Origin of the sequence: Novosphingobium pokkalii (assembly GCF_014652855.1) — a bacterium.
GTDB classification, from domain to species: domain Bacteria; phylum Pseudomonadota; class Alphaproteobacteria; order Sphingomonadales; family Sphingomonadaceae; genus Novosphingobium; species Novosphingobium pokkalii.
The window spans coordinates 1-56,795 of the sequence record NZ_BMZP01000011.1; the positions used below are offsets into that span (position 1 = coordinate 1).

Here is a 56,795-nt window from a genome sequence, read left to right on the forward strand (position 1 = left end):
AGCGACCCGCCAATGCATAATCTGCCAAAGTAGTGCTAGGCCGTAAACTCATAAATGGCACCCCCGAGGCGCCAAAATGGCGAACATATCGGGCCAAAGTGACCGCCGCGAAGGCTGGTGGCCTTTGCAAGGGCACTTTGGGCCGAGATGGAAGCCATTTTGGCGCCGCTTCGCGGTTTGACCCAAAGGCCCCCTCGCAGCGTCGAAAGCACTTGAAATATATAGTATATTCCTGCGCGCTTTCTCCTCGCGACGGGGCCTTTGGCCTCAAACCTCGGGGGTGCCATTTATGAGTTTACGGCCTAAAGACAGCAATCATGCGGGTGCTGATCGTGGAAGACAACGTGCGGCTGGCCGGGCTGCTGGCCGAGGCGCTGGGCCGCAGCGGGATCGTGTGCGACCGCGCCACCAGCCTCGATGGCGCCGAAGCCGCGCTCGACCTGGCGCGATTCGATGCCCTGCTGCTCGATCTGGGCCTGCCCGACGGCGATGGCCGCACCTGGCTGCAACGCCGCCGCGCCGCCGGCCTTGCCCTGCCCGTGCTGGTGCTCACCGCGCGCAGCGGGCTGGATGATCGCGTCGCGGGCCTTGATGCCGGAGCAGACGATTACCTGGTCAAGCCGGCCGAAGCGGCAGAGATCGCCGCCCGCCTGCGCGCCCTGCTCCGCCGTCCCGGCCCACGCGCCAGCGCGGTGATCGAAGTGGGGCCGCTGGCGTTCGATACCGCCACCCGCCAGGCCAGCATCGCGGGCACGCGGCTCGATCTGGCGCGGCGCGAGGCGGACCTGCTCGAACTGCTGATGCGCGGCGCGGGCAGCGTGGTGCGGCGCAGCCAGATCGAGAACGCGCTCTACAATTTCGACGAGGCGGTTTCGCCCAATGCGGTCGATGCCGCCGCATCGCGCCTGCGCCGCCGGCTGGAAGAGAAAGGCCTGGGCGCCATGCTCCACACCATTCGCGGGCTGGGCTATCTGCTGGAAGACCGCCGCTGATGACCGCCGGGCGCAGTTCGATCCGCGCGCGCCTGTCGCTGGGCCTGGGCATCATCTGCGCCTTTGCCGTGGCCACGCTGGTCTTCACCCTGTTCTGGGAATACGACATCACCCCCGGCGATCTCGCCGGGCCAGACCACAGCGCGGCCTGGCGCGAAGTGCGCGATCACGTGATCCTGCCGATCCTGGTGCTGATCGTGCCCACGCTGATCGCCACGACCTGGGTGATCGACCGCGCGCTGCGCCCGCTGGCCCGCTCGGCCCGCGCCATCGCCACCACGCCCGCGCAACGCGGCCTGCGCCTGCCGCACGAGGAACTGCCGGTGGAAGTGGCACCCTTCGTGGGATCGATCAACGATCTGCTGGCCCGGCTGGACAGCGCCGCCGCCCGCCAGGAAGCCTTTGCCGCCGATGTCGCCCACGAATTGCGCACGCCGCTGGCGATCATGGCAATGCAGCTCGACAGCCCCGATCCGATCGATCGCGCGCATCTGCGGCGCGAGATCACCGCCATGCACCGCCTGGTCGAACAACTGCTGCTGATGGCGCAGATCGAGGCCGAAGCCGCCACGCCGCAACCGGCGCAGCGCTTTTCGCTCGCCGCCGTGGCCGAAGACGTCGTCGCCGCGCTGGCGCCGCAAGTGATTGCCCTGGGGCGCGAGATCGCGCTGGAGGAACCGCCTGCCCGGCCGCTCGCGACCGTCGTCGGCCATCGCGAGGCCGTGGCGGCCGCGCTGCGCAACCTAGTGGAAAACGCCGTGCGCGTAACTCCCCCCGGCGGACTGGTGCGGGTGGCCGCCGGGCCGGGCGCATGTCTGCACGTGACCGACGAAGGCCCCGGCCTGTCTGCCGAAGCACTCGCCCGCCTCACCCGCCGCCACGCCCGCGCCGACCACGCCAGCCGCGATGGCGCGGGTCTGGGCCTCAACATCGTGGAGCGGATCATGGCCGCGCATGGCGGCACGCTGCGCAGCGATGCGGAACGGCGCACGCTGACCTTGCGCTTTCCCTATACGCCCTCATCCGGATCGACAGGCTGAGGTTTTCTTTACCCGTCAGGTTGTCGTCAGGCAGGCCCGATAACCGGGCGCCATGCAGAACAAGGCGATTCTCGGCGGCGCGGCCGCGTTAGCGGTCCTGGCGGCAGGCGGATGGTGGGCGCTGCGCACCCCGGCCACGATCAGCGTGGAGCCGGCCTCCGGTGCGCGCGCTCCGGCCATGGCCAACGGGTTGCTGGTGGTTGATCCGGCCAAGGCCGCCGCGCTTGGTATTGCCACCGCGCCGGCTCGCGCGGCCGCCCAAGTGCCGCTGGCCGATCTGCCCGCCACCATCGCCCCGCCGGCCAACGCGCGCGTGGCCGTGGCCGCCACGCTGCCCGGCACCGTGCTGCGCACCCTGGTGGTGGAAGGCGATGCGGTGGCGCGCGGCCAGGCCCTGGCGGTGATCGCCAGCCGCGAGGTGATGACTCTCTCGGCCGACCTCGCCCGTGCCCACGCCCGCGCCGGGGTGGCGCAATCGAGCGCCGCGCGCCTCGCGCAATTGAGCCGCGAAGGCATTATCGCCGGTGCCCGCGCGGATGAAGCCCGCGCGCAGGCGGCCGAAGCGGGTGCCGATGTCAGCGAAAAGGCGCGCATCCTCGGGCTGGTCGGCGCGCGCGGCGGCAACGGCACTTATACGCTCACCGCGCCGATCGCCGGCCGCGTGACCAAGGCCGATATCCAGGCCGGCATGCCAGTCGATGGCATGACCGCGCCCTTCGTGATCGACGCCGCCGGCCGCTATGAAGCCACCGCGCAAGTGCCGGAACGCCTGATCGGCCAGATCCGCGTGGGCCAGACCGTGCGCCTGCCGGTCGCAAATGGCAGCGTGAGCGGCACGGTCACCGCCGTGGGCAGCGCGATCGATCCGGCCACCCGCTCAGCCACGCTCAAGGCGCAACTGCCGGCCGATCCCGGCATCATCGCCGGCCGCGTCGGCTCGCTCACCGTCTGGAGCAAGGCCTCGGCGCAGGGCGGCAGCGGCGCGGTAACCGTGCCTGCCGGGGCGCTCACCATGATCGGGGCAGACGAAGTGGTCTTCGTCGCCACGCCCAAGGGCTACCAGCGCCGCACCGTGCACCGCCTTGGCGCGGGCGATGGCCAGGTCGTGCTCAAGGATGGCGTCCGCGCGGGCGAAGCCGTGGTCGTTTCCGGCACCAGCGCGCTCAAGGCGCTGGCCGAAGCGCACTGAGCGGGCCGGGCCGATGCTGCGCAAGCTTGTCGCTTTCTCGCTGTCCTATCGCCTGCTCGTGCTCGGGCTGGCACTGGCCGTGGCGATCCTGGGCACCTGGGCCTTTCTGGGCCTGCCGGTCGATGCCTATCCCAATATCGCGCAGACCCAGGTGAAGATCATCCTCAAGGCGCCGGGGATGACGCCCGAGGAAGTCGAAAGCCGGGTGATCACCCCGATCGAGACCGAGATGCTGGGCATTCCGGGGCAAGCCGTGCTTCGCTCCACCGCCAAGTATGCCATCGCCGACGTGACCATCGATTTCGTCGACGGCACCGACATCTATTGGGCGCGCAACCAGGTGGCCGAGCGGCTTTCCGGCGTGATGGCCGATCTGCCCGGCTCGGTCAGCGGCGGCATGGCGCCGATTTCCACGCCGCTGTCCGACGTGCTGATGTTCACTATCGACGGGCCACTCTCGCTTCAGCAAAAGCGCGAGCTGCTCGACTGGACGATCCGCCCTGCCCTGCGCACCGTGCCCGGCGTGGCCGATGTCAATGCGCTGGGCGGCTATGTCCGCACCTTTGAAGTGCGGCCCGATCCCACCGCGCTGGCGGCCGCGCACTTGTCCATCGCCCAGCTCAAGGCATCGATCGAGAGCGGCAACCGCAACGATGGCGCCGGCCGCCTGGTCACTGGCGAGGAAGCCCTGATCGTGCGCACGGTCGGCGCGATCCAGACCGAGGCAGACCTGGCCGCTCTGGTCATCGCCAATCCGCAAGGGCGCGTGCTGCGCCTGGGCGATGTGGCGCAAGTGGGCACGGGCAGCCTCACCCGCTATGGCGCGGTGACGCGCGGCGGCAAGGCCGAGGCGGTGGAAGGCCTGGTCATCGCGCTGCGCGGGGCCGATGCACAGAAAGTGGTTGCCGGGGTGAAGACGCGGCTGGCCGATCTGCAAGCCAGCCTGCCAGCCGGCACCACGATCCACACATTCTACGATCGCTCTGACCTGGTCAGCCGCGCGGTGTTCACGGTAGAAGAAGCGCTGGTCGAGGCGACGATCCTGGTGATCGTCCTGCTCGTTCTGTTCCTGGGCGATTGGCGGGCAGCGGCGATCGTGGCCGCCACGCTGCCGATGGCCGCGCTGATCACCTTCCTGTTCATGCACCTGTTCGGGCTTTCGGCCAATCTGATGAGCCTGGGGGGCCTGGCCATTGCCATCGGCATGCTGGTCGATGGCGCGGTGGTCGTGGTGGAAAACGTCGTCGAGCGCCTGAGCCTGCCCCACAAGGACGGAAATGCACGTGAAGACGACCTGCCCCGGCTCAACCAGGTGTTCCGTGCCACCGCCGACGTGATCGTGCCGGTGTCGGCGGGCATCGTGATCATCGCCCTCGTCTTTCTGCCGCTGCTCTCGCTCCAGGGGCTGGAAGGCAAGCTGTTTGCCCCCGTGGCGCTGACCATCGTCTTCGCGCTGGCCGGCTCGCTGCTGCTGGCGCTCACCCTGGTGCCGGTGCTCGCCTCGTTCGGTCTCAAGCGCGGGCACCATGGCGAACCATGGATCATGCGCTGGCTCACCCCGCGCTATCGCCGCCTGCTGGGTGGGGCCTTTGCCCGCAAGCGGCTGGTCTATGGCCTCTCGGCCACTGGCCTCGCCGTGGCCGTGCTGGCCTATGGCGCGGTGGGCAAGACGTTCATGCCGACGATGGATGAAGGCTCGGTGATCGTGCAGCTCACCAAGCTGCCCACGATCAACCTGGCGCAATCGACCCAGATCGACATGGCGGTGGAGCGCGCGCTCAAGTCCGTGCCCGAAGTGGCCGACGTGATCGCCCGCACCGGATCGGACGAGATCGGCCTCGATCCCATGGGCCTCAACGAAACCGACAGCTTCGTGGTGCTCAAGCCGCAGGGCGAATGGCGCGGCGACAAGGATTTCGTGGTGGAGCAGTTGCGCCACGCCACGCAAGGCCTGCCCGGCGTTCAGACCACGTTCACCCAGCCGATCGAGATGCGCGTCTCCGAAATGCTCACCGGCGCGCGCGGCGATCTGGCGGTGAAGATCTTCGGGCCTGACACCCGCGTGCTGGCCGATCTTGCCACCCGCATCCAGGCCACGCTCAAGGGCGTGCGCGGCGCCACCGAAGTGCTGACCGTGGCCAACGACAATGTCGATTACCTGCAATTGAACGTCGATCGCGTCGCCGCCGGGCGGCTGGGCATGCCGGTGGACCAGTTGCAAGACACCCTGCGCGCCAGCGTGGAAGGCATGCCCGCCGGCATCGTGGCCGAAGGGCAGCGCCGCGTGCCGATCGTGATCCGCGGTGACGATGCCCTGCGCAGCGATCCCACCCGCTTTGCCGACATGCAGATGGTCACCCCCTCGGGCACGGTGGCGCGCGTGGCCGACATGGCGCAGGTGGCGCGCACCACCGGCCCGGTCAAGCTCGATCACGAGAACGCCTCGCGCTTCGCGCTGGTCCAGGCCTTCGTCTCGGGCCGTGACCTGGTCGGCTATGTAGACGAAGCCAAGGCGCAAGTTGCGCGCACGGTGCCGCTGCCAGCCGGCTATCGCATCGAATGGGGCGGCCAGTTCGAAAACCAGCAGCGCGCCGCCGCGCGGCTGATGCTGGTGATCCCTGTGGCCCTGCTGCTGATCTTCGGCGTGCTGCTCGCCACCCTGCGCTCGCTGCGCGCTTCGGGCCTGATCCTCGCCAACATTCCCTTCGCCATGGTCGGCGGTATCGTTTCGCTGTGGGTTTCGGGCGAATACCTCTCGGTGCCGGCCTCGGTCGGGTTCATCGCCTTGCTCGGCATTGCCGTGCTCAACGGCCTGGTGCTGGTCGCCTATTTCCGCCAGTTGCGCGAGGAAGGCCTGCCCATGGCCCAGGCCGTGCGGCTGGGCGCGGAACGCCGCCTGCGCCCCGTTCTGATGACAGCCAGCATCACCGCGTTCGGCCTGGTGCCGCTGCTGTTCGCCAGCGGGCCGGGCTCGGAAATCCAGCGCCCGCTGGCAATCGTGGTGATCGGCGGACTGGTCACCTCCACTCTGCTCACGCTGGTGCTGCTGCCGATCCTGTTCGCGCGCTTTGGCGAAAGCGCGGCGGAACGCGACAGCCAGACCGACCTGCCGATGGGAGGGAACCATGGCTGACGTGCTGCTGACCGTCCACTGCGCGCGCCACGATGCGGAAAGCCTGGCCCTGGCCTTGCGCGCAGCGGCCGGCGCGCCGGTCCATTGGGCCGAAGAGGTCGTGCTGGGCCACGACTATGACGATGCCGGCACCGGCGAACAGGTCGAAGGCCTGCTGCGCCGCACCGCACTGCGCCTGATCGTGGCCGAAGCGCGCTGCGCCGCCGTGGTGGCCGCCGCCCAGGCTGCCCGCCGCCGTGCGCCCGTGCGCTGGCACGCGGTTCCCGTCCATTCCCACGGCAGGATTGCCTGATGCGCCGCTTCATCCCGCTGCTTTGCCTTCCGGTCCTGATCCCCGCTGCCGGTCTCGCCGCACCCGTTGCCGAAGTGCCCCCGCCCAACCTACCGCCCGAAGCCGTGGTGGTGGCCGCGCTCGACAACCACCCCACCGTGGCGGCCGCCGGCCAGCGCGTCACGGCCGCCCGCGCCGCCGCAACGGCGCTGGCCCGGGGTAGCCACGAAGTGCTGGTGACCGGCACGATCCAGGCGCGCGACGTGACCAACGAGCGGCGCTATGCCGAATTCGACACCCAGGTGCTGCGCCCGATCCGCCTGCCCGGCAAGGCCGCGCTCGATCGCGAGGCCGGCGTGCTGGGCGTGGACGTGGCGCACAATCGCATGGAGGACAGCCGCCACCAGGCCGCGCTGCTGCTCTCGCAATTGTGGTTCGACTGGCTCACCGCCGGGGAACTGCACCGCGTGGACCTGGCCAATGCCGCCGTGCTGGACGAAGCCCTCGCCGCCGTCACCCGCCGCCAGCAATTGCGCGATGCCGCCGCGCTCGATGTGGACCAGGCCCGCGCCGCGCGCGACCAGGCCCAGGGCACGGCGGCGATGAGCGCGGCCGACATGGCCCAGGCCCGCGCGCTGCTCGCCGCCAATTTCCCCGACCTGCCCCTGCCCGACCAGCCGCCCGCGCTGGGTGACGTGCCCACCCCCGCCAACGACCTGCCTGCGCTGCGCGACCTGGTGATTGCCCGCAGCCACGAGATCGGCGCGGCCGATCGCGAGGCCGCGCGGCTCGGCACCCTGGCGCGGCGGGCCGAGCGCGACCGCATCGCCGATCCCAGCGTGGGCTTCCGCGCCTTCAGCGAGCGCGGCGGCATGGAGCGCGGCGGCGGGCTGGTGCTGCAAATCCCGCTGGGCGGCGGCTATCGCAAGGCCCTGGCCGAGGAAGCCGGTGCCCAGGCCAGCGCCGGACTGCTCGATCTGGCCAATGTGCGCCGGGAAGTGGAGGCCATGGCCGATGGCGACCTCGCCAATGCGCGCGGCCGCCGCGCCGCGTGGGAAGGCATTGCCGCCTCGGCCCGCTCCACCATGCAGGCCGCCGCCCGCACCGCGCGCGGCCAGCAACTGGGCGCGATCGACCTCGCCGATGCCCTGCTCGCCCGGCGCCAGGCGCACGAGGCCGCCCGCCTGGAAGTGGCCGCGCGCAGCGAGGCGATCCGCGCCGTGGTCAAGCTGGAGATCGATTCCCACGTGATATGGGCCGACGAAGACACCGACGAGCATCCCCAATAGGGCCTGTGGAGATTTAGCCCATGGCGGGCTGCGAACGGCCGCTTTTCGCGCTTCCGGTGCTCACGTACCTAAAGTACGCTGCGCTCCGGGTCACGAAAATCAGCCATTCTCGCTCCACCCTGGCCTAAATCCCCACAGGCCCAAGGGCGGCGCAAGGTTTGCCCGCCGCGCTGTCCCGCAACGGAGCAGCGCTTTTGCGACATGGTTAGCGAATTTGACTCGCGCCCCGTCACCGGCTTGGAAGAACGCAACCGAACGCCCCCTTGTGGAACCGCCCGCCATGACTCTCTCGCCCCGATTCTCCCGTCCTGTCGTTTCCAGCCTGCTGGCGCTTGTGGCCACGCCGGCCTTTGCCGAGGTTCCACCTGCCGCGCTGCCCATGGTGGACCTCGCCCCGCCGCCTGCGGGCGTGATTGTCGCCCCGCCGCGCCTCGTCCAGCACGGCAATCATCTCGCCGTCGTCGCGCTGCTGCGCCACCAGGTCCAGACCGCCAAGGTGCGCCAGGGCGAACTCGTCGCGCGCTATCGCGCCGCAGGCGCGGCCAGCGACACTGTCGCCCGCGCGCGCTGCGATGTGCACCGCTGGCAGGAAGCCTGCACCGTCGCTCTTACCGGCCTTGACGGGGCCACGCCGCAACAGGTCAGCGTGGCGTTCCAGCCGCGCGGCTGATTGGCCTGCCGGGGCGGGCTTTTCACACAGCAGCAAAAAATCTGCATGATATTGCAACGCCGTGACGCAGGCTGAAACAGCGTCACAGGCCTGACATGCCCTCACCCTAGTGGCCGCGCCAACACCAGTGAGGGAACCCATTATCATGTCCTATCGCCACGTCGCGCTTCGCGGCGCCCGTCGTCCTGCCCTGCTGCTGGCCGGTGCCGCCCTGCTTGCCCTGCCTGCGCTGGCCCGTGCGGCCGAACCCGCGCCCGAGCCGGTCGCCGATCCCACGCTGACCGGCACGCTCGACCAGATCGTGGTGACCGCGCAGAAGCGCAAGACCGACCTGCAAAAGACGCCGATCGCGATTTCGGTGCTGAGCGGCGAAGCCCTGGCCGATCGCCACATCCAGTCGCTGGTCGATCTGCAATCGGGCGGCGTGCCCAGCCTGCGCGTGGCGCCGTTCTATTCGCGCAATTCCGCGCTGATCATGAACATTCGCGGCATAGGCGTGCTGTCAGACAGCAACCAGCCCGCGCGCGACCAGGGCGTGGGCGTCTATGTCGACGGCGTCTACCTCGGCCGCGCCCAGGGCCTGGGCACCGCGCTTTATGACATCGAGAACATCGAAGTGCTCAAAGGCCCGCAGGGCACGCTGTTCGGCCGCAACACCGAAGGCGGCGCGATCAACATCGTCACCAAGAAGCCCAGCGGTGAATTCCACGCCAATGCCCTGCTCGGCGCCGGCAACTACGGCAGCTACAAGGGTGAGATCCATGTCGACCTGCCCAAGTGGGGCAACCTTGCCGCCAAGATCGACGGCGTGGTCTCGCACCGCGATGGCATGGTGAAAAACCCGCTGGCCGGGCAGACCGATTTCAACTTCTACACCAAGCGGGGCCTGCGCGGCGAAGTGCTGTGGACGCCCACCAGCAATTTCAGCGCCGACTATGCCTATGACACGTCCTATGACGCATCCAGCCCGCTCTATGCCCAGACGGTGTCGGCGGGTTCGCTCAAGCGTCCGGCCGCCTATCCACTCGAACCCAACCGCGTCGGCGTTGCCGCCGTTGGCGTGCCCCAGCAGCCCAGCGTGGGCAAGACCCACGGCCATCGCCTGCTGCTCGAATGGCACCTCGATCCGCATCTCCAGGTAAAGTCGATCGCTTCCTACCGCGAACTGACCCAGTCGCAGTATGACAACGGCTCGGCCACGACCAGCGCGATCAGCGCCACCGGCAATTTCACCGGCACCAAGTTTGCCCGCTACAGCCTGGCCCAGTTCCGCCAGAACCAGGCGAGCGAGGAACTGCAACTGCTGGGCGACTATGACCGGCTCAAGTTCGTCGCCGGCGCGATGTGGTATCAGGAAAAGGTGCAGGACAACGCCCAGGCGTTCTATACCATGACCTTTGCCGATACCGCCGGCAGCACCACGATCATCCCCTATGTCAATTATGACGGCGTGACGATCGACCGCGCCAGCCATGTCACCACCACCAGCATCGGCGTGTTCGGCCAGGGCACCTATACCCCGGCGATGATGGACGACATCCTGCACCTCACCGTCGGCGCGCGCTTCACCCACGACAAGAAGGACGGCTCGCTGTTCACCGTCAACGGCGCCACCCCGTCGGTCAACGGCGTGACCGCGCCGCGCCTGCTCAATGCCAGTTGGTCGCGCGTCGATCCGATGGTCAACCTCGCGCTCGATGCCAGCCAGGACGTGCATCTCTATGGCAAGTGGAGCACGGGCTACAAGTCGGGCGGCGCCAACTCGCGCTCGCTGACTTATGCGCCGTTCAATCCCGAAACCGTCTCGATGTTCGAACTGGGCGCCAAGACCGAATTCTGGGGCAAGCGCGCGCGCTTGAACGTGGCCGCCTACACCGGCAGCTACAAGAACATCCAGCTCGATTTCAGCGCCAACTACCTGCAATACGATGCGCAGGGCAACCTGCTCAACACCACCCGCACCACCACCGAAACCCACAACGCGCCGGGTACGGGCCGCCTCAAGGGGATCGAGGCGGACTTCACGGTGAAGCCGATTCCGCAGCTCACGCTCGGCGCCAGCTATGCCTATACCAGCGTGAAGATTCCCAACACGTCCAACCCCTTCCCGCAGGCCAACGGGGTGATCATCACCACCCCGATCCCGATCTACCAGGTCTATACGCCCGAGCATGCCGCCAGCGGCACGGTGGACGTGACTCTGCCGGTCGCCACCTCGGAACTGCGCCTGCACCTCGACGCGAACTATGACAGCGGGTTCTACGCCAACTATGTCGACCCAGGCTTCAACACCGCCACGGGCCAAGTCACCCTGGCCCAGCCCAAGGGCGATGCCAACGTGGTGTTCAACGGCCGCGTGAGCCTGGCCGATATCCATCTCGGCCAGTCCGGCGCGACCATGCAGGTCTCGGTCTGGGGCCGCAACCTGTTCAACGAACAGCACATGTTCTACAAGTCGGCCTCGGCGCTGGTCGGCACCTACGGCTTCTTCAACGAAGCGCGCACTTGGGGCGTGGAAGCGCAGGTGCGGTTCTGATGCGCGGGCAACGCGCCCTTTCGCTCGGTCTTGGGCTGGCCTTGGCGGCCAGCCCGTGCCTTGCCCCCACCGCCTTTGCCCGGGCGCAGCAAGCCATTGCCAGCCGGGTGGATGGACGCACCCTGGTGGCCGATTGGCAGGCCAGGGGGCCGGTCGACGTCTACCTCGCCACCCGGCCCGATGGCCCGCTGGCGCAGGCGCGCCTGATCGCGCGGGGCGTGCGCAGTGGCCACGCCACGGTGCGCGCCGGCACCAGCCCTCGCCCCTACCTGCGCCTGCGCGATCGTGCCGATGGCACGGTCGTGACCGTGGCCGAACGCTGGCTGCCGCTGGCGCAGGGCTCCAACTTCCGCGATCTCGGCGGCTATCCGGCGGCCGATGGCAAGACCGTGCGCTGGGGCCTGATCTATCGTGCGGGCGCCACCCCGTTGCTCACTCCGGCCGATGTCGCCCAGGTGCGCGGCTTGGGCCTCGCCACGATGGTGGACTTGCGCTCCGACGAGGAACGCCGCCTGGCGCCCACGCGCCTGGCCGGGCAGGTGCATCAGGATGCCGTGCCCTATTCGATGATGGCTTTGTTCGCCGGGGCACAGGGCGGCAAGATGCCGAGCAACGGGGGCGCGCTCTACCGCCAGTTCCCCACGCTGCTGGCGCCGCAGGTCAGGCTGGTGTTCGACCGGCTCAAGGCCCAGGCCGGGCCGATCGAATACAACTGCTCGGCCGGGCAGGACCGCACCGGGTTCATGACTGCGCTGATCCTTGCCGCGCTCGGCACCCCGCGCGCGGTGATCCTGCGCGATTATGACCTGTCCACCGCGCTGCGCCGGCCCGAATGGGAAATGCCGAAAATCGATGCGGCCAAGGCCAGCGATCCGGTGGCGAAGATGTTTGCCGGATACCAGGCCAACCCGGCCATGGCCCGGCCGCAACCGCTGCATGATCCCGACGGCCGCCCGTTCCTGGCCAGCGCGATGGACGAAATCGATGCCCGCTATGGCTCGGTCGAAGGCTATCTGGAGAAAGTGGCCGGTGTCACCGCCGCCGACATCGCCATGTTGCGCAAGGCCTATACCGAATAGGCCAGGTCGCTGGCCGGGGGCGGCGCATGGCGCGCGGCCCCCTGCCACCAGGCCAGGCCCAAGGCCAGCCAGCCGCAGCCGAGCAAGAGCGCCCAGGCGCCCATGCCGCTCAGGATCACGGCGATCACCGCCAGCCCGACCAGCGGCGAAACGACATGCAGCCACAGGTTGCGCCGGGCACTGCGCCGGAAGCGCACGAACACGCAGACGTGCAACAGGGCAAATCCGGTCAGCGCGCCGAAATTGACCAGCGTTGCCAGGAAATCCATCGCGTCGCGAAACGCCAGCGCCACCACCAGCGACAGCGCGGTGGTGGCCAGCATCGCCACCCACGGCGTGTTGTGGCGCGCGTGCAACCGGGCGAACAGGGTGGGCACTTGTCCGTCGCGCCCCATGGCATAAAGCACGCGGGCCACGCCCACCTGCATCGGCAGGGCATTGGTAAAGCCCACGACCAGCGCAGTGAACCAGGCCAGCCCGGGCCTGGCCCAGGCACCCAGCATCGCGCCCGCCAACTCGTAATGCGCGGCGTCCAGGCTGGCGAAGTGGCGGCCGACCATGGCATTGCCCAGCACCCAGGTGGACAGCCCAAAAAACACCGTGGCCAGCGCCAGCACGGCCAGGATCGCCCGCCCCAGCGTGCGCCCGCTGCGGTCGGCGGTGTCCTCGGCCAGGGTGGAGACCGCATCGAACCCCAGGAAGCTGAGCACACAGACCGAGGTGCCCGCCAGAACGCCCTGCCAGGGCAGCGGATCGGCCCAGACCGGCGCGGGCGAAAAGGCATGGACCGGCCCCAGGAACAGCACACCTGCCGTCACCAGCACCATCATGACCGCAATCTGCGCGATCACGCTGACGGCGTTGAACGCGCTGGTCGAGCGGATGCCGAACCAGTTGACCGCCGTGGTAAAGCCCAGCAGCGCCACGATCCACACGGCGCGGTCCACCTCCGGCATCAACTGGCCCAGCGCCACGGCCATGATCACATAGACCAGCGAGGGGATCATCAGATAGTCGAGCAGGATCATCCACCCGCCCATGAACCCGGCAAACGGCCCGAGCGCCGCGCGGGCAAAGCCATAGAGCGATCCGGCGCTGCGCACTTCGCGCACCATCACGGCATAGCTGGCCGCCGTGAACGCCATGCACAGCCCGCCCAGCAGATAGGACAGCGCGATCAGCCCGTGCGCCTTGCCCCAGACCACGCCCAGCGTGTTGAGCGGCGCGGTCGGCGCGATCAGCGCGAGACCATAACCGACCAGATGCCAAAACCCCAACCGGCCTTGCAGGCCCGCACCTGCCCCGCCTGCCTCAGCCACGGGCAAAGCCTTCCAGCACATTGCCGACATTGGTGCCGATGTCGCCCACGGCATAGCCGCCTTCCATCACGAACAGCGTGGGCAGGCCCAGTGCCGCCACCCGCGCGCCGATCCGCGTGAAATCGGGGCTGTCGAGCCGGAAATGGCTGATCGGATCGCCGGCAAAGGTATCCACCCCCAGCGAGACCACCAGCGCCTGCGCGCCATGGGCCGCAATCGCCGCGCAGGCGGTATCGAGCGCCGCGCCATAGGCATCGGCCCCCGTGCCCCAGGGCAGCGGCAGGTTGAGATTGCAACCCACGCCCGCGCCGCTGCCGGTCTCGTCGGCAAAGCCGGCGAAGAACGGGTATTCCACCGCCGGATCGCCATGGATCGAGGCAAAGAACACGTCCGCGCGGTCATAGAAGATCGCCTGCGTGCCGTTGCCGTGGTGATAGTCCACGTCGAGCACCGCCACCCGCGCCACTCCCGCGTCGCGCATCGCCTGCACGGCAATCGCGGCGTTGTTGAGGTAGCAGAAGCCCCCCATTGCGCGCGGCCCGGCATGGTGGCCGGGCGGGCGGCACAGGGCAAAGGCAGCGCGCTCCCCGCCCAACACCGCCGCCGCCCCGGTCAGCGCGCAATCGGCGCTGGCCTGCACGGCCTGCCATGTGCCGGCGGTGATCGGCACGGCGGCATCGATGCTGTAGAACCCCAGTTTGCCGTCGATATGGTCCGGCGCCCGGTCGGCCCGCAGATCGCGCGCCGGCCAGGCATAGGGCAGCGCATCGCCGGTTTCGCCCAGCGCGGTCCATTCGTCCCAGGCACTGGCCAGGAAATCCAGGTAGTCCCCCGCGTGCACCCGCTCCAGCGGCGCACGGCCATGGGCCTTGGGCGCCACCACCGCCCCCAGGCCACGCGCGGTGACGCTGGCCAGAACCTGCTCCACCCGCGCCGGCATCTCGAAGCAGGGCACGATCCGCCCGCGATAGAATTCGCCCGCGCCGTGATGCAGCCGGTGCGCATCGCTGTGGATCGTCAACATGGTGCCCCCGCCATCCCTGTATCACACCCCTGTGATCGCAGCATCATGCCTGTTTTGCCCGGCATGGCAAGCCGGTTGCGGGGGCAAAGTCGCACCACCGGCTGGGCCGGTTAGAACCGCTGCGCGGAACACATCAATTTTTTCCGGTTTCGACTCTTTTAAACACTCTGCCGCCATGGATGGCGCGATGTTGCCCGCGCTTGTCCACCGCCCATCGCGCTCGCGCGCCCTGTTTGCTCCGCTCGTGCGGCCCGCGCGGCAGGAAGCCGTACCGCTCGTTGCTGTCGCGGTCTTCGCGCTGGTGGTCCTCATCGGCACCACGGCCGGCGATTTCACGTTCGCGCATCGTGAATTCGATCCGATCATCCTGCTGCTGCTGGCGGTGTGGGGCTGCGCCCAAGCGTGCTCGCGCCTATCCGTACGGCAAGGCCTGGTCGATCTGTGCAAGCTGGTGCCGGTGTTCCTGGCGACGGCCCTGTTCGCCCCGCTGGCCAGCGCGGTCCTGGCGCGGATCAGTGCGCCGCTGGCCGATGCCAGCCTGGCCGCGCTCGATCGGCAGATGTTCCCGGCCTTTTCCTGGCCGGATACCATCGCCGCCCTCGCCGCGCATCCGGCGCTGCTGCATGCCCTGTCCTACACCTATTTCTCCCTTGGCGGGCAGGCCATCGCCCTGTTGCTGGTCCTCGCCTTGACCGGGCAGGCACGCCAGGGCTGGGCCTTTCTGACGGCGTGGTGCGGCACCTTGCTGGTCACGATCGCGCTGTTCCCGTTGATGCCGGCCGTGGGCAGCTATGCCTATCATGCGATAAGCCACGCCGCGATGCCCGATGTGCTGTCCTTGTCGGCTTGGAACTATCCCCACGTGCTGGGGCAATTGCGCGACGGATCGATGACGGTGCTCGACGGCCAGGCGCTGGAAGGCCTCGTCACGATGCCCAGCTTCCATGCGGCGGCAGCCGTGCTGCTGGGCTGGGGCTATGCCCGCATCCCGCGCCTGCGCTGGCCAATGATCGCGTGGAACACCGTGATGTGGCTCTCTGCCGTTCCCATTGGCGGCCATTACCTGGTCGACGTGCTGGCGGGAACCGCCCTGGCCGCCGCCGCGATCGCGCTGGTCGAGCGGTTCTTCCCGCCCAGCCCTGTGCCTGCCGGCGTCATCGCCTGAGCAGCCGCCAGATCAGCGCATGGCGCACGTGGGCCACGCGCGGCTGGCGCAAGGCTGCGGGGGCCCACAGCAAGTGATAGCTCAAGTGGTTCTGGTCGGGCGCCGTGCCGGGGATTTCCTCCAGTTCGCCGGCAGCCAGGTGATCGCGGCACAGGTATTCGGGCAGCACGGTCCAGCCGTGCCCGTCGATCAGCAGGCCGCGCAGGCTGCGCACGTCCAGCCCGACCATGGCCGGCGGGGTCAGTTCGGGATTGAGCCCGTTGTGCCGCAGCCAGGTGTCGATCAGTGGATAATCGAGCCCATAGGACAGCAGCGGGAGGCCGGCGAGGAACGTGGCAAGGTCGGTGCCGGCGGCCAGGCCCGCGCGCAGCCGCGCGACCAGCGCCGGAGCGGCGACCGCGCGGGTGGTCTCGTCGCGCAAGTGCTCCCCGCGCAGGCGGCGGTCGGTGACGGGAAAGCCCGAGACGCCAAGGTCCGCCTCGCCATGGATCAGCATGCGCTCGATCTCGCTGCGGGTGCCCACGTGCAGCCGCACGCGGATGCCGCTTTCCAGGATCGTGCCGAGTTGCGGCGCCACCACTTCCGACAGGAAATCGGGATGGCCCACGATCTGGATCGATCCGGCCAGATGCGCCGATCGCGCCCGCGCCTGGGCCAGCGCCGCTTCGGCCTGGTCCAGCCGGTCGCCAATGTCCGAGGCGAGTTCATCGGCGGTGCCGGTGGGCACCACGCCGCGCCCGTGCCGCTCGAACAGGGGGCGGCCGATGGTCTCTTCCAGGCTGGCGATCTGCTGCGAAATGGCCGGCTGGGTCAGCCCCAGGTTGCGCGCCGCCGTGGTGAACGATCGCTGGCGATAGACTTCGACAAAGGCGCGCAGGCGGTTGAGCGACATGGTCCATCCATAAATCTTTTTATGATTGTTGGCCACAGCGCTTGTTGGCGGCGCGGCAGCCTTGCGCCTAGATGCCCTCTGGCCACGGCGAATGCCCCCGGCCCGCCCCATCAGGAACCCGCCCATGCTCACCGATTGTCTCTATCAGGCCAGTGCCACGGCCCGTGGCGGACGCGAAGGCCAGGCCGCCACCAGCGATGGCTCGCTGCATGCCTGGCTTGATCTGCCGGCCGAACTGGGCGGGCGTGGCCATGGCAACAACCCGGAACAACTGTTTGCCGCCGGCTATGCCGCATGCTTTCTCAGCACGCTGAAAACCCTCAAGAACCAGGGCAGTGTCGCGGTTCCGGCCAATGCCACGGTCACCGCCACGGTCGGCCTTGGCCCGCGCGCCGATGGCGGCTTCGGGCTGGCCATCACGCTGCACGTGGCGCTGCCCGGCGTGGATCAAAATCGCGCCCGCGCGTTGATGGAGGCCGCCCACGGCGCCTGTCCGTATAGCCGGGCGATCGCGGGCAATGTTCCTGTCCATCTTTCGCTGGCATGATCGGCGCGATCGGCCAGTCTCTGCGGAGATAACCCATGAAGATTCTTATGGTTCTCACCTCGCACAACGAATTGGGCGATACCGGTCACAAGACCGGCTTCTGGCTCGAGGAATTTGCCGCGCCCTATTACGTCTTTGTCGATGCCGGCGCGCAAGTCGTCCTCGCGTCCCCCGCCGGTGGCCAGCCGCCGCTCGATCCGCGCAGCGATGAACCCGATGCGCAAACCGACGCGACGCGCCGGTTCCGCGCCGATCCCGCCGCGCAGGATGCGCTCGCCCACACCATTCCGCTCGACCAGGTCGACCAGGCCGGCTTCGACGCCGTGTTCTATCCCGGCGGCCACGGCCCGCTGTGGGATCTGGCGGAAAGCCCGGTTTCGATCGCCCTGCTCGAATCCTTCGATCGCGCCGGCAAGCCGCTCGGCCTGGTCTGCCACGCGCCGGGCGTGTTGCGCCACGTCAAGCGCGCCGATGGCCGCCCGATCGTGGCCGGCCGCCCCGTCACCGGCTTTTCCAACAGCGAGGAAGCCGCCGTCGGCCTCACCGACGTGGTGCCTTTCCTGATCGAGGACGAGTTCAAGGCCCAGGGCGGCGATTATCGCAAGGGGCCGGATTGGGGCGTGTTCACGCTGGAAGACGACAACCTCGTCACCGGCCAGAATCCCGCCAGCTCCGAAGCGGTGGCGCGCATCCTGCTGCGCCATCTGGAAGCGGCCTGAGCGCAGGCGGCCCGACCGATGTCCCTGATCCCTTCCCGCTGGGTCCAGCCCGCGCTGTTTTCGGTCAAGACCGTGGCGGCGGCGTTCCTGGCGCTGTGGATCGGGCTGTGGGTCGGGCTGCCATTTCCGTTCTGGGCGATGACCACCGCGTTCATCGTCTCCAATCCGCTGGCCGGGGCAACCCGTTCCAAGGCGATCTACCGCGTCGTCGGCACGTTCCTCGGCGCGGTCTTCGCCGTGGCCGTGGTGCCGGTGCTGGTCGATACGCCGATGATCCTGTCCAGCGTGCTGGCGCTGTGGGTCGGCGGCTGCCTCACCGTCTCGCTGCTCGATCGCTCGGCGCGGTCCTACACGCTGATGCTGGCGGGCTATACCGCCGCGATCATTGCCTTCCCTTCGGTCAACCAGCCTTATGCGGTGTTCGATACCGCCGTGGCCCGCGTTACCGAGATCACCCTGGGCATCGTTGCCGCCACGCTCACCCACAGCCTGTTCCTGCCGCAATCGGTAGCCGTGCCGCTGGGCGCGCGGCTGGAGCGCTGGCTGGCCGACGCCCATGCCTGGCTGACCGATTGCGTGCGCGATCCGGCCGAAGGCGGAGCCCCGCGCCGCACCCCGCGCGAGCAGCAGCAACTGGCCGTGGACGTGGTCGATTGCGCGCTGATGGCGATCCACGTGCCCTATGATACCTCGCACTGGCGCGAGGCCACCGGAACGCTGCGCGCCCTGCTCGAACGCATGATCCTGCTGTTGCCCCTGCTCTCCGGCCTGTCGGACCGGCGCGGCGCCATCGCAAGCTGCGATCTGGCCGAGCATCGTGGCGACGATCCCGAACTGGAAGCGGCGCAAGCCGCCACGCGCGCCTGGATCGACGCGGGCTGCCCCGCGCTCGCCCGTCCGGTGATCGCCGTGCCCGAAAGCATTCGTCCCGAAACATGGCACGATCTCCTGGTCACCAGCTATCGCGTGCGTCTGGCCCAGGTGGTCACGCTGCTCGCCGATTGCCGCCAGGCGCTCGATCACCTGCGCGATCCGCACTTGCCGCTGCCGGCCACTTTGCGCAGCCCGCGCGCCGCGCTGCGCCTGCACCAGGATCTGGGCCACGCGCTGATGGCAGGCTTTGCCGCGACGGTGGCGGTGATCGCCTGCTGCGCGCTATGGATCTATTCGGGCTGGGCCGATGGCGCCGGCGCGGCGGCGATGACGGCGGTGTTCTGCTGCCTGTTCGCGGCGATGGACAATCCCATCCCGGTGATCCTGCGCTTTGGCCTGGCGATCTGCGCCGGGGTGCCGCTGGCGGGCATCTACCTGTTCGAAGTGCTGCCCTATGTGCAGGATTTTGCCGCCATGGCCCTGGTCATGGCGCCGCCACTGCTGCTGATTGCCGCGTTCATTCCCCATCCCCGCCTGGGCGGCCAGGCCACGGCCATGGCCATGGGCTTTTGCAGCGCGCTGGCCATCCAGGAAAGCTTCCACCCCGATTTCGAGCGGTTCGTGAACAGCAACCTGGGCCAGGTGCTGGCCGTGGTGCTGGCCGCCGGGTTCACCGCCGGCCTGCGCAACCTGGGGACGGACGTGGCCATCGCACGCCTGCTGCGCGCGCTGCAACGCGATCTCGTGCGATTGTCCACCGCCGCCACCCCGCCCGATCCCGGCCAGGCGCTGGGCCGGGTGATCGACCAGACCGCCCTGCTGACGCAGCGGCTGGGCGCCGATCCGGCCGGATCGCTGGCGGCCCAGGCGGCCCTGCGCGAAGTGCGCCTGGCAATCAACCTGGTGGCGATCCAGCACGCCCGCGCCGCCGCGCCCCTGCGCCAGCAACGCGCCCTCTCCAGCCTGCTGCGCGAGGCGGCCCGCTATTTCCGCGCCTGGCGCCCCGATGCCGTGCCGCCGCCCGATGCCCGGTTACAGCACCGCATCGATCGCGCCCTGCGCCTGATCCTGAAGGACAGTGGCGCGATCCGCCCGCCGCCGCTGCCGTTCGGCCACCCCGATGCGCCCGATGCCCCGCATGCCATCGCCGCCCTGATCGCCCTGCGGCGCAATCTTTTCCCCAACAGCCCCGGCCCGGCCATTCCGCTGGCCGCCCCCGCCGCGGTGGAGCCCCTGCCATGAACCCGCCACACCCCGCTTTTTCCGAATACATGTTCGGCGAAGTCTTCGTGGCTTCGGCGCCGTTGACGGCCACGGTGGCGCTGATCCTGGCGCTGATCGTCCACCGCGTGCTGGTGGCGCTGCGCTTCTATCGCTGGGTCTGGCACCCGGTCCTGTTCGATACTGCCCTGTTCGTGGCGTTCTGGGCGCTGCTTGTGCGCTTTCCCCAGTTGATCAATGGATGGCTCTGATGTCGCTGCTTGCTTCTCCCGCTTTTCGCAAGACCGTGCAGATCGGCGTCACCGGCGCCATCGTGATCGTTGCCGCCCTGGGCGCGCGCGAACTCTGGACGCATTACCAGGCTGATCCCTGGACGCGCGATGGCCGCGTGCGCGCCGATGTGGTGCAGATCGCGCCCGATGTGCAGGGCCTGGTGACCCGTGTCGACGTGGTCAACGACCAACCGGTGCACAAGGGTGACGTGCTGTTCCAGATCGACACCGCCCGCTATGCCCTGGCCGTGCGCCAGGCGGAGGACGCCATTGCCCAGGCCCAGACCGGGATCACCCGCGCCCGCGTAGCCCTGGCCGAAGCCCAGCGCGAGGCGGCCCGCAACCGGGGCCTGGGCGATCTCGTGCCGCTGGAAGTGACGCAGCAGAGCGAAACCAAGGTGGCGGATGCCCGCGCCCAGCTTGCCGCCGCGCAAGTCATGCTGGAAAGCGCGCAGAGCCAGCGCGAAGTGGCGCGGCTCAACCTCGCCCGCACCACCGTGCGCGCCTCCGTCGATGGCACGATTTCCGACCAGACCCTGCGCCCGGGCAACTATGTCGCGCCGGGCAAGCCGGTGATGGCGCTGGTAGACAACAGTTCCTTGCGCATCGAAGGCTATTTCGAAGAAACCAAGCTCGCCCACGTCCATGTCGGCCAGGCCGCCACGGTGCGCCTGATGGGCGAGGATCGCCTGCTCAAGGGCCATGTCACGTCCATCGCCATGGCGATCGAGGACCACGACCGCACCGGCAGCGCCAGCATGCTGCCCTCGATCAATCCCAGCTTCTCGTGGGTGCGCCTGCCCCAGCGCGTGCCGGTGCGGATCGCGCTGGATGAACGCCCGGCAGGCGTGGCGCTGATCGCCGGGCGCACCGCTTCGGTCACGCTCGCGCCGGACAAGGTTGCCCAAAAGGAGCAGAACCAGTGAAGCGCGCGGCTCTGATCGGCGGCGCGCTGCTGGCGCTGGCCGGGTGCAAGGCGGTGGGACCGGATTACCACGTGCCCGAATCCGCCGTGGTCAGCCGCCCGGCTGCGCAAGGCGCGTTCCAGTCCGCCACGCCTGCGCTCACCACCAGCGATCCGCTGCCGCCGCGCTGGTGGCATCTCTATGACGATCCGGTGCTCGACGGGCTGGAAGAGCAGGCCCTGGCCGCCAACACCGACTTGCGCGTGGCCGCCGCCAACCTCGCCCGCGCGCGCGCCGTCACGGCCGTGGCCGAAGGTGGCAAGGAAGTGGATTTCGGCGTTTCCGCCGGCGCCCAGCACGCGCGCCTGTCAGGCGAGTCCTATCTTCAGGACGAGCAATTGCCGGTGGCCGATATCGGCGATGTCGGCGCGGAAATGAACTACCAGATCGACCTGTTCGGCCGCATCCGCCGCCAGATCGAAGCCGCCCGCGCCGACGAGGAAGCCCTCGCCGCCACGCAGGACGCGGTGAAAGTCACCGTCGCGGCCGATGTCGCGCGCGCCTATGTCGGGGTCTGCGCCGCCCATGCTGCTGAGGATCTCGCCCAGCGCGCGATCACCTTGCAGGGCCATCTGGTGGATATCAACCGCCGCCTGGTTGCCGCTGGGCGCAGCGCCACCCCCGATGTCACCGCCGCGCAAGGCCGCCTGGCCCAGGCGCAAGCGCTGCTGCCCACGTATCGCGCTGCCGCGCGCGCCGCGCTCTATCGCCTGGCCGCGCTGACGGGCAAAGTGCCGGCCGACTATCCGCGCGAGGCGGAAAGCTGCCGCGCCGTGCCCGAACTGCGCAATCCGCTGCCGGTGGGCGATGGCGCCGCCCTGCTGCGCCGCCGGCCCGATGTGCGCGCCGCCGAACGCCAGTTGGCCGGCGCCACCGCGCGCATCGGCGTGGCCACGGCCGATCTCTATCCCTCGATCGGCATTGGCCTGTCCGCCGGGTCCACCGGTTTCGTCAAGGACCTGGGCCTGCCGGCGGCCAACCGCTGGTCCATCGGCGGGCTGCTGCACTGGTCGATCCCCGGCGCCGGTGCCCGCGCCCGGGTCAAGGCGGCCGATGCCAGCGCCGACGCCGCGCTGGCCCATTTCGATGGCGTCGTGCTTGGCGCCCTGCGCGAAACCGAAACCGCGCTGGCGACCTATGCCGAGAACCACGATCGCCACGCCGCGCTGGACGAGGCACTCGCTTCGGCCCGCACCGCGTCAGACCAGGCGCGGCGCCTGCGTGAGGCCGGACGCGCCGCAATCATCAATGACATCGGCGGGCGCCAGGGCGTGATCGGGGCAGAGGCGGCCGTGCTCAATTCCCGCGCGGAAATCGCCAACGACCAGATCAACCTGTTCCTCGCGCTGGGCGGCGGCTGGTGACAGCCCTTGCTCAGGCGCTGTGAGTTGATCCGGCTGCGCCGGATGTGCGGCCCCAGCCCTCTCCCGTCCCGAAGAGCACGAAAACGTCCGGGGGACGTTTTCGCTGAGGGGGCCGACCTCCCATAGGGTACTATCGTTGGGAGGTCGGGTGGGGGAGAGGGCTGGTGCCGCACGGCAAATGCGCCTTGGTGCATTTGCCAACCAACTCTCACGCCAGTGGGTGCAGCCGCTCGTAGACGCCCAGGATTTCGGCCAGCGCGGAAAGCGCCAGCACGCCCGGTTCGCGGGTGCGCGGGATCAGGCCGATCGGGCTGGTGATCCGCGAAAGCTGGGTTTCGTTCACCCCGTCACGCGCCAGGTCATCCAGCCGCGCCATGCGCGCGCGCAGGCCGCCTTGCGCGCCGATGTAGAAGGCCGGGGTATCGAGCGCCCAGCGCAGGATCGTCCGTTCCCATTCGTGATCGTGGAACAGCAACAGGATGGCGGTCCAGGCATCGGCCTGCGCCCCTTGTGGCGCCGCGCCCAGATGCAGGGCTCCGGCCTCTTCCTTCGCATAGACCTGCGTGGCCAGGCCCATCGTCCGGGCCAGCGCCGCCGTTGCCGCCAGCTCCGCCCCTTCGCCCAGCAGGATCAGCGAGAGCGGGGGGATATAGGGCCGCGCCCGCAAGAGATGCGCCGGGGCGTCCTCCGGCACCGGCAGCGGCAGGCTGGCCGGCTGGCGCGCGTCCAGCGCCTGCACCGCCTGCGCCAGGGCATCGCGGTCAGGCGCAGGATCGAGCAGGATATCGAGTCCGCCCCCGCAGGGCAGGCGGAAATCGATGATCGGAGAGCCCCGGCCATAGCGTTGCAGCAGCGGCTCGGCGCCCGGCGCGAGCCCGGCGAGATCGCCGGCCAGTTGCCGCTCCAGGCAGACATCGGCGAGCGAGCCGGCAATGACTTGCGCCACGCCGGCCCGGCTGGCCGCCATCTGCGCGCCGACCCGGCGCGAGAAGCTGCCATCGATCCCCACCACCGTGCACAGTCCCGTGCCCTCGTCCAGAGCGGCCCGCAGCGCGGCATGGTCGGTGTGGATCATCGCATCTCCATTCAGCCGATCAATTCGGCCGCCGGGGTATAAGCATAGCCCAGGTCCTTGGCCACCGCTTCATAGGTCACCTTGCCGAAGGCCACGTTGAGGCCATTGGCGAGGTGCTCGTTGCGCGCCAGCGCGGCTTTCCAGCCCAGGTTGGCAATGGCCAGGGCATGGGGCAGCGTCACGTTGTTGAGCGCATAGGTGCTAGTGCGCGCCACGCCGCCCGGCATGTTGGCCACGCAATAATGCACCACGCCATCGACCACATAGGTCGGTTCGGCATGGGTCGTGGCGTGGCTGGTCTCGAAGCAGCCGCCCTGGTCGATGGCCACGTCCACCAGCACCGCGCCGGGCTTCATCGTGGCCAGCATTTCGCGCGTCACCAGCTTGGGTGCGGCGGCACCGGGCACCAGCACGGCGCCGATCACCAGGTCGGCTTCGGCCACGGCCGCCGCGATATTGGCCTTGCCGGCATAGAGCGTCTTGGCGCGGCTTTCGAAATGGGTGGCCAGGCGCTCCAGCACTTCGGGGCTGCGGTCGATGATCGTCACGTCGGCGCCAAGGCCGGCGGCCATCTGCGCGGCATTGAAGCCCACCACGCCGCCGCCGATCACCGCCACCTTGGCCGGCAGCACGCCGGGCACACCGCCCAGCAGCACGCCACGCCCGCCATGGGCCTTTTCCAGCGCTGTGGCGCCGGCCTGGATCGCCATGCGCCCGGCCACCTGGCTCATAGGCTTGAGCAGCGGCAGGCCACCGGCTGCGTCGGTCACGGTTTCATAGGCGATGCAAACCGCGCCCGACTTGACGAGATCGGCGGTCTGCTCCGGATCGGGGGCGAGGTGGAGGTAGGTATAGAGGATCTGGCCTTCGCGCAGCATGGCGCGTTCCACCGCCTGCGGCTCCTTGACCTTGACCACCATCTCGGCGCGGGCAAAGACTTCGGCGGCCGTGGCGACGATCTGGGCGCCGGCGGCCACATAGGCTTCGTCGGCCGCGCCGATGCCCGCGCCAGCACCGGTTTCCACCAGCACGGTGTGCCCATGGGCCACCAGTTCATGCGCGCTTTCGGGGGTCAGCCCGACGCGGTATTCGTGGTTCTTGATTTCCTTGACGGTGCCGACCAGCATGACATGAACTCCCAAAGTGATCGATTGCGATCTCACCGGGATAATATGGCAAATCCTCGCGCGATTTTTCCCTAATTTTGGCGACCAAAGGCGGGATCGCGGAATTATTTCCCGCCATCCCGCCCTTGGCCGGCTTAGAGTGCCGGCACCGCGATGCAGGCCAGCTTCACATCGAGATAATCGTCCGCGCCCAGGTACGATCCTTCGCGGCCCAGGCCCGATTCCTTGACCCCGCCAAACGGCGCGACTTCGGTGGAAATCAGCCCGGTGTTGATACCGACCATGCCATATTCCAGCGCTTCGGTCAGGCGCCACTGGCGCGCCGCATCGTTGGTATAGGCATAGGCCGCCAGGCCCGAGCGCGTGTCGTTGGCCAGCGCCACGGCTTCCTGCTCGCTGGCAAAGCGCACCAGCCCGGCCAGCGGCCCGAACGTCTCTTCGCGGTTGAGCAGGGCATCGACCGGCACGTCGGCAATCACTGTGGGCTCAAAGAACCGCGCGCCCAGGGCCTGCGCCTGGTGGCCGCCGGTCAAGACCTTGCCGCCCTTGGCAACGGCATCGGCCACATGCGCCGTGATCTTGGCAACGGCGCGGTCGTCGATCAGCGGCCCCTGGTCGGTCGGCCCGTCCAGCCCCGGCCCGACGCGGAACGCGGCCACGCGGGCGGCGAGCTTTTGCGCAAAGGCATCATGCACCGCTTCGTGCACCAGCAGGCGGTTCGCACAGACGCAGGTTTGCCCGGTGTTGCGGAACTTGGACGCCAGCGCGCCTTCCACCGCTGCATCGAGGTCGGCATCCTCGAACACGATGAACGGCGCGTTGCCGCCCAGTTCCAGGCTCACTTTCTTCACCGTGCCGGCGCATTGCGCGGCCAGCAGCTTGCCCACGGCGGTCGATCCGGTGAAGGTGAACTTGGCCACGCGCGGATCGCCGGTCAGCACTTCGCCGATCGGCTTGGCCTGGCCGGTCACCACGCTCAGCAGGCCCTTGGGCAGCCCGGCTTCCTCGGCCAGCACGGCCAGCGCGAGTGCGGAAAACGGCGTGAGTTCGGATGGCTTGATCACGATCGGGCAGCCCACCGCCAGCGCCGGGCCGGCCTTGCGGGTGATCATCGCCAGCGGAAAGTTCCACGGCGTGATCGCACCGACCACGCCCACCGGCTGGCGGGTGACGACCAGCCGCCGATCCGCCTGGTGCGGGGCGATCACGTCGCCGCGAATGCGCCGGGCTTCCTCGCCAAACCATTCCAGGAACGAGGCGGCATAGGCCACTTCGCCCTTGGCCTCGGCCAGCGGCTTGCCTTGCTCGGCGGTCATGATCGTGGCCAGATCGTCGGCGTGTTCCAGCATCAGCGCGGCCCAGCGCTTGAGCACGGCGCCGCGTTCCTTGGCAGTCTTGGCCTTCCACGGGCCGAACGCGGCCTGTGCTGCGGCAACGGCTTCTTCCGCCTCGATCGCGCCCAGATCGGGCACATGGCCGATAACCGCGCCGGTGGCGGGATTGTCCACCGCGATCCGCGCGCTGCCCGTGCGCCATTCGCCCGCCACGAAGGCAGCCTCGCGCCACAAGTCACCGCGCTGCATTGCGGGGCGGTTCACTTCCAGAATGTCACTCATGCCATCACCTTACCAGCAACCGTCGCCAGGGCCTTTTCGACAATGTCGAACCCTTCGTCGATCAGTTCGTCCGATGCCGTCAACGGCACAAGCACCCGAATGGTTTCGCCCTTGGTGCCGCAAGACAGCAGGATCAGCCCCAGATCGAGCGCCGCTGCCGTCACGGCCTTGGCCACCGCGCCATCGGTTTCCCCGGCGGCATTGGTCACGTCGAACCCGAACATGGCGCCCAGCCCGCGAATGTTGGCCACGGGCAGGCCGGCAGCGGCAAATCCTTCGACACGGGCGCGCATGCGGTCACCGATGGCGGCGGCACGGGCGCACAGGCCTTCCTCTTCGATCACCTCAAGCACGGCCAGCGCCGCCGCACAGCCGATCGGCGAACCGCCATAGGTGCCGCCCAGGCCGCCGGGATCGAGCGCGTCCATGACCGGCGCGCGGCCGATCAGCCCGGCAAGCGGAAAGCCACCGGCCAGCGACTTGGCCACGCAGACCAGATCGGGTTCCACGCCCGAATGCTCGATGCCGAACAGCTTGCCGGTGCGGGCAAAGCCGGCCTGCACTTCATCGGCAATCAGCAGGATACCATGCTGGTCGGCCAGCGCGCGCAGCGCCTCCAGGAATTCGGCCGGCGCGACATGGAACCCGCCCTCGCCCTGCACCGGCTCGACGATGAACGCCGCCACGCGCTCGGGCTCCACATCGGCGGCGAACAGGTACTGGATCGCTTCCAGCGTGCGTTCCACCGTGTTGCCGTTCAGGCCCGTGGGGAACGGCGCGTGGAACACTTCGCCCGGCATCGGGCCAAAGCGGCGCTTGTAGGGGGTGGTCTTGCCGGTCATGGCGCTGGCCAGCAGGGTGCGGCCATGGAACCCGCCGGTAAACGCGATCACCGCCGAACGCCCGGTGGCCGCCCGCGCCACTTTCACCGCGTTTTCCGTGGCCTCGGCCCCGGTCGTCAGTAGGATGGTCTTGGCAGGGCCGGAAAATGGGGCGGCTTCGTTCAATTTCTCCGCCAGGGCGATGTAGCTTTCATAGGGGCTGACCTGGAACGCGGTGTGGGTGAAGCGTTCGAGCTGCGCCTGCACCGCCGCGATCACCTTGGGATGGCGATGCCCGGTGTTGAGCACGGCAATGCCCCCGGCAAAATCGACATAGCGGCGCCCTTCCACGTCCCACAGCTCGGCATTCTCGGCGCGATCGGCAAAGACGGCGGTGGAAGACGCCACGCCGCGCGGCACGGCCTGTTCGCGGCGGGCAAGAAGGGAAGCGTTGTCGGCCATCGGGCGCACTCCGGGCATGAGAAAGGGTCGTCCCTTTCTCGCACCGATGGCTTGCGGCCAAAAGCCCACTAATGCTACCCAGATGGTGACCAAAGGTTACCAGCTCCATGCCAGACCGTCCCCACTTGCCGCCCTTTGCCGCCTTGCGCGCGTTCGAGGCGTTTGGCCGCCACGGCGGGGTGCGCCGCACCGCCGCCGCGCTGGGCGTGAGCCACGCCATCGTCAGCCGCCACTTGCGCGCGCTGGAAGACTGGCTCAGCGTGATGCTGGTGGATCGCCAGCACGGCGGGCTGACCCCGGCGGGCGAGAGCTACCATGCCCTGATCGGCCCGGCGTTCGACCAATTGTGCACCGCCACCAGCCAGGCGCGCGGCCAGCATGGCACGCGCCTCGATGTCTGGTCGGTGGCGGGCCTCGCCTATCTGTGGCTCACTCCCAACCTCCCCGGTTTCGGCCGCCGCCACCCCGGCATGGCGCTGGACTTGCGGCCCAGCGACAGCCCGCCCGACCTGTCCCGGCGCGAGGCGCATGGCGATATCCGCTGGTATCTCGACGACGCACCGGGCCTCACCCCACCGCGCAGCCTGATGCGCCAAGCCGTGGTGCGCCCCCGCCTGTTCCCCGTGGCCCGCGCCGACGCACCCTGGCTGAAAGACGCAGCCGTGGCCGCGCCGCAAGACCTGCTCGCCCTGCCCCTGCTGCACGAGGATTCCGACGCCGAATGGCGCGCCTGGTTCGCCGCGCAGGGCCTGGCTCACACGCAGCCGCCGGTCTCGGCCCGGCTGTGGCAGGCCCACATGACCCTGGCCGCCGCCGCCGATGGCCAGGGCGTGGCGATCACCAACGGCTTCCTGGCGGCCGAACACCTGCAAAGCGGCCGCCTGGTGGAACTGGGCGCCGGCAACCCCGCCTTCGCCGCGTGCGCGCCCGGCGCCTATTACTTCACCGCCCGCGCCGACATGTGGGACGCCCAACCCATCGCCCGCTTCCGCGCCTGGCTGGCCGAAGCGGTAGCAGCCTCACCGCCCGACTGGCTGGCGTAGAGCGCCTGGGCGGATGGATATGGGCGGTTGGGGCCAAATTGCGGACTTTATGAGCGGAGTGAAGCTATCCATTTGCGATGGTATTCTTCTTGGACCGACACCGGAGAAGGTATGACATCGGGGCCGGCTTCAAAGATGCCGACCAACTCTCTCGCTTGGGCCCCGATCTCCATTTTATAGGCTTTTAGGCCGCGCCCCATATCGCGTGCCATGCCGGACGGCCAAACCTGCATGCTTGCTCCATAACAGAATGGGATCAAGCCCTTAGGCTCCAAGCTACGACGCCGCAGCACGAGAAGCGCTTCAAAAAAGTCTCTTTCATCAACTACGTGCGTCTCGCCGCGAACGCTGCAAACCAATCGGCAGGAATTTCCGACGTCACTGCTGACTATGGAGACTTTCTCGTCTTCCTCGCCGCCTATAACGTATAGTGAATGTTCGCTCATGCTCACTCCCAACAACCAGCTAGCATTCTTTTACGTCAGCTTTCCATGGCTTTCAGTCCATTCCTTCGTCATTCCCGCGCAGGCGGGAATCCAGTTTCGGAGTGCCATGAACCGCCCGACGGCTGTCCCTCACGCGCGGTAACACTGGATCCCCGCCTGCGCGGGGATGACGAAATTTGAGGCCCCCCAGCCAGATCATCCTCCGACGCCCCCTGTTTCGACCACCGGAAATCCCGCTTCCGCGCGCAGCCAGTCGGCCAAGGCGTGCACATGCACGTCGCCCCGCCCCTTGGCGCGCACCACCATGGTCAGATGCGCGGCGCCCTCCCACACGCGGTCACCTAAGGGCACCAGTTCGCCCCGCGCCACCCAGGGCGCGGCATAGGCTTGGGCGGCCAAGGCCAGCCCCAGGCCATCGGCCGCCGCTCCTAGCAGGGCGGGAACGGCGGTAAACGTCGGCCCGGCGATCAGCGCATCGCCCTTGGGTGCAGGCAGACCGCAATGCGCCAGCCAGCCCGCCCAATCCACCGGGCCTTCGTCGTGCAGTAGCGGAACGGGTGACCCACCATCGAGGAATGCCGCGCCCGCCTGCGCCAGGGCCGGCGCGGCATAGACGGCGTGGTCCAGACGCAGCAGCACTTCCTCGGGCAAGCCGGTGTCGCCGCCATCGGGCGCGTCGGTCAGAAAGATGTCCAGCTCGGTCGTGTCGAAATCCACCGTCAGGCCCCGGCTGTCGAGCCACAGGTCCATGCCCGGCAGATCGGCCATCAGCCGCCCCAGCCGGGGCTGCAACCAGCAGCCGGCAAAGCCCGCATCGGCATAGACGATCACCGAATTGGCCTTGCGATAGGGCGCCAGGCGGCTGACCCCGCCGCGCAGCACCTTGAGCATGTCGCGCACCGTGCGGTGGAAATCGCGGCCCGCGTCGGTCAGCACCACCTGGCGATAGACGCGGCGGAACAGAGCGTGCCCCAGTGCCTCTTCCAGGTTGCGCACCTGGTGGCTGATCGCCGACTGCGTCAGCCCCAGTTCCTGCGCCGCAGCGGCAAAGCTGCCCAGGCGCGCGGCGGCCTCGAACCCTTCCAGGGACTTGAGCGGGGGAAGCCGGTCGCGCGTCATGGCATCAGGCCAGATCGAGCAGAATCTCGCGCAGCATGCCGAAAATCGTCTCGATCTGCGCGGCCGTGATCATCAGCGGCGGCGAGAGCGCGATGATGTCGCCGGTCACCCGGATCAGCAACCCCGCATCGAACGCGCGGTGAAACGCTTCCATCGCCCGCGCCCCCGGCTTGCCCTCACGCGGGGCCAGCTCGATCCCGGCGACCAGGCCCAGGTTGCGGATGTCGATCACGTTGGGGCAATCAGCCAGGCTGTGCGCCGCCGCTTCCCACTGCGCGGCAAGAGCAGCGGCGTTCTCGAACAGGCCTTCCTCGCGATAGAGCTGCAAGGTGGCCAGGCCCGCCGCCGCCGCCACGGGATGGCCGGAATAAGTGTAGCCATGGAAGAACTCGATGCCTTCCGGGCTGCCGTTCACCACGGTGTCGTGCACGTCGCGGCTGGCAATCACCGCGCCCATCGGCACGGTGCCGTTGGTCAGGCCCTTGGCGGTGGTGATGATATCGGGCGTGACGCCGAAGTATTCGGCCGCCGTCGCCGTGCCCAGGCGGCCAAAGCCGGTGATCACTTCATCGAAGATCAGCAGGATACCGTGCTTGCGCGTGATATCGCGCAGCGCCTGGAGATAGCCCTGCGGCGGCACCAGCACCCCGGTGGAGCCGGCCACCGGCTCCACGATCACCGCGGCGATCGTTTCGGGGCCGTGCAGCGCCACCAGTTCTTCCAGTTCCTCGGCCAGGCCACCATTGCCCGGCTGCATCCCGCGCTGAAACCGCACCGCCTGCCCGTGGGTGTGCGACAGGTGGTCCACCCCCCACACCTGGCTGACGAAGCGACGGCGGTTGCCGCCGATACCGCCCACCGACAGCCCGCCGAAGTTGGTGCCGTGATAGCCGCGCTGCCGCCCGATCAGGCGGAAGCGCGTGTGATCGCCACGCGCGTGGTGATAGGCCAGCGCCATCTTGAGCGCGGTATCGGCGCTTTCCGACCCCGAATTGGTGAAGAACACCCGGTCGAGTCCTTCCGGCATGATCCGCGCCACTTCGCTGGCCAGACGGAACGGCAGCGGGTGGCCCAACTGGAACGTGGGCGCGAAATCGAGCGTGGCGGCGGCCTCGGCAATCGCCGCCGTGATCGCGGCGCGGCCATGCCCGGCGTTGACGCACCACAGCCCGGCCGTGGCATCGAGCACTTGGCGCCCGTCGGCGGTGGTATAGTGCATGTCCCTGGCAGCAACGAACAGGCGCGGGTTCTGCTTGAAGAACCGGTTGTTGGTGAACGGCATCCAGAAATGATCGAGATCGACGCCATCCATGCTGGCCGGATCGAGCAGGGCGGAAGGCAGGGACTGGCTGGCCATGGAAGCTCCTGGGACGGGCGTTGCCGTGAATAGTTTTCAAGCCAGGGTTTGGAAAACCGGGCCTGCACGCGGGAGGGGGAAAAGAAATCCACCATGGTGCACGCCATGCACCAGCGCGATTACGCCACCCGCTGGCGTAGGAAATGGCGCAGTTGCGCAATCGCCGGATTGTTGGCCCGATCGGCGCGGGTGACCATGCAATAGGATCCGATCGCCACGGGTTGCGCGCCGGGCACCGCCAGTTCCACCAGGGCGCCACTGGCCAGATCATCGGCCACCAGATAGCGGTTGGCCAGCGCCAACCCCCGCCCCGCGCGCGCCGCTGCCAGGGCCAGGTGCGCGTGCCACAGCAGCGCGCCGGGCAAAGGCCCATCCCCCGGATCGCAGCCATTGCCGCGCAGCCAGTGGCGCCACTGTTCGTGGTGCTCCTCGTGCAGCAACGGCGCGCCGAGCAGATCGGCCACGCCGCCGATGCCCGCCATCCCTGCCGCCACGGCCGGGCTGGCCACCACCAGCAGCGGCGGCCGGGCGAGCACCAGCGTGTGCAACCCGGGACCGCCCGGCTGCGGCAGCCAGGCATCACCATAATAGCGGATATCCACGTCCGCCTCGAACCGGATCAGGTTGGCGGGCCGATCGGTGGGGCGCAGTTCCACCTGGAAACCCGGCGCGGCCCGTTCAAAGGCGGCGATCTGGGCCGAGAGCCATTGCGTGGCAAAGCCGGGCACGCACCACAGGCGCAGATCGTGAATCTGGCCCTGGGCCATGATTTCCCGGGTGGCGGACACCACGTCGAGCATCGCCGCCGAAACCCGCGCGTGATAGGCCTGCCCCGCTTCGGTCAGCGTCAGCCGCCCGCCCTGGCGATCGACCAGCATGACCCCGAGCCATTCCTCCAGCGCTTTCAGATGGCGACTGACCACGGTGTGATCGAGCCGCAGCAACGCCGCCGCGCGGCGCACGCCGCCCACGCGGCCAACCACCTCGAACGCGCGCAAGGCGGCAAAAGGCGGGATCGCCTTGCCCGCCAGAAAATCGCCGGCTGGCGCATCTTCGCTGTCCCTGCGTTTCGGCACCATACCCCTCATGACTCTGTGCGATCGCATCATAACACGAAAGATTTGGTGCGCCAGATGCACCACCCATGCAGGGAACACCTTTCAACACCGCAGTCTTGCCCATCCTGCGCGGTTGACGGCATCGCCATCACCGGCGATTGAGATCGCAGCATCTTGCCACAGGAGACCGTCCTTGCGCCTTGCCTCCCTTTTCGTTCTCGGCCTCAGCCTCGCCCTGCCGACAGCCCCCGCATTGGCCGAAACCGGCGCGGCCAGCATCGCCAAGCCCGCCAAGCTCGCCAGCAGCGCGGTAACCGCCGCCCTTGCCAGCAGCGCAGCCCACCACAGCAGCGAAGGCGGCGTGGCCGTGTCAGACCTGCCGCAGCTCCATTCGGCCGACAAGAAATTCATGAGCGGCGCCTATGCTGTGGCCGGCCCCAACCACGACAGCTTCACCGGCGAAGGCTATCCGGTGAACGAATTCATGGTGTTCCTCTCGGGCGGCGTGACGCTGACTTCGGCCGACGGCACCGTGCTGGAGGTGAAGGCCGGGGATTCGGTCTCGATCCCCAAGGGCTGGCTCGGCAAGTGGGATTCCAACGGATACGAGAAGTTCTACGTGGTCTACGACCCTGAAAAGCCGGTGGAGTAAGCCACTTAAAGCCCCCTCCTCTTCAGAGGAGGGGGTTGGGGGTGGTGCTGGGCCTCAAGCGGCGGTCAAGGTTTCCACCACCCCCCGACCCCCTCCTCTGAAGAGGAGGGGGAGAGAGGCCTCCCCCTACCTGCCCCTCACGCCGCGCGGACGCGGGTGATCACGTCCTGGAACGCGCGATAGGCATCCTCGCCAAGGTAATTGGCATACTGGCACTTGGCGAGCGCGGCTTCGGGCGGGAAGATCGCCGGGTTGTCGCGATATTCGGCGTCCATCTGCGCCAGCGCGGCGGCATTCGGCGTGGGATAGCGGATGGTGCGCGAAATGTCGGCGCCCGCCTCGGCGCTGAGCAGGTAATTGATGAAGGCATGCGCGGCATCGGGGTTGGGCGCGCCGGCCGGAATGCACAACTGGTCGGATTGCAGGATACTGCCTTCCTTGGGCACAACGAAGGCCAGGTCCTTGTCCTCGCGCATCACCTGGGCAATGTCGCCATTGTATTCGATCACGATATCGCAATCGCCCGACAGCAGGAGATCCTGGCCATTGTCGTCATGGAACGTGGCGATATTGCCTTTCTGGCGGATCAGCAGGTCCTGCACTTTGGCCAGGGTGGCCTTGTCGAACGTGTTCATGTCGGCGCCCAGGTAGATCTCGGTCAGCCGGCACAGATCCGCCGCGTCAGACAGCACGGCGATGCGCCCCTTGTATTGCGGCGAATCCAGCACCCATTTCCAGCTGTCGGGCACGCCCTGGATCTTGGACTTGCGATAGCCGATGCCCAGCACCAGCCAGGTATAGGGCATGGCATATTTGCGGCCCGGATCGAACGGCGCATCCTGGAACCGGGGCAGGATGTTCTTCATGTTGGGAATCTTGGCATGGTCGAGCGGCATCAGCATGTTGGCCTTGGCCATGCGCTGCACGAAATCGTTGGCCGGCACCACCACGTCATAGCCGGGATTGCCGCCGCGCAGCTTGGCAAACAGCTCGTCGTTGTTGGAATAGAGGCTCATGTTCACGCCGATGCCGCTGGCCTTTTCAAAGCCCGACAGCGTGTTCTTGCCGACGTAGGTATCCCAGTTGTAGAAATTGACCATCTGCGCGGGGTGTTTCTTGCACCCCGCCAGCCCGGAAAACGTGATGCCGACCGCCGCCGTGCCGAGGCCAGCCAGAAATCCGCGCCGGGAAGGGTTCACCTGCATCATAGCCCTCATGGTTGGCCCGCTGCGATTTCGGGCATTGCTTTTGCGCACGATATGTGATCACAGGATGGAGGTAAAGCCTTTCATGACGGGTGAACCACAATGGCAATCGACGGCGCATCCCAGGGCAAGCCGGACACGGGGCTGACCCGCCGCACCTTCGTCACGTCCACGTCGGCCACGGCTGCGACCGCCCTGGCCGTGCCGGCGCAAGCGAGCGTGGCCGCGCCTGCCGCGCCGGTGGCCGCCTTGCCCGCGCATCCCGGCGAGCCAGGGGGGTACTACCCCCCCTTGCGCACCGGCCTGCGCGGTTCGCATCCCGGCTCGTTCGAAGTGGCCCATGCGCTGCGCGATGGCCAGGCGGTGGGCCAGGCGCTGGCCGGGCCGGCGCACGAAAGCTATGACCTGGTGGTGGTGGGCGGCGGCATCAGCGGGCTTTCCGCCGCGCTCTTCTACCGTGATCGCAACCCCGCCGCGCGCATCCTGATCCTGGAAAACCACGACGATTTCGGCGGCCATGCCAAGCGCAACGAATTCCGCGTGCGCGGCCACACCCTGTTGATGAACGGTGGCACTGCCGGCATCGAAAGCCCCACGCCCTACAGCAAGGTGGCCGATGGCCTGCTCAAGCGGCTGGGCATCGACGTGCCGGCGCTGATCAAGGCCTATAATGGCGATACCGAAGTGGAAGAAGGTACCTTTGCCGGGCTCAAGCTCGGCCGCGCCGCCTTTTTCACAAAGGAAACCTTTGGCCGCGATGCCCTGGTGCCCATGCCCGATGGTGTGCCGGTGGCCGATGCCCTGGCCAAGTCGCCGCTTTCCGCCGCTGCCCGCGCCCAGATCGGTGCGCTGGAGGCCGGGGCAAGCGATCCCCTGGGCACCATGCCCATGGCCGAACGCAAGGATTACCTCGCGACGATCAGCTATCGCGATTATCTGATGAAGCACGGCGGCCTGTCGGAAGAGGCCATGCTGTTCTACCAGGATCGCCCGCTCGGCTGGTGGTGCGTGGGGGCCGATGGCATCAGCGCGCTCGATGCCTGGGGCACCGGCTTCTTCCCCGGTTTCAAGGGCCTGAAGCTGGAGCCCGGCGGCACCATGCGCATGGGCTATACCCCGCGCGGCTTTGCCAATACCGGCGGCAGCTATGATTTCCATTTCCCGGATGGCAACGCCACGATCGCCCGCCGCCTGGTTGCCGAACTGATCCCCGGCTTCATGGCCCCGGGCCTGAGCGTGGAGCAATCGATCCTGGCGCCGGCCGACTATGCCGCGCTCGACCGGCCCGAAAATGCCGTGCGCCTGCGCCTGTCCAGCATCGCCGTCCACGCCGTCAACCGCGCCCAGGCCGGGGCTGACGTGGTCTATTCCCGTGCCGGAAAGGTCCACAAGGTTGCCGCGCGCCACGTGGTCATGGCCTGCTACAACATGATCATCCCCTACCTCGTGCCCAGCCTGCCCGAGGCGCAGAAGGAAGCGCTGCACGAACTGGTCAAGGAACCGCTGGTCTATGTCAGCGTCGCGCTCGACAACTGGCGCGCCTTCGCCAAGGCCGGGCTGTCCTCGATCCAGTTCCCGCAGGCCTGGTTCCAGGGCGCCGGTCTGGACAAGGCGGTGCCGATCGGCGGCTATGCCGGCCCCAAATCACCCGACGATCCGATCGTGCTGCACATGACCGGCATTCCCCACCAGCCCGGCCTGTCCGAACACGACCAAAGCCGCGCTGGCCGCATGGAACTGCTCGGCACCGACCTAGCCACCTATGAAGAGCGTGTGCGCGATCAGCTCACCCGTGCGCTGGGCCAGTATGGCTTTGACGCCGACAAGGATATCGTCGCGATCACGGTCAATCGCTGGCCCCACGGCTATTCCCCGGAATTCAACGCCCTGTGGGACAAGCACCAGGACGACGATCCGCAAGCCCCCAACAAGATCGCCCGCCAGCGGTTCGGCGCCATCACCATCGCCAACGCCGACTCCGGCCGCGCCGCCTATACCGACAGCGCCATCGACCAGGCCTGGCGCGCGGTGGGGGAATTGCTGGGTTGAGCCGGGTTCAGCCCGGCCCTTCGCTCAGCCCAACCCCTCTCAGCCCAGCCATTCGGCGGTGAGGCTGCCGCGGTGCCCTTCGGGCGCAAGGGCCGCGCGCAGGGCCTCCAGCAGCGGCGGCAAGGCCTGCGTGAAAGCATAGGGCGGATTGACGATGAACAGGCCGGCGCCGTTATAGATGCCGGGCTGGTCGCTGTCGTAGAGCCAGTGCTCCACATCGAGCAGCTTGGGCAGGCCCAGCTTGCGCAACTGCTCCTTCCACCGCCCATGCGTCGCGCGGTCTTTCAGCGGATACCAGATCACCGTGACGCCGTGCGCCCACTTGCGCTGGGCAGCAGCCAGCGTGGCGGTGATCCGGTTGCGTTCGTCGGTCTGTTCGTATGGCGGATCGACCACCACCACGCCGCGCGGGGTGCGTGGCGGCACCATGGCCAGCCAGAGCTCGTAGGCATCGCGCTGATGCACGGCCGCCGGGGTATCGCGCATCGCGCCGCGCAGGGCCTGGACATCTTCGGGATGCTTTTCGTTGAGGATCAGGCAATCCTGCGGGCGCAGCAACTGCGCCAGGATCTGCGGGGAGCCGGGATAGAGCTGCGGCCCGCCCCCGGCGTTCACCGCGCGCACGGCGGCGCGATATTCGTCGAGCAACGGGTCTGTGTCGGCAAAGGCCCGCAGCACGCCCTGCGCGGCTTCTCCGGTGCGCTGGGCCTGCTCGCCGCCCAGATCATAGAGCCCACAGCCGGCGTGGGTGTCGATCAGCGTCAGCGCCCCCGGCTTGTGCTGCAAGGCACGCACCAGGGCCATCAACAGGCTGTGCTTCACGACATCGGCACTGTTGCCGGCATGGAAGGAATGGCGGTAATTCATGGCAATTCAAAAACCCTGGCGATCAACCGTCCGGCACGCTTGCGGGCGCGCAGCATCACACGCTGCGCCCCTCAGCGCCCCTTCCTGGTCACGCTCGCGGTAAAGTCCGGGTCCTTGTTGGCGACCCAGTCCACGAACTTGCGGATCGGCGGATGCGTCAACAGCACGTCCACGTCCAGCCCGGCACGTTGCAGTTCGGAGTTGGTGAAATTGGCGATCAGCGTCTGCTGGCAGATGCCGTGCATTGGCACCACGTCGCGCCCACCCCGGCTCTTGGGCACGGGATGATGCCACACGATCGTGGTCCCGGTGGGCCGGCCGCAGAGCCAGCAGGGCACGGGCGGCGGGGCTTCTTCCTCGGCTTCGGGTTCGTCCATCCAGCCGCCGCGCTTGGCGTGTTTGCGGGCCATCAGAGGTTGAGCCGTTCCCAGTCCTGCATCAGATCGGCGCAATCGCCGATGTCTCCGGCGATGGCATCGTGCAGGCCTTGCGCATCGCCCTTGGCAATCGCCTTGGCCGCGGCCTGGTGATGATCGACCAGCGCCGCCGTGCCATAGCGGCCATAGACCACGCGCATGAACGGGCCGAACTGCATCCACAGGCTTTCGATCATGCGGTTGGCCAAGGGCATCGGCGCGGCGCCATAGATCAGCGAGTGGAAGCGGAAGTTCGATTCCATGTAGGCGTTGACGTCGCCCTCGCCCAGCGCGGCATCAGTCGCCTCGTCCGCCGCGCGAATGTCGCGCAGGCGTTCGGCGTTGATATGCGGCAGGGCGGCAACGGCGGCGACCGGTTCCAGCAGGGTGCGCAGGCGCATGATCTCGTCAAAGCGCTCCAGCGTCATCTTGGGCACCATCACCGCCCGCTTGGAACGGATATCCACCGCGCCTTCGGCAGCGATGCGGCTCAGCGCGTCGCGCACCGGCATCTGGCTCACACCCATCTGCTGGGCCAGGCCGCGCGTGGAAATCCCCACGCCCGGGGCAATCTTGCCGGTGATCAGGCGATAGCGCAGGTCTTCATAGACCTGCTCGCGCAGCGACGAAGTCACTTCGCCCTCTTCCGGCTTGACCACACCAGCCTTTGCCGCGCGGGCCACGCGCGTGGCGGCCGGCTTGGCCACTGCCTTGACCGCAACCGCCTTGGCCCCCGCTTTTACAGGGCTCTTTGCCGTGCCGCCGCCGCTTTTCATGCCTGTCTTTTCCAACTCAACCTGTCTTCGCTTGGGAACCGGCACCGCCATCCGGGATCGTGATCTCGGATCGCGGCCGTCGCTCCTGCCCGTGATGAACCTTTTGCACGCTAAGGCCAAGGGTTTTCGTTTGACGGCCCGAACGGGCAACCCTATCTGTGATCTTAGAACCGACCAGGACCGATCGATGACCACCGTTCGCAACCATGACATCGCCACGCTGCGCCAGCTCGACATGGCGCACCACCTGCCCGCACAATCCAGCTATGCCCTGCAACAGCAACTGGGCGGCAGCCGCGTGATCACGCATGCGCAAGGCTGCACGATCACCGATGGCGATGGGCATTCGCTGCTCGATGGCATGGCCGGCCTGTGGTGCGTGAACGTGGGCTACGGCCGTGCGGAACTGGCCGAGGTGGCCCGCGCCCAGATGCTGGAGCTGCCGTTCTACAACACCTTCTTCCGCACCGCCACGCCGCCGCCGATCGAGCTGGCTGCGCGCCTGGCCGGCCTGCTGGGCGGCGAATTGCAGCATGTGTTCTTCAACAACAGCGGATCGGAATCCAACGACACCGTGTTCCGCCTGGTGCGTACCTATTGGGCGCTGAAAGGCCAGCCGCAGCGCACCGTGTTCATCAGCCGGCACAACGCCTATCACGGCTCCACCGTGGCCTCGGCCAGCCTGGGCGGCATGGATTTCATGCATGTGCAGGGCGGCTTGCCGATCCCCGGGGTGGAGCACGTGATGCAGCCCTACCTGTTCGGCGAAGGCTTTGGCGAAGACCCCGAAGCGTTCGGCGCGCGCGCGGCCGCCGCGATCGAGGAACGCATCCTCGCGGTCGGCCCGGAAAACGTGGCGGCCTTCATCGGCGAGCCGGTGCAGGGCGCGGGCGGTGTGATCATACCGCCGCCCGGCTATTGGCAGAAGGTGGAAGCGATCTGCCGCAAATACGGCATCCTGCTGGTGGCCGACGAGGTGATCTGCGGCTTTGGCCGGCTCGGCGCCTGGTTCGGCTTCCAGCATTTCGGCTTCACGCCCGATATCGTCTCGATGGCCAAGGGGCTGTCATCGGGCTACCTGCCGATCTCGGCCACCGGTGTGAGCCGCGAGATCGTGGAAACGCTGCGCGCCTCGGGCGAGGAGTTCACCCATGGCTATACCTATTCGGGCCATCCGGTCTGCGCCGCAGTCGCGCTGCGCAACCTCGACATCATCGAGCGCGAGGATCTGGTCGGCCGCACCGCGCGCGACACCGGCCCCTACCTCGCCGCCGCCTTGGCCGAGCGCATCGCCCCTCACCCGCTGGTGGGCGAAGCGCGCTCGCTGGGCCTGATCGGCGCGGTGGAAATCGTGGCGGAAAAAGGCACCAACCGGCGCCATCCCGGCGGCGGCAAGGCAGCGCAGATGGTCCGCGACCACTGCATCGCGCGCGGGCTGATGGTGCGCGCCGTGCGCGATGCCATCGTGATGAGCCCGCCGCTGGTGATCACCCATGCCGAGCTCGACCGGCTGGTGGACACGATCAGGGCCGCGCTGGATGCCGCGCAGGCGGATTTGGCTGGGGCTTGACCAGCGCGGGGCCCCGGATCAAGTCCGGGGCGACGATGAAAGCGAACTGATTTCGAAACCGCATTCGTCGCCCCGGACTTGATCCGGGGCCCACGACAAGGCTGGCGGGCCGGTCAGTTCGCCGCACCCAGCACGATGCGCAGCAGGTCTTTCGGGGCATCGGCCATCACGAAATGACCGCCACCCACTTCGTGGTATTCCCAGGCCGGATCGACGCGCACTTGCGCAGCGAAACGCGTGAACGGCGTGGGCTGCCAGCCGGTGGCGAAGATATAGAGGCGGCGCGGCACCTTCGCTTCCTCGCCGGTCAGCCGCACCGCCTCAACCAGAGTCAACAACGGATGCGGGGTCAGCGCCAGATGCGCGAAGCCGGGCAACGGCGCGATCGCGCCGGGCGTGTGTTTCTGCCCGTCGATATAGTGGGCGTGCTCCCACTCGCCGGTCAGATCCCACAACGACTGGCCATCGCCGGGCAGGAAGGCATCGACATAGACCAGCGAATCGATCCGCGCGCCCAGCCGCGCGGCTGCGCCGGTAATGACCATGCCGCCATAACTGTGGCCCACCAGCACGAAGCGATCGAAGCCGGCCCTCGCCACTTCGGCTTCCACGTGGGCAATGTGATCGCCCAGCGTGATGCCGGGATGAAACCGCGCCGCGTCAGCCCCCAGCCCAGGCAGGTCCACGGCCACCACGCGGTGGCCAGCGCCGCGAAGCTCGTCCGCGAGCTGCTCGTAACACCAGGCGCCACACCAGGCGCCATGCACCAGCACGTAGTCAGCCATTGCGCGCTCCTGTCAGGCCGGATGGCGGCGGCGATAGTCCTCGATCCATTCCACGGTCTTGCGCAGGCCGCCGAACGGATAGAAATGCAGGCGCACGCGGCCATGCTGCGGCCCGAGGCCACTGGCAAAGGCATCGACCAGCTTGTCCGGCCCGGCGCTACCCAGCAGATTGCCCAGCGAAATGCCGTATTTCTTCATCACGCTGGCCGAAGCGCCCACGCCGCAGCGCGCCGCGAACGAGAGCAGGCGCTTGATCCCGGCGGGGCCAGGCACGCCGATCCGCACCGGCGCATCGATGCCGCGCGCGCGCAGCTTTTCCAGCCAGACCAGGAAGGAATCGGCATCGAAGCCGAACTGGGTGACGATCAGCGGGGCCATGCCGCGCGCGCTGATTTCGGCCACTTTCTTGTCCAGCACGGCCCAGCATTCCGCCTCGCTCATGTTGGGGTGGCCATCGGGGTGGCCGCCGATGCCGATCGCGGTGATCCCGGCCCGCTCGAACGCGCCGGTTGCGATCAGGGCCGAGCTATCGAAGAACGGCCCCTGCGGCTCGGGCGGATCGCCCGCGACGATGAAGCAGCGGCGCACGCCGGCCTGTTCCACCACGGCCTGGAGATAGGCTTCGAATTCGGGCACGTCGATGATCCGCCGCGCCGAAAAATGCGGCATCGGCTCGAAACCCAGCTCGCGCACGGCCACGGTGGCGGCAATGCGGGCCTGGGCTTCCTCGCCCGGAAGATAGGTGATGGCAACGGGCGTTTCAGGCGGGATCAGCGGGGCCGCTTCGCGCAGGGACTCGATGTCCTTGGCGGTCATTTCCAGCGAATAGCCGTCGGTAATGCCCGCGGGCTCCTTGTCCCAATTGGGATGAATCTGTGCGTATGCCATCCTCTGATCCCTCGCCCATATATCGGTTATCGTTGGGGTAATGCCTCTCCCCACCCAGGGGCAGGGAGAGAACTGTCACGAGGTCCGGTCGCCATTGTGGCCAGACCGAGCCGAGAATGGTGCTGTTTCGCGACCCGGAGCGCAGCGTACTTTAGGTACGTGAGCACCGGAAGCGCGAAACAGTGCCGTTCGCAGGCCGGTATGGGCGCAATGGCGGCTGGGCCTCAACGACCGGTGCGCCAGCCTTCGGCGTAGGCTTCGCGCGCCACGCGGCTGTAAGGCACGGGCGAAACGATCGCGCGCACTTCAAGCTGCTTGTGCGGTTCCACGGTGGTCTTCTTCGTGCCGCCGTTTTCTTCGCCCCACACCACGCGCACTTCGGTGCCGACCGGGATTTCCGGATCGATCGTGGCGAGGCTGAGCGCCTGCTTTTCGTTGTAGGAATAGCCGGTGAACATCGACAGGCCCACGGTCTTGCCGCCAGCATCGACCACGCGGTCATAGTTCGACGAGGCATAGTTGGCGAGCGGCACGTCGAAGAACTTGTACTGGTCGCCATCCGGGTTGAACAGCGAGGCCATGATCTTGGCCATGTCTTCGGGGTGCCAGGCCAGCGTGACCTTCTTGCGCTGCTCGGCCGGGTTCAGGGCCTGAAGCGCTTCCTTGCCGTGGAACTCGTGATCGAACTTCACGAACGAGCCATAGCCCAGTTCCCAGGGGTTGAGGTAATAGTCCTCGATGTTATCCGAAACGAACGAACCACCGATCGAACCGGTTGCTTCATAGCTGTCGGCCGCCAGCCATTCGCGGAAACCCTTGAGCTTTTCGCCGGTGTAGATCGCCGGCAGCGGCGAGGGAATCCAGCCCGATTCCAGCGTGTTGGAGGGGTAAGCGCGGCTACCGCAGGCGATCAGGCCGAATTCCTTGCCCGCTTCCAGAATGGCAGCGCGGATTTCTTCCTGCTCGGCATAGGGGCCCCAGATTTCCAGGCCCGGCGCGCCCGACATGCCGTGGCGCAGCGTGCGCACGGTCTTGCCGGCGATGTTCATGGTGCTCATGTTGAAGAACTTGAGCTGTTCCAGCGGGCCGCCGTGCAGCTTTTCGATCACCGCCCAGGCGTTCGGCCCCTGGATCTGGAAGCGCCATTCCTTGCGGCTGACGGGCTTGCCCATCGGGCGCATCGGCGAACGGTCGTCCAGCTCGATTTCCACGTCATAGCCGCCGGTCGCGCCGTGATAGCGCAGCCAGTTCGAGGCCGGCGCGCGGCCCACGTAGGTGAACGATTCCTCTTCTTCCCAGAAGATGATGCCGTCGCCGATCACGTGACCATAGGGCGTGGTCGGCACATACTGCTTGGCCTTGTTCACGGCCCAGCCCTTGGGGCTGTTGATCATGGTGTCGGACAGCAGCTTGAGCGCGTCCTTGCCGCGAATGTAGAGGTTCACCATGTGGTGCGACTGGTCGAACAGCACCGCCGAGTGCTGCCAGGCCCACTGTTCTGAACGCCAGTTGGAAAACTCCGGCGCCACCACCGGATAGACATAGGCACCCAGCTGCGAGTTGCGCAGCATGCCGACGATGTCGCCATTTTGCTGCAAAAGCTGGTCAAGGTTGGCTGCGGCCATGCAATCTTCTCCCGACTAAAAATGCTTGGTTGAAATTTGTATGCAACACATACAATATCAAATCAGATTCGCAACGGCAAAATCGTCAGGCCGAGGCGAGACAACGACGGGAGAGACACTGACCATGGCCGCACCGCTGATTCTGACCATTTCCTGCACCGACGTGCCCGGCATCGTCGCCCGCGTAAGCGGCACCCTGTTCGAGCAGGGCGCCAATGTGCTGGAGGCACAGCAGTTCGACGACCAGGAATCCGGCCGCTTTTTCATGCGCGTGGTGTTCGATCCGGGCGAAAAGAGCGCCGAAATGCTGCGCACCGCGCTGGAACCGGTGGCGCAGCAATATGGCATGGACTGGAACCTGCGCGACACCACGCAAAAGCGCCGCGTGGTGCTTATGGTCAGCAAGTTCGACCACTGCCTGGGCGACCTGCTCTATCGCGCGCGGATCGGCGAGCTGCCGATGGACGTGGTGGCGATCCTGGGCAACCATCCCAAGGAAGCGCTGTCGATCTCGCTGATCGGCGACATTCCGTATTACCACCTGCCGATCACCAAGGACACCAAGCCGCAGCAGGAAGCGGAAGTGAAGCGCATCGTCACCGAAACCGGCGCAGAACTGGTGGTGCTGGCGCGCTACATGCAGATCCTGTCGGACGATCTCGCCGCGTTCCTGTCGGGGCGCTGCATCAACATCCACCACTCGTTCCTGCCCAGCTTCAAGGGGGCCAAGCCCTATCACCAGGCCCACGCGCGCGGGGTGAAGATGATCGGCGCCACCGGGCATTATGTGACGGCAGACCTCGACGAAGGGCCGATCATCCACCAGGATGTGGAAACGGTGACTCATGCCGACCGGCCCGACGACCTCGTGCGCAAGGGCCGCGACATCGAACGCCGCGTGCTGGCCGAAGCGGTGCGCCTGCACCTCGAAGACCGCGCGCTGCTCAACGGCAACAAGACGGTGGTGTTCAAAAGCTAAGCATTTTCAAGGCAGGTGGGATCACCTGCCGACTCGGAAAATGCGGCAGATAAAAAGGGTAGAGCGCCGGCTTTGACGCAGTCAAAGTCGATCGCGCTCTAACGGGAAAGGAAATGCCATGCAGGTCAACGCCCTCGATCATGTGAACATCATCACCGACCGACTGGCAGAGACCTGCGCGTTCTATGTCGCGCTGCTGGGCCTGGAGCAGCGCGATGCCCCGCCCCCGCTGACGCCGCAGAACGCACAGTGGCTTTACGACAAGCAAGGGCGCGCCGTGCTGCACATCAACAGCACCGATTGCCCGCGCACGTATGACCGCGCGGTGGAGCCGGGCCGGGTGACCGGCGCGATCCACCACGTGGCGCTCAACTGTTCGGGCCATGACACGGTGCAGGCGCGGATCGCAGCGATGGGCCTGGAAGCCAAGACCAACTTCGTCGCGGCGATCGGCCTGCGCCAGATTTTCGTGGCCGATCCCAACAACGTGCTGCTGGAACTGAACTTCTTCGGCGATTAATCCTCCCCGAACCGGGAAGGATCAGATCGCCGCTTCCAGCGCGTCGGCCAGGGCTTCGGGCGCAGACAGATAGGGGCTGTGGTCGGCCTCCAGCGTGATCACTTGCGCACCGGGCGACATGGCGATCATCTTGCGCTGGCTGTCGATCGGGATCGTGCGATCCTGGGTGCACTCCACATAGGTACGCGGCTTGCTGCCCCAGCGCTCGGGCGTGACCATGATCTTCTGGCGGCGCGGCTGGCTCGGTTCGGCGAGCAGGCGCGGCAACACGGCGGCAACGTCCTCGGGCGGGGACAACTGGGCAAAGACCGCGCCGGCATCGGACAGCGGATCGATCACCGTGGCGACGCTGCCATAAAGCGGCTGGATGATCGCCTCGAACGGCGCGTTGGGGCCGACGATCTCCTTGAACTCCACGCGGGAAAGCCCGGCGGGCAGCATCATCGCACAGATATAGGCCAGGCTGTCCATTGCGTCCGGGTGCCGCTCGGCCGCGGTGCTCACCACCAGGCCGCCGCGGCTGTGTCCGCCCAAAACGACTGGCGCACCACCCAGCCGCGCTTTCAGATCGCGGCAATGCTGCGCGGCAAATTCGCCCCAATCCTCGAGCGTGACAGCGGCCATTTCCGCTTCCGTGCCGCCCATGCCGGGCAGCGTTGGCGCCACCACGGTATGGCCGCGCGCCTCCAGGATCGTAGCCAACTTGTCGAAGCACCAGCCACCGTGCCACGAACCGTGGATCAGAACGAAACCGGCCATTTTCTCACTTCCTCCCTCAGCGCGCGTGCCCGGTCCAGGTGCGCAGGCCTGGTGCGGTGCGATCCTCCCCGGCGAGCGCGGCGGCCACCGCCGGCCGCGCCGTCATGCGATCGCGCCAGGCCACCAGGCGCGGGGCACGGCGGGCGATCTCCAGTTCGGGGAACATGCGCTCCACCATCATGCCGCAATGGGCATAAAAGTTGATGTCGGCAAGCGTATAGACATCGCCCGCAAGCCATGCCGTCTCGCCCAGTTGGCGCTCCACCTTGTCCACTGCATAGGCGATCTTGTCCATGGCATGGGCCAGGTCGGCTTCGGAAAAGCCGGAGCGGGCCGTGGCCCACTTCTTGCGCTGATCGGGCAGCGGAATGTTTTCCAGCAGCTTCTCGAATTCGCCGCTTTCGATATTGCGGGCGATGATCCCCACCATGCGGTGCCAGCCGTGCATCGAGACATGGTTCATCACATGCTCGTCCACGAACTTGTTCCAATAGCGCATGCGCGCCGCGCCCACCGGATCGCGCGGGCGCAGCGGCCCATCGATGGGCTGGGCATCGGGAAAGGCATCTTCCAGGTATTCGTTGATCACCGTGGTGTGGGTCACGATCGTGCCATCGTGGTCCAGCACCGGCACTTGCCCTTCGGGATTGATCGCCACGAACCAGGCCTGGTGCTGTTCGAACTTGTGCAGGTCGACATAGCGGCTGGTGAAATCCAGCCCCTTTTCCTTCAAAGGAATCATCGACTTGAGCGAGTTTGCCACCGGTTCGGCATGATAATAGGTCAAGGCCATGGGCCGCACTCCGTTACAACGAAAGGGTGCCGAGCAGGCCGCCATCGACTGCCCAGCTTTGCGCGGTGACGTGGCTGGCCGCGTCGGACAGCAGGAAGGCCGCCACGTGCGCCAGTTCATCGGCGCTGCCGGTGCGCCCCTGGGGCACGCGCACGGCCATGGCCTGGGCCGCATCGGGCGGCAGGGCATCGAGCATCGGGGTCTCGATGAAGCCGGGCACCACGCAATTGCAGCGCACCCCGAACGGCGCCAGTTCCAGGGCAACGCCGCGCGCCAGGCCCAGCACGGCATGCTTGGATGCGACATAGGCCGCGTTCATCGCCATGCCGCGCTCGCTTGCCAGGCTGCCGGTGACCAGGATCGCGCCGCGCCGCCGCGCCTTCATCGCCGGGGCGACATGGGCAATGGCATGGAACACGGACTTGCAATTGACCGCCATTACCGCGTCGAAGGCAGCGTCGGCATAGTCTTCCACGGCGGCGAACGTGCCGCCGATTCCCGCGTTGCAGAACAGCCCGTCGATCGGGCCGCGCGCCGCCACCGCATCATCGAGCGCGACGACCAGCGCCGCCTTGTCGGCCACGTCGGCCGCTGCCCAGCCGGCCGACGGGCCGAGTTGCTGCGCCGCGTCTTGCAGCAAGGCCGCGCGCCGCGCGATCAGCGTCACCGCGCCGCCGCCCGCCACCACCCGCGCGGCCGTGGCGCGACCGATGCCGGTGGAAGCGCCGGTGATCACCACATGGCGGCCGGCAAAATCCATCACGCGCCGGTCCGCGCACCGGCGATGAACGCCGCCCAGACCGGCGCCTCCGGCCGGTCGGAGCCTTCGGGCGTCCACTGCTGCGCCATCAGCGCGCGCGCCTGCGCTTCGGGCATGCCGGCCACGTCGCGGTGCCAGCGATAGAAGAACGCGGCGACGCGCCAGTTCATGATGCAATGCACGTGCACCGGGCGCGGCCCCTGCTCCAGCGCAGTCCGAAACGCGGCGAAATGCGCGTCTCCAGGCGCGTCGAATGGCACCGGGATATGGGTATAGACCATGCCCGCCGCCGCCAGCCGTGCGCCTTCGTCGGCCAGCGCCTCCGGATGGGTTTCCAGCGCCAGGTTGATCACATGCGCCACGCCGAGCGCGGCTAGCCGCCCCACGTCGCGCGGCTCCAGCCGGCCCGAGGTGGTGATATCGTCGGCCAGTCGCTGCCATGCGCGAATGTCGGCCGGATCGGCGCTGCTCATGCCAGGCCCAGCAGCTTGACCGCGTTGTCCTTCATGATGCCCGGCAGCACATCGTCGCGGAAGCCGACCTGGCGCGCGGCGTCGAGCCACTTGTCCGGCCGGATCAGCGGAAAATCGCTGCCGAACAGCATCTTCTTCTTGAGCTGGGTGTTGGCATACTGGATGATCTGCGGCTGGAAATACTTGGGGCTCCAGCCGGAAAGATCGATGTAGACGTTGTTCTTGTGCAGCGCCATCGACAGGCTTTCATCCACCCACGGCCACGACGGGTGCGCCAGGATGATCTTCATGTCGGGGAAATCCACCGCCACGTCGTCCACCAGCATCGGCTGGCCATACTTCAGGCGGATGCCGCCGCCGCCGCGCATGCCGGTGCCCATGCCGGAATGCCCGGTGTGGAAGATCGCCGGCAGCTTGTAGTGATTGATCACTTCGTAGATGGCATAGCCAACCTGCTCGGCCGGGTGGATGTTCTGGCAGATGTGGTGGAACTTGAAGCCCTTGACGCCGTGGTTCTCGATCAGGTCGCGCGCCTCGCGCGCGCCATACTTGCCCTTGTGCGGGTCGATCGAGGCAAAGGGAATGCACACGTCGTCGTTTTTCGCGGCGAACTCGGCAATCTCGTAGTTCGACACCCGCTTGGCGCCGATGCCGGCCTCGCAATCCACCGTGAACAGGCAGAACGCGATGTTCTGCTCACGATAGATCTGCGCGATCTCGGGCATCTTGGGCCGCTCGCGCGGCGCCTTGAAATAGCTGGATGCGGCATCGAAGAACTGGCCCATCACCGGGTCTTCGGGATCGTGGCACGAGACTTCGGCGTGCACGTGCACGTCGATGGCGGTGATCTTGGTCAGGTCGATGGGCATTGCTGGTTCCTTGTCCCCCTCTCCCAACCCTCTCCCCTGAAGGGGAGAGGGCATTCCCGCTCCCTCTCCCCTTCAGGGGAGAGGGTTGGGGTGAGGGGCTGTTTCAAATCAAAGCTGGATAATCACGGTCTTGGTTTCGAGATAGGCTTCCACGCCCTGGCGGCCCTGCTCGCGGCCGAGGCCCGATTCCTTGTAGCCGCCAAACGGCAGCGCGGTATCGATCATGGCGTGGCAATTGCCCCAGACGGTGCCGGACTTGATGCGTGCAGCCAGCTTGTGCATCACCGCCACATCCCTGGTCCAGATGCCCGCGCCCAGGCCAAAGCAGGTGTCGTTGGCCATGCGCGCCACTTCATCCAGGTCCTCGAAGCGCTGCGCCACCACCACCGGGCCGAAGATTTCCTCGCGCACCACGCTCATCTGCGGGTTCACATCGGCCAGGATCGTCGGGTTGACGTAATAGCCACCGTCGCTGGCCGGCACGTCGCCGCCCATCACCACGCTGGCGCCATCGCGCTTGCCCGCCTCGATATAGCCCAGCACGCGCTCGTGCTGTTCCTTGCTGACGAGCGGCCCCATGTGCGCTTCCGGATCGAGGCTGGGGCGCGGGCTCCAGAACGGGGCCGTGGCGGCCATGCCTTCCAGCACCTGGTCGAACACCGACTTGTGCGCGAAGAGGCGCGAGCCGGCCACGCAGACCTGGCCCGAATTGAAGAAGATCGCGCCCGCCGCGCCCGGCGCGGCCTGCGCCACGTCCACATCGGGCATGACCACCACCGGGCTCTTGCCGCCCAGTTCCAGCGTCACCCGCTTGAGGCTCGCCGTGGCGTTGCGGTTGATCAGCTTGCCGATCTCGGTCGATCCGGTGAACGCCACCTTGTCCACGTCGGGGTGCTTGACCATGCGATCGCCGGCAGTGTGGCCATTGCCGGTGATCACGTTGATCACGCCGGCCGGGAAGCCCGCTTCCACCACCAGGTCGGCCAGCTTGAGCGCGGTCAACGAAGTCTGCTCGGCCGGCTTCAAGACCAGCGTGCAGCCCGCCGCCAGCGCCGGCGCGATCTTGAGCGAGGCCATCAGCAGCGGGAAATTCCACGGCACGATCTGCGCGCAGACGCCGACCGGCTCACGCACGGTATAGCTGAACACTTGGCCGCCGGGCATGGTGTAGGGCTGCGTGGTCTCGCCCGAAATCTTGCTGGCCCAGCCGGCCATGAAGCGCAACTGGCTGATCGCGCCGGGGATATCCACCGCGCCGGCCATGGTCATCGGCTTGCCGTTGTCGATCGCTTCCAGTTCGGCAAACAGCGCGGCATTGGCTTCGAGCAGGTCGGCCAGGCGGTTCATCGTGCGATCGCGCACCATCGGCGGCAGGCCAGACCAGCGGCCATCGTCGAACGCCGCGCGCGCGGCGGCCACCGCGCGGTCCACGTCCTTGTCAGAGGCATCGACCACATGGCCCACGGTCTTGCCGTTGGAGGGATCCTCCACCGCGATCACGGCATCATGGCTGCTGTCCACCCATTCGTTGTTGATGAACAGTTGCGGCTTGCGCGCCAGGAAGGCCGCCGCCTGCGCCGAATAGGCCCGCTGCTGGCGCGAAATCGTGGTCGTTTCGTTCATGGCCGAGTCCTCTCCGCTATATGTAATGTATCATAACAATTTTACTGGGCCAAGCGCGCATCAGTTGCGCGCCGTGCCCTTGCCGATGCGCTGGCCGGTTTTCGCTTCCAACGCCTTGTCCTCGTTGGCGCGGGAAATCAGGTATTGGCGGATGGCCTCGGCATCGTCGGCGCTCAGCACGCTCTTGAACGAGACCATGCCCGCTTCGTGCAGCGCGCCGTCGAGCACGACCATCTTGATCCCTTCGGCCGATCCGATCGCGCCCGAGTGCCGCAGATCCGGGTTGACGCCGCCAGCCACTGCCGCATCGCCGTGGCAGACGTTGCAATAGCGGCCATAGAGCTGCCCGCCGTGGGCCACCTGCTGCGGCGTGCCGGTCAGCGGCGGCGGATCGAGCGGCCCGGCATTGCTGGGCGGTGGGGACGGCAATTGCCCCTTGGCGCCCAGCTTGAACACCAGCAGTCGGCTGATGTTGCGCGAGGCACCGCCCTTGTGCGCCAGGATGCCGGTGGCCACGTCCCACACCCCGCCCCAGCCGACCATCACGGCCACATATTGCTCGCCGCCGATGGCATACGTCATCGGCGCGGCCACGATCCCGCTCTGCGCCGGGAACGACCACAGCTTCTGGCCCTTGTCGGCGCTATAGGCGACGAACTGGCCCTGGGCATTGCCCTGGAACACCAGGTTGCCCGCCGTCGAGAGAATGCCCCCGTTCCATGGCGAAACCTGGTCCACCCGCCAGGCGACCTTGCGATTGGCCACGTCCCACGCGATCAGCGCGCCGGTCGTGCCGGCCAGCGCCCCGGCCTGCACTTTGGGATCGGCCGGCATGGCCGTGGCATAGCCATCAATCGCGGTCTGGAAACCCATGCCGCTCGGCTTCCAGTCCTTCGCCGCGAAATAGGGGAAGCCCGCGACATTGGCGGGAATATAGAGCAGGTTGGTCTTGGGGCTGAAGCTTTGCGGCTGCCACGAATGCGCCCCGCCCGCGCCGGGCAGGCCGATGAACGGCTTGCCGGTCTTTTCATAGCGGGCTTCGGGGTTGATCGTCGGCCGCCCGGTCTTGGGGTCAATGCCGGTGGTCCAGTTCACCGGCACGAACGGCGTGGCCGAGAGGAACTGGCCGGTCTGGGCATCGAGCACATAGACATGGCCGTTCTTGGGCGCGTGCAGCGCCACGTGGCGCGGCTTGCCGTCGATGGTCACGTCGGCCAGCGTGATCTGCGCGTCGGAATCGAAGTCCCAGCGGTCTTCGGGGGTTTCCTGGTAATGCCAGGCATAGGCGCCGGTATCCGCGTTCACCGCCACGATCGAGGAGGTGTAGAGCGAATCCCCGCTGCGCCCTGCGGGCGCCGGGTTCCACGGCTCGGCATTGCCGGTGCCGAAGAGGATCAGGTTGGTCTTGGGATCATAGGTGATCCCGTCCCACACCGTGCCGCCGCCGCCCAGCGTCCACCAATCCCCGGTCCAGGTCTTGGCCGCCGCCTCCATCGCCTTGTTTTCAAATCCATCCTTGGGATTGCCGGGCACGGTGTGGAATGTCCACACGGGCGTGCCGGTCTGCGCATCATAGGCCGCGATATAGCCGCGCGCGCGGTATTCTCCGCCGCCCGCGCCGATCACGATGCGCCCCTTGACCACGCGCGGCGCCCCGGTGATCGCATAGTTCTGGCGATCGGGCACCACGACTTTGTCGAACACCACTTTGCCGGTCTTCTGGTCGAGCGCGATCAACCGCCCGTCGAGCGTGCCGACATAGATCTTGTCGCCATAGAGCGCCGCGCCGCGATTGACCGCGTCGCAGCAGGCCGAAACCAGTTGCTCGCGCGGCACCTTGGGATCGTATTCCCAGATCACCTTGCCGGTGCGCGCGTCATAGGCCTTGACCATCGACCAGGCGGTGGTGGTGTAGAGCACGCCATCGTGCATCAGCGGCGTGGCTTCCTGCCCGCGCGCAGTGTCGAAATCGACCGACCAGGCGAGGCCCAGTTGCGCGACATTGCCGGCGTTGATCGCGTCGAGCGGAGAGAAGCGCTGCTCACCATAGTCGCGGCCATAGCTGAGCCATTCATCCTGCGGAGCCGCGGCAATCAGGGCATCGGTCACCCCGCTTGTCGCCGCCCCCGCCGGCGTATCACCCACCGCCTTGCCACACCCTGCCAGCGCCAGCGCCGCCAGCGATGCGAGGCCCAACCCAGCCACGAACCCGTTCCGCATCACTCTCTCCATGCAACATCGTTCTTGCGCCTGATTTTTCAGGTCCGTTTATTGTGCTCAGTTCACCATGCGCTGGGCATTGCCCCAGTACTTCGTGCGCAGGGCCTTCTTGTCCATCTTGCCGGCCGCCGTGCGGGGAATGGCGTCGACAAATTCCACCGACTTGGGCGCCTTCACCCCGCCCAGGCGCGCCTTGGCAAAGCTGATGATCTCGGCCTCGCTCACGCCTTGGGCCACGACAACGGCGTGCACCTGCTCGCCCCACTTTTCGTGCGGGATGCCGAACACGCAGGCCTCGCGCACCTGGGGCAGTTCGGTCACCGCCGCTTCCACTTCGGCGGTGAACACGTTGAACCCGCCCGAGACGACCATGTCCTTCTTGCGGTCGACGATGTAGAGGTAGCCCTCCGCGTCGAGCTTGCCCACGTCGCCGGTATGGTGCCAGCCATGCTTGCGGATCTCGGCGGTTTCCTCGGGTTTTTCAAAATAGCTGTGGGTGACGAGCGCGCCGCGCGCGCAGATTTCGCCTGCTTCGCCCAGCGGCACCTGCCGGCCATCGTCGTCGAGCAGCGCCACCTTGATCGAGCGCGTCGGCTTGCCACAGGCGGCGAGCTTTTCCGGCGCCTCACGGGCTAAGCGGGCGACATCCTCGGGCGGGAACCAGGCGACGATCATCGGGCATTCCACCTGGCCATAGGCCTGGCACATGCAGGGGCCGAAGATTTCCACCGCCTGGCGCAGCTTTTCGGGCGAGCAGGGCGAGCCGACCAGGATGAAGATCTTCAGGCTGGAATAATCGTGCGCGCCGATCCGGGGCGAGGCCATCAACTGGTACAGCGCCGTGGGCGGCAGGTACATGTGGGTGACCTTGTGCTGCTCGATCGCCGCCAGCACCGCTTCGGCATCGAAGCCGGGCAGGATAACCTGCGTTGCGCCCAGGCTGAGCGTGGACAGCGCGATCGGCCCGGCGGCATGGGTGATCGGCGCGGAAACCAGCGCCACGGGATCGTCGGTACGCCCGCCCATGGCGTCGGCCGCCGTCTCGATCATCGTGCCCCAGCCCAGGTTGGTCACATTGGCACCCTTGGACGGGCCGGTGGTGCCACCGGTGGGGAAAATCCCGACCATGTCGAACAGGTTGCCGAAGGCGTCGATTTCCGGCTCGACGAAATCGGCCGCCGCCACCCCGGCGATGAATTCGTCGAGCGACGGATCATCGCCCATGCGCCGGTCGAGGCAGACGAAATGCTGCAAGACCGGGCACAGCGCTTTCAACTGCGCCACCTCGTCGGCCTTGCTGGAATGATAGACCAGCCACTTGCACCGCACATAGTTGATATAGGCGGCGTTGGCATCGATCGCGTTGCGGGTGTTGACCGGGATCCACTTGCCGTTGGCGCGCCACATCGCCAGCAGCACCACCAGCAGCATGCCATCGTTGGGGCCATAAAGACCGAGCAGGTCCTGGTTCTCGAACCCATGGCGTTGCAGCGCGGCGGCGATCCGTTCGCTCAGCGCCTTGGTCTGGGCAAAAGTCAGTTGCAGGCCGCTTTGCGTATCGACAATCGCCAGCCGCGCGGGATCGCGATCATGGCCACGGTCGAAGTAATCAATGGCACGCATGGCTTCTCCTCATCCGCATCCGACCGGAACCACAAGGAGAGCGCCGCGCCGCGCCACCGGCAAAACCAGGCGCGGACAGGCGACCTGGGGCAAAGGCTCTCCCGATTCCGGTTACCCCGGTATTTGTTAGTGTTGCATACTAATTGCGGATTGGTGGCGGTCAAGCTGCCTTGTGCCTGCGTTTCACATTTGCTGCCCGAAAAGGCATTTTGCCCAGCGGCATTGGCAATCCGCCGCGCCACGTCACGCCGGCACGGCCATGCTCCAGCGGAACAGGTGACGCCGGCCCGAAAGCGGCGCCTCCGCCGCCTGCTCCGCCGTGGCGCGCAGGCCCCGCCCGCGCGCCGCGCTGCGCAGCATGACCCAGTCGCTCCACCCGGTCAGCCCTTCCACGCGGCCCTGGCCCACGGTAGCCAGGCGGCGCGCCAGGGCCAGCGGCCCCAGCGCCACGTCGTGCCGCGCGGCCAGTGGAAAGGCAGCGGCAAAGGCCCGGCTTTCGGCCACGCGGCTGTCGAACACCACCAGCGCGGGCAACGCGGCGGCATGGGCCGATGCCGGCATGGCCACGCTCGCCACGGCCAAAGTGCCGCTGCGCAACAGCGTGCGGCGATCCACGGCGCCGCGCATCAGCCCGCCTTCCCCAGATACCTGGCCACTGCATCCAGCTCGGCATCGGTGATGTCCACCCGCGTCTGGATCGGCATGGCGCCCTTGCCGTTGCGCACCACGGCCTTGACGTAATCGGCGGTCAGGTCGCTGCGGTTGGCCAGCAGGCCCTGGTCGGGCGCATGGCCCATCATCACCTGCTGCTTGGTGATCAGGTTGCTGCCCATGCCGCCGGCCAGGTGGCAATAGCCGCAGTGCGCCTCGAACAGCACTTTGCCATCGCCGCCCGGGGCATGGCGGTCACCAGCGGGATAGGCCGGGCGCAACGGATAGGGCGGCGGTGGGCCATGGGGTCCACCGGCCTGCGCCAGCGCGATCGCGGCGCCCAGCATAGCGGCGGCAGCAAACAGAACGGTGCGGATCATGCCTTGCCTCCCTTGCCGGCGCCATCCTGGGGTGCGGAATGGCGCTGCGCCGCATAGGCGGCCGGCCACACGCCCTGTTTGCCCGGCGCGATGATGCCGTTGGGATCGAGTGCGCTTTTCACTTTCTCGTCGAAGCGGCGCAGCGCGTGGTTGTTGAAATCGAAGGTGTCCATCACCGGGTCCATCCAGCCCAGGTGCGTGCGATATTCGCCATAGCCGGCCTTGGCCGTCTGCGTGATCAGCGCGTTGAACAGCGCCTTCATGTTCTCGACCATCGGCGCATCGTCGCGATCGTACATCAGCATGTTGATGTTGTTGGCAAAGCGCCCGCCGATGGTGAAGCTGGCGTAGAAATCCACGTCATGGTCGGCAATGATCTTGCGACTGCGTTTGAGCTGCCCCAGCACATGCTCGCTGCTGGCCGGCACCACGGGGGAAAAGCCCATGTGCGCCCCGCGCCCGCCGATCCAGTCCGACATCTGCAAGGGCACGGCCGAGGGCACGCCCATGGTGATCTCGTACTGCCCGATCGCATCGCCCTGGCGCCACCAGTTCTCCTGCGGCGGCGCGGCCAGGTGGCGCTTCATCGCCGCCTTCACGATCTCGGCCTTGGCCTTGATCACAGGTTCCTCGCCATAGAGACGCAGCGCCACCTGCCAGTAGCCCAGCTTGTACTGCTTGAGCAGTTCGGCCACGCGCCATTCGGGAATGGCACCGGGCTTGTCCCAGAAATCGTGGCGCTGGCCTTTCAGCACCATCTTGCCCAGCCAGCTCGGGATGAACACATTCTGTTCGATCAGCCCGGAAATCTTCATCGGCGCGATGGTATCGACCACCCAGCCGATATCGCCCTCTTCGGGAATGTCGAAGATCAGCTCCAGCGAGGCTTCGGGCGCGGGTTGCAGCCACAGGCCCGCCTTGGTCACCACGCCCAGGTTCGATTGGGTGAACGCCAGGTCGAACGTGGGGCCGTAGCTGAACGGGAAATGGTGCCAGGCCGGATTGTTGCTCATCGCGCCCATGCCGGTGCGCAGCAGATCGCCATCGGGCAGCACCACTTCCAGCCCGCACAGGTTGCGCGCATGCAGGCCATAGGGCGTGTAGCCGATGCCGTGATCGAGCGCGTTGCCGATCACCGAGCCCCAGCCATTGCCGGGCACGCTCATCCACAAGGGATGGTTGCCGCGCAGGATCGCGTCATGCAGGTCAAAGAACCCCACCCCCGGCTCGACCACGCAGGTCGCCAGCTTGGGATCGATGTCGATGATCTTGTTCATCCGGCCCAGATCGAGCACGATCGAGCCGGCCATGCGCGGCGCGGCCGTACCATAGCCCAGGTTCTTGCCCCGCGCGACCGGCCACAGCGGCGTCTTGTGCTCGTTGGCCAGGCGCAGACACGCGCGCACCTCCTCCACATTGGCCGGCGCCACGGCGGCAGAGGCGGCCCATTGCGCGGCATCGCCGGGGGCATAGATATCGGAATAGGCGTCACGGTCGCTTTCGCTGGCCATGACCCAGTCCTTGCCCACCACGCCGGCATAGGCCTTGAGCGCGGCGGCAAAGCCCTGGGGGCTGACGCGGGGCGGCAGGTGCAGTTTCACCGGCGAATCTCTCCCAATGCGGTCCTG

Annotated in this window: 51 protein-coding genes (1 of these 51 running past the window's edge); 22 read left to right on the forward strand and 29 right to left on the reverse strand. The window is 67.5% G+C overall.

The annotated features are described in order from the left end of the window. Positions 1-317: 317 nt before the first annotated feature. The 9 genes from IE191_RS12450 (at position 318) to IE191_RS12490 (ending at position 12,199) form a co-directional block, all read left to right on the forward strand. Positions 318-992 (forward strand): response regulator, encoded by a 675-nt coding sequence (locus tag IE191_RS12450; protein WP_191324698.1) that lies wholly within the window; start codon positions 318-320, stop codon positions 990-992. After that, positions 992-2,032: a sensor histidine kinase gene (locus IE191_RS12455; protein WP_191324699.1), complete on the forward strand. Its 1,041-nt coding sequence runs from the start codon at positions 992-994 to the stop codon at positions 2,030-2,032. Before IE191_RS12450 ends, IE191_RS12455 begins: the two co-directional genes overlap by 1 nt. Positions 2,033-2,084: 52 nt before the next feature. Next, entirely contained in the window at positions 2,085-3,221 is a 1,137-nt protein-coding gene (locus IE191_RS12460; RefSeq protein WP_191324700.1) for an efflux RND transporter periplasmic adaptor subunit, read from the forward strand. 13 nt (positions 3,222-3,234) lie between these two features. Beyond that, the gene (locus IE191_RS12465; protein WP_191324701.1) at positions 3,235-6,354 is read left to right on the forward strand and encodes an efflux RND transporter permease subunit; all 3,120 of its coding nucleotides are present in this window, start codon (positions 3,235-3,237) and stop codon (positions 6,352-6,354) included. Continuing rightward, the gene (locus IE191_RS12470; RefSeq protein ID WP_191324702.1) at positions 6,347-6,646 is read left to right on the forward strand and encodes a DUF3240 family protein; all 300 of its coding nucleotides are present in this window, start codon (positions 6,347-6,349) and stop codon (positions 6,644-6,646) included. The genes IE191_RS12465 and IE191_RS12470 overlap by 8 nt, the downstream gene beginning before the upstream one ends. Further along, positions 6,646-7,914, forward strand: coding sequence for a TolC family protein (locus tag IE191_RS12475; RefSeq protein WP_191324703.1), 1,269 nt, complete (start codon positions 6,646-6,648; stop codon positions 7,912-7,914). Before IE191_RS12470 ends, IE191_RS12475 begins: the two co-directional genes overlap by 1 nt. 280 nt (positions 7,915-8,194) lie before the next feature. Beyond that, entirely contained in the window at positions 8,195-8,584 is a 390-nt protein-coding gene (locus IE191_RS12480; RefSeq protein WP_191324704.1) for a hypothetical protein, read from the forward strand. Positions 8,585-8,729: 145 nt separating this feature from the next. Then, on the forward strand, positions 8,730-11,120 hold the full coding sequence (locus IE191_RS12485; RefSeq protein ID WP_191324705.1) for a TonB-dependent receptor: 2,391 nt from the start codon (positions 8,730-8,732) through the stop codon (positions 11,118-11,120). After that, positions 11,120-12,199, forward strand: coding sequence for a tyrosine-protein phosphatase (locus IE191_RS12490; RefSeq protein WP_191324706.1), 1,080 nt, complete (start codon positions 11,120-11,122; stop codon positions 12,197-12,199). Before IE191_RS12485 ends, IE191_RS12490 begins: the two co-directional genes overlap by 1 nt. Here the strand turns inward: IE191_RS12490 and IE191_RS12495 are convergent. Both IE191_RS12495 and IE191_RS12500 read right to left on the reverse strand, forming a co-directional pair. Next, positions 12,187-13,518 (reverse strand): APC family permease, encoded by a 1,332-nt coding sequence (locus tag IE191_RS12495; protein WP_191324707.1) that lies wholly within the window; start codon positions 13,516-13,518, stop codon positions 12,187-12,189. The genes IE191_RS12490 and IE191_RS12495 overlap by 13 nt on opposite strands. Beyond that, the gene (locus IE191_RS12500) at positions 13,511-14,542 is read right to left on the reverse strand and encodes a histone deacetylase family protein (RefSeq protein ID WP_191324708.1); all 1,032 of its coding nucleotides are present in this window, start codon (positions 14,540-14,542) and stop codon (positions 13,511-13,513) included. Before IE191_RS12500 ends, IE191_RS12495 begins: the two co-directional genes overlap by 8 nt. Before the next feature lie 187 nt (positions 14,543-14,729). Here IE191_RS12500 and IE191_RS12505 point away from each other — a divergent pair, with 187 nt between their 5' ends. Further along, positions 14,730-15,707, forward strand: a complete 978-nt coding sequence (locus tag IE191_RS12505) for a phosphatase PAP2 family protein (RefSeq protein ID WP_191324709.1) — start codon at positions 14,730-14,732, stop codon at positions 15,705-15,707. Here IE191_RS12505 and IE191_RS12510 read toward each other — a convergent pair. Further along, positions 15,697-16,599 carry a LysR family transcriptional regulator gene (locus IE191_RS12510; protein ID WP_191324710.1) on the reverse strand — a complete coding sequence of 301 codons (903 nt, stop codon included), beginning with the start codon at positions 16,597-16,599 and terminating at the stop codon, positions 15,697-15,699. The genes IE191_RS12505 and IE191_RS12510 overlap by 11 nt on opposite strands. A gap of 124 nt (positions 16,600-16,723) precedes the next feature. On the opposite strand from IE191_RS12510, the gene IE191_RS12515 reads away from it, so the two are divergent. The 6 genes from IE191_RS12515 to IE191_RS12540 are packed head-to-tail and all read left to right on the forward strand — an operon-like array spanning position 16,724 to position 22,560. Continuing rightward, entirely contained in the window at positions 16,724-17,146 is a 423-nt protein-coding gene (locus IE191_RS12515; RefSeq protein ID WP_191324711.1) for an organic hydroperoxide resistance protein, read from the forward strand. A gap of 35 nt (positions 17,147-17,181) precedes the next feature. Continuing rightward, entirely contained in the window at positions 17,182-17,865 is a 684-nt protein-coding gene (locus IE191_RS12520) for a type 1 glutamine amidotransferase domain-containing protein (protein WP_191324712.1), read from the forward strand. An 18-nt stretch (positions 17,866-17,883) separates the two neighbouring features. Next, the gene (locus IE191_RS12525; RefSeq protein WP_191324713.1) at positions 17,884-19,980 is read left to right on the forward strand and encodes an FUSC family protein; all 2,097 of its coding nucleotides are present in this window, start codon (positions 17,884-17,886) and stop codon (positions 19,978-19,980) included. Beyond that, positions 19,977-20,210: a DUF1656 domain-containing protein gene (locus tag IE191_RS12530; protein WP_229815325.1), complete on the forward strand. Its 234-nt coding sequence runs from the start codon at positions 19,977-19,979 to the stop codon at positions 20,208-20,210. The genes IE191_RS12525 and IE191_RS12530 overlap by 4 nt, the downstream gene beginning before the upstream one ends. Next, a complete protein-coding gene (locus IE191_RS12535) occupies positions 20,210-21,157 on the forward strand; it encodes an efflux RND transporter periplasmic adaptor subunit (RefSeq protein WP_191324714.1) in 948 nt (315 codons plus the stop codon). The genes IE191_RS12530 and IE191_RS12535 overlap by 1 nt, the downstream gene beginning before the upstream one ends. Further along, positions 21,154-22,560 (forward strand): efflux transporter outer membrane subunit, encoded by a 1,407-nt coding sequence (locus tag IE191_RS12540; RefSeq protein ID WP_191324715.1) that lies wholly within the window; start codon positions 21,154-21,156, stop codon positions 22,558-22,560. Before IE191_RS12535 ends, IE191_RS12540 begins: the two co-directional genes overlap by 4 nt. A 208-nt stretch (positions 22,561-22,768) precedes the next feature. On the opposite strand, the gene IE191_RS21255 is transcribed toward IE191_RS12540, so the two are convergent. From IE191_RS21255 to gabT, 4 genes are all read right to left on the reverse strand, one after another. After that, on the reverse strand, positions 22,769-23,635 hold the full coding sequence (locus IE191_RS21255; RefSeq protein WP_191324716.1) for an XdhC family protein: 867 nt from the start codon (positions 23,633-23,635) through the stop codon (positions 22,769-22,771). A gap of 11 nt (positions 23,636-23,646) precedes the next feature. Then, the gene (gene ald / locus IE191_RS12550; protein WP_191324811.1) at positions 23,647-24,762 is read right to left on the reverse strand and encodes an alanine dehydrogenase; all 1,116 of its coding nucleotides are present in this window, start codon (positions 24,760-24,762) and stop codon (positions 23,647-23,649) included. A 134-nt stretch (positions 24,763-24,896) separates the two neighbouring features. Continuing rightward, positions 24,897-26,378, reverse strand: coding sequence for an NAD-dependent succinate-semialdehyde dehydrogenase (locus tag IE191_RS12555; RefSeq protein ID WP_191324717.1), 1,482 nt, complete (start codon positions 26,376-26,378; stop codon positions 24,897-24,899). Continuing rightward, positions 26,375-27,661: a 4-aminobutyrate--2-oxoglutarate transaminase gene (gabT, locus tag IE191_RS12560; RefSeq protein ID WP_191324718.1), complete on the reverse strand. Its 1,287-nt coding sequence runs from the start codon at positions 27,659-27,661 to the stop codon at positions 26,375-26,377. Before gabT ends, IE191_RS12555 begins: the two co-directional genes overlap by 4 nt. A gap of 107 nt (positions 27,662-27,768) precedes the next feature. On the opposite strand from gabT, the gene IE191_RS12565 reads away from it, so the two are divergent. Further along, a complete protein-coding gene (locus tag IE191_RS12565) occupies positions 27,769-28,704 on the forward strand; it encodes a LysR substrate-binding domain-containing protein (protein WP_191324719.1) in 936 nt (311 codons plus the stop codon). Between the two features lie 47 nt (positions 28,705-28,751). Here IE191_RS12565 and IE191_RS12570 read toward each other — a convergent pair whose 3' ends face one another. The 4 genes from IE191_RS12570 to IE191_RS12585 all read right to left on the reverse strand — a co-directional run bounded on the left by IE191_RS12570 (position 28,752) and on the right by IE191_RS12585 (position 32,702). Then, positions 28,752-29,150, reverse strand: coding sequence for a hypothetical protein (locus IE191_RS12570; protein WP_191324720.1), 399 nt, complete (start codon positions 29,148-29,150; stop codon positions 28,752-28,754). A 195-nt stretch (positions 29,151-29,345) separates the two neighbouring features. Beyond that, the gene (locus IE191_RS12575; protein ID WP_191324721.1) at positions 29,346-30,269 is read right to left on the reverse strand and encodes a LysR family transcriptional regulator; all 924 of its coding nucleotides are present in this window, start codon (positions 30,267-30,269) and stop codon (positions 29,346-29,348) included. Positions 30,270-30,273: 4 nt separating this feature from the next. After that, entirely contained in the window at positions 30,274-31,626 is a 1,353-nt protein-coding gene (aptA, locus tag IE191_RS12580; protein WP_229815326.1) for an omega-aminotransferase AptA, read from the reverse strand. A 119-nt stretch (positions 31,627-31,745) separates the two neighbouring features. Further along, a complete protein-coding gene (locus IE191_RS12585; RefSeq protein ID WP_229815327.1) occupies positions 31,746-32,702 on the reverse strand; it encodes a LysR substrate-binding domain-containing protein in 957 nt (318 codons plus the stop codon). 175 nt (positions 32,703-32,877) lie between these two features. Between IE191_RS12585 and IE191_RS21050 the strand changes: the two genes are divergently transcribed. After that, positions 32,878-33,336, forward strand: coding sequence for a cupin domain-containing protein (locus tag IE191_RS21050; protein ID WP_229815328.1), 459 nt, complete (start codon positions 32,878-32,880; stop codon positions 33,334-33,336). A 137-nt stretch (positions 33,337-33,473) separates the two neighbouring features. Here IE191_RS21050 and IE191_RS12595 read toward each other — a convergent pair whose 3' ends face one another. Next, a complete protein-coding gene (locus IE191_RS12595; protein WP_191324814.1) occupies positions 33,474-34,541 on the reverse strand; it encodes an ABC transporter substrate-binding protein in 1,068 nt (355 codons plus the stop codon). A gap of 102 nt (positions 34,542-34,643) precedes the next feature. Here IE191_RS12595 and IE191_RS12600 point away from each other — a divergent pair, with 102 nt between their 5' ends. After that, positions 34,644-36,590, forward strand: a complete 1,947-nt coding sequence (locus IE191_RS12600; protein ID WP_191324723.1) for an NAD(P)-binding protein — start codon at positions 34,644-34,646, stop codon at positions 36,588-36,590. Positions 36,591-36,629: 39 nt separating this feature from the next. On the opposite strand, the gene IE191_RS12605 is transcribed toward IE191_RS12600, so the two are convergent. The 3 genes from IE191_RS12605 to IE191_RS12615 form a co-directional block, all read right to left on the reverse strand. Then, on the reverse strand, positions 36,630-37,457 hold the full coding sequence (locus IE191_RS12605; RefSeq protein ID WP_191324724.1) for a 23S rRNA (adenine(2030)-N(6))-methyltransferase RlmJ: 828 nt from the start codon (positions 37,455-37,457) through the stop codon (positions 36,630-36,632). A gap of 71 nt (positions 37,458-37,528) precedes the next feature. Next, entirely contained in the window at positions 37,529-37,867 is a 339-nt protein-coding gene (locus IE191_RS12610; RefSeq protein WP_191324725.1) for a hypothetical protein, read from the reverse strand. Further along, positions 37,867-38,649, reverse strand: coding sequence for a GntR family transcriptional regulator (locus tag IE191_RS12615; protein WP_191324726.1), 783 nt, complete (start codon positions 38,647-38,649; stop codon positions 37,867-37,869). Before IE191_RS12615 ends, IE191_RS12610 begins: the two co-directional genes overlap by 1 nt. 187 nt (positions 38,650-38,836) lie before the next feature. Between IE191_RS12615 and IE191_RS12620 the strand changes: the two genes are divergently transcribed. Then, positions 38,837-40,219 (forward strand): aminotransferase, encoded by a 1,383-nt coding sequence (locus tag IE191_RS12620; protein ID WP_191324727.1) that lies wholly within the window; start codon positions 38,837-38,839, stop codon positions 40,217-40,219. A gap of 113 nt (positions 40,220-40,332) precedes the next feature. Here IE191_RS12620 and IE191_RS12625 read toward each other — a convergent pair whose 3' ends face one another. From IE191_RS12625 to ligM, 3 genes are all read right to left on the reverse strand, one after another. Continuing rightward, on the reverse strand, positions 40,333-41,004 hold the full coding sequence (locus IE191_RS12625; RefSeq protein WP_191324728.1) for an alpha/beta fold hydrolase: 672 nt from the start codon (positions 41,002-41,004) through the stop codon (positions 40,333-40,335). A 12-nt stretch (positions 41,005-41,016) separates the two neighbouring features. Next, entirely contained in the window at positions 41,017-41,892 is an 876-nt protein-coding gene (locus IE191_RS12630; protein ID WP_191324729.1) for a methylenetetrahydrofolate reductase, read from the reverse strand. A 224-nt stretch (positions 41,893-42,116) separates the two neighbouring features. Next, positions 42,117-43,517 (reverse strand): vanillate/3-O-methylgallate O-demethylase, encoded by a 1,401-nt coding sequence (gene ligM, locus IE191_RS12635; protein WP_191324730.1) that lies wholly within the window; start codon positions 43,515-43,517, stop codon positions 42,117-42,119. A 124-nt stretch (positions 43,518-43,641) separates the two neighbouring features. Here ligM and purU point away from each other — a divergent pair, with 124 nt between their 5' ends. Continuing rightward, positions 43,642-44,496 carry a formyltetrahydrofolate deformylase gene (gene purU, locus IE191_RS12640; protein WP_191324731.1) on the forward strand — a complete coding sequence of 285 codons (855 nt, stop codon included), beginning with the start codon at positions 43,642-43,644 and terminating at the stop codon, positions 44,494-44,496. 118 nt (positions 44,497-44,614) lie between these two features. Continuing rightward, a complete protein-coding gene (locus IE191_RS12645) occupies positions 44,615-45,016 on the forward strand; it encodes a VOC family protein (RefSeq protein WP_191324732.1) in 402 nt (133 codons plus the stop codon). Between the two features lie 21 nt (positions 45,017-45,037). Here IE191_RS12645 and IE191_RS12650 read toward each other — a convergent pair whose 3' ends face one another. The 11 genes from IE191_RS12650 to IE191_RS12700 all read right to left on the reverse strand — a co-directional run. Then, positions 45,038-45,775, reverse strand: coding sequence for an alpha/beta fold hydrolase (locus IE191_RS12650; protein WP_191324733.1), 738 nt, complete (start codon positions 45,773-45,775; stop codon positions 45,038-45,040). Between the two features lie 16 nt (positions 45,776-45,791). Beyond that, positions 45,792-46,568 carry a glutathione S-transferase family protein gene (locus IE191_RS12655; protein WP_191324734.1) on the reverse strand — a complete coding sequence of 259 codons (777 nt, stop codon included), beginning with the start codon at positions 46,566-46,568 and terminating at the stop codon, positions 45,792-45,794. Positions 46,569-46,581: 13 nt separating this feature from the next. Further along, positions 46,582-47,328, reverse strand: coding sequence for an SDR family NAD(P)-dependent oxidoreductase (locus IE191_RS12660; RefSeq protein ID WP_191324735.1), 747 nt, complete (start codon positions 47,326-47,328; stop codon positions 46,582-46,584). Then, the gene (locus tag IE191_RS12665) at positions 47,328-47,801 is read right to left on the reverse strand and encodes a protein tyrosine phosphatase family protein (RefSeq protein ID WP_191324736.1); all 474 of its coding nucleotides are present in this window, start codon (positions 47,799-47,801) and stop codon (positions 47,328-47,330) included. Before IE191_RS12665 ends, IE191_RS12660 begins: the two co-directional genes overlap by 1 nt. After that, positions 47,798-48,670, reverse strand: coding sequence for an amidohydrolase family protein (locus IE191_RS12670; RefSeq protein ID WP_308432904.1), 873 nt, complete (start codon positions 48,668-48,670; stop codon positions 47,798-47,800). Before IE191_RS12670 ends, IE191_RS12665 begins: the two co-directional genes overlap by 4 nt. A gap of 108 nt (positions 48,671-48,778) precedes the next feature. Beyond that, the gene (locus IE191_RS12675; RefSeq protein ID WP_229815329.1) at positions 48,779-50,293 is read right to left on the reverse strand and encodes an aldehyde dehydrogenase family protein; all 1,515 of its coding nucleotides are present in this window, start codon (positions 50,291-50,293) and stop codon (positions 48,779-48,781) included. A gap of 60 nt (positions 50,294-50,353) precedes the next feature. Beyond that, positions 50,354-52,513, reverse strand: a complete 2,160-nt coding sequence (locus IE191_RS12680; RefSeq protein ID WP_191324737.1) for a PQQ-dependent dehydrogenase, methanol/ethanol family — start codon at positions 52,511-52,513, stop codon at positions 50,354-50,356. 57 nt (positions 52,514-52,570) lie between these two features. Continuing rightward, a complete protein-coding gene (locus IE191_RS12685; protein ID WP_191324738.1) occupies positions 52,571-54,136 on the reverse strand; it encodes an AMP-binding protein in 1,566 nt (521 codons plus the stop codon). A gap of 243 nt (positions 54,137-54,379) precedes the next feature. Continuing rightward, positions 54,380-54,763 carry a hypothetical protein gene (locus IE191_RS12690; RefSeq protein WP_191324739.1) on the reverse strand — a complete coding sequence of 128 codons (384 nt, stop codon included), beginning with the start codon at positions 54,761-54,763 and terminating at the stop codon, positions 54,380-54,382. Further along, positions 54,763-55,167: a c-type cytochrome gene (locus IE191_RS12695; protein WP_191324740.1), complete on the reverse strand. Its 405-nt coding sequence runs from the start codon at positions 55,165-55,167 to the stop codon at positions 54,763-54,765. Before IE191_RS12695 ends, IE191_RS12690 begins: the two co-directional genes overlap by 1 nt. After that, positions 55,164-56,795: the 3' portion of an FAD-binding oxidoreductase gene (locus tag IE191_RS12700; protein WP_229815330.1), read on the reverse strand. It continues 3 nt past the right edge of the window; 1,632 of the gene's 1,635 nt are visible here — the last part of the coding sequence; its start codon lies off the right edge, out of view — the gene reads right to left on this strand; the stop codon is at positions 55,164-55,166. Before IE191_RS12700 ends, IE191_RS12695 begins: the two co-directional genes overlap by 4 nt.

Coding starts and splice junctions, on each gene's coding strand:
- IE191_RS12450 (WP_191324698.1), top strand. CDS start 318: ATGCGGGTGCTGATCGTGGAAGACAACGTGCGGCTGGCCGGGCTGCTG.
- IE191_RS12455 (WP_191324699.1), top strand. CDS start 992: ATGACCGCCGGGCGCAGTTCGATCCGCGCGCGCCTGTCGCTGGGCCTG.
- IE191_RS12460 (WP_191324700.1), top strand. CDS start 2,085: ATGCAGAACAAGGCGATTCTCGGCGGCGCGGCCGCGTTAGCGGTCCTG.
- IE191_RS12465 (WP_191324701.1), top strand. CDS start 3,235: ATGCTGCGCAAGCTTGTCGCTTTCTCGCTGTCCTATCGCCTGCTCGTG.
- IE191_RS12470 (WP_191324702.1), top strand. CDS start 6,347: ATGGCTGACGTGCTGCTGACCGTCCACTGCGCGCGCCACGATGCGGAA.
- IE191_RS12475 (WP_191324703.1), top strand. CDS start 6,646: ATGCGCCGCTTCATCCCGCTGCTTTGCCTTCCGGTCCTGATCCCCGCT.
- IE191_RS12480 (WP_191324704.1), top strand. CDS start 8,195: ATGACTCTCTCGCCCCGATTCTCCCGTCCTGTCGTTTCCAGCCTGCTG.
- IE191_RS12485 (WP_191324705.1), top strand. CDS start 8,730: ATGTCCTATCGCCACGTCGCGCTTCGCGGCGCCCGTCGTCCTGCCCTG.
- IE191_RS12490 (WP_191324706.1), top strand. CDS start 11,120: ATGCGCGGGCAACGCGCCCTTTCGCTCGGTCTTGGGCTGGCCTTGGCG.
- IE191_RS12500 (WP_191324708.1), bottom strand. CDS start 14,542: ATGTTGACGATCCACAGCGATGCGCACCGGCTGCATCACGGCGCGGGC.
- IE191_RS12505 (WP_191324709.1), top strand. CDS start 14,730: ATGTTGCCCGCGCTTGTCCACCGCCCATCGCGCTCGCGCGCCCTGTTT.
- IE191_RS12510 (WP_191324710.1), bottom strand. CDS start 16,599: ATGTCGCTCAACCGCCTGCGCGCCTTTGTCGAAGTCTATCGCCAGCGA.
- IE191_RS12515 (WP_191324711.1), top strand. CDS start 16,724: ATGCTCACCGATTGTCTCTATCAGGCCAGTGCCACGGCCCGTGGCGGA.
- IE191_RS12520 (WP_191324712.1), top strand. CDS start 17,182: ATGAAGATTCTTATGGTTCTCACCTCGCACAACGAATTGGGCGATACC.
- IE191_RS12525 (WP_191324713.1), top strand. CDS start 17,884: ATGTCCCTGATCCCTTCCCGCTGGGTCCAGCCCGCGCTGTTTTCGGTC.
- IE191_RS12530 (WP_229815325.1), top strand. CDS start 19,977: ATGAACCCGCCACACCCCGCTTTTTCCGAATACATGTTCGGCGAAGTC.
- IE191_RS12535 (WP_191324714.1), top strand. CDS start 20,210: ATGTCGCTGCTTGCTTCTCCCGCTTTTCGCAAGACCGTGCAGATCGGC.
- IE191_RS21255 (WP_191324716.1), bottom strand. CDS start 23,635: ATGATCCACACCGACCATGCCGCGCTGCGGGCCGCTCTGGACGAGGGC.
- ald (WP_191324811.1), bottom strand. CDS start 24,762: ATGCTGGTCGGCACCGTCAAGGAAATCAAGAACCACGAATACCGCGTC.
- IE191_RS12555 (WP_191324717.1), bottom strand. CDS start 26,378: ATGAGTGACATTCTGGAAGTGAACCGCCCCGCAATGCAGCGCGGTGAC.
- gabT (WP_191324718.1), bottom strand. CDS start 27,661: ATGGCCGACAACGCTTCCCTTCTTGCCCGCCGCGAACAGGCCGTGCCG.
- IE191_RS12565 (WP_191324719.1), top strand. CDS start 27,769: ATGCCAGACCGTCCCCACTTGCCGCCCTTTGCCGCCTTGCGCGCGTTC.
- IE191_RS12570 (WP_191324720.1), bottom strand. CDS start 29,150: ATGAGCGAACATTCACTATACGTTATAGGCGGCGAGGAAGACGAGAAA.
- IE191_RS12575 (WP_191324721.1), bottom strand. CDS start 30,269: ATGACGCGCGACCGGCTTCCCCCGCTCAAGTCCCTGGAAGGGTTCGAG.
- aptA (WP_229815326.1), bottom strand. CDS start 31,626: ATGGCCAGCCAGTCCCTGCCTTCCGCCCTGCTCGATCCGGCCAGCATG.
- IE191_RS12595 (WP_191324814.1), bottom strand. CDS start 34,541: ATGCAGGTGAACCCTTCCCGGCGCGGATTTCTGGCTGGCCTCGGCACG.
- IE191_RS12600 (WP_191324723.1), top strand. CDS start 34,644: ATGGCAATCGACGGCGCATCCCAGGGCAAGCCGGACACGGGGCTGACC.
- IE191_RS12605 (WP_191324724.1), bottom strand. CDS start 37,457: ATGAATTACCGCCATTCCTTCCATGCCGGCAACAGTGCCGATGTCGTG.
- IE191_RS12610 (WP_191324725.1), bottom strand. CDS start 37,867: ATGGCCCGCAAACACGCCAAGCGCGGCGGCTGGATGGACGAACCCGAA.
- IE191_RS12615 (WP_191324726.1), bottom strand. CDS start 38,649: ATGAAAAGCGGCGGCGGCACGGCAAAGAGCCCTGTAAAAGCGGGGGCC.
- IE191_RS12620 (WP_191324727.1), top strand. CDS start 38,837: ATGACCACCGTTCGCAACCATGACATCGCCACGCTGCGCCAGCTCGAC.
- IE191_RS12625 (WP_191324728.1), bottom strand. CDS start 41,004: ATGGCTGACTACGTGCTGGTGCATGGCGCCTGGTGTGGCGCCTGGTGT.
- IE191_RS12630 (WP_191324729.1), bottom strand. CDS start 41,892: ATGGCATACGCACAGATTCATCCCAATTGGGACAAGGAGCCCGCGGGC.
- ligM (WP_191324730.1), bottom strand. CDS start 43,517: ATGGCCGCAGCCAACCTTGACCAGCTTTTGCAGCAAAATGGCGACATC.
- purU (WP_191324731.1), top strand. CDS start 43,642: ATGGCCGCACCGCTGATTCTGACCATTTCCTGCACCGACGTGCCCGGC.
- IE191_RS12645 (WP_191324732.1), top strand. CDS start 44,615: ATGCAGGTCAACGCCCTCGATCATGTGAACATCATCACCGACCGACTG.
- IE191_RS12650 (WP_191324733.1), bottom strand. CDS start 45,775: ATGGCCGGTTTCGTTCTGATCCACGGTTCGTGGCACGGTGGCTGGTGC.
- IE191_RS12655 (WP_191324734.1), bottom strand. CDS start 46,568: ATGGCCTTGACCTATTATCATGCCGAACCGGTGGCAAACTCGCTCAAG.
- IE191_RS12660 (WP_191324735.1), bottom strand. CDS start 47,328: ATGGATTTTGCCGGCCGCCATGTGGTGATCACCGGCGCTTCCACCGGC.
- IE191_RS12665 (WP_191324736.1), bottom strand. CDS start 47,801: ATGAGCAGCGCCGATCCGGCCGACATTCGCGCATGGCAGCGACTGGCC.
- IE191_RS12670 (WP_308432904.1), bottom strand. CDS start 48,670: ATGCCCATCGACCTGACCAAGATCACCGCCATCGACGTGCACGTGCAC.
- IE191_RS12675 (WP_229815329.1), bottom strand. CDS start 50,293: ATGAACGAAACGACCACGATTTCGCGCCAGCAGCGGGCCTATTCGGCG.
- IE191_RS12680 (WP_191324737.1), bottom strand. CDS start 52,513: ATGCGGAACGGGTTCGTGGCTGGGTTGGGCCTCGCATCGCTGGCGGCG.
- IE191_RS12685 (WP_191324738.1), bottom strand. CDS start 54,136: ATGCGTGCCATTGATTACTTCGACCGTGGCCATGATCGCGATCCCGCG.
- IE191_RS12690 (WP_191324739.1), bottom strand. CDS start 54,763: ATGCGCGGCGCCGTGGATCGCCGCACGCTGTTGCGCAGCGGCACTTTG.
- IE191_RS12695 (WP_191324740.1), bottom strand. CDS start 55,167: ATGATCCGCACCGTTCTGTTTGCTGCCGCCGCTATGCTGGGCGCCGCG.